Genomic DNA, 57671 nt, shown 5'->3' with positions numbered 1-57671 from the left:
CTTCGAGCGGCCCGACACGAGCGGCGCCACGCCCAGCCATACCGCGTGCCGGGCGCGCGTGAGCGCCACGTACAACAGACGCATGTCTTCGCTCAGACGCTCGTCGTTGGCGCGGTCATATGCCGTCCCGGCGATGCTTGTGTCGCCCGACACATCGACGACGCGGCCTTCGCCGTGCTGGAACGAAGGCAGCTCCCGGCTGCGGCCGTCCAACTCGCGCCAGGTGCAGATGAACGGCAACAGCACGAGCGGATACTCCAGCCCTTTCGACTTGTGGATGGTGATCACCTTGATGAGATCAGCATCGCTTTCCAGCCGCAGGATTTCCTCTTCCGAAGGACGCTCGATCTGTTCGGCATAGACGCGCAGCAGCGCATGTTCTCCATCCGCTTCGACGGCCTGGCGCTGCAACCATTCGGCGAGGTGCAACAGATTGGTCAGGCGCCGCTCGCCATCCGCCTCTCGCAGAAGACTGGCCGGCACGTCGAAGTCGGCCAGCAGGCGACGCAGCATTGGCAGCACCCCTTGCGTCTGCCACAGCGTGCGGTAGCCGCGAAAGCGCATCACGGTGTCTTCCCAGAAGCGCTCGTCGCGGTTGAGGCGCTCCAGTGCCGGCCACCCCAGGCCGAGGCTGCGCGTGGCAAGTGCGCGGCGCAGTGCGCCGTCGTCCGTGGGGTCGGCACACGCACGCAACCATTGCAGCACGTCGCCGGCTTCTTCGGTGGCAAAAACGGAATCTCGATCCGACAGGTATACGCTGGCCAGCCGGCGCGCCGCGAGCGAGGTGCGAATGGCGTCGGCCTCACGACGACCTCGCACGAGGATGGCGATGTCCGCTGGCTGCAATGGCCGCAGGCTGCCGTCGGGTTCCCGGAAACCCGCCCGGCCCTCGCGCGCCTGCGCGAGCCACCCGCGTACGGCACTCGCACATCGTTCGGCCATCTCGTCGCGGTACGCGGATGCACCACACACCGCGCCACCGTTGTCGAGCAGCCAGAACGTCATGGCTGTGGCCGGCACGCCATCGATCAGCAGCACCTCTTCCCGTCCGCGCGCCTCGACCGGCTGAAACGGTACGGGGTTGTCGACCTCATCCGAGCCAAAGCGGAACGCACCGCGCGGATGCTGTTCGGCGAAGGCGAAGCAGCGATTGGCGGCCTCGACCATGTCGCGGGTGGAGCGGTAGTTGGTGCTGAGCGTGTAATGCCGGTTCAGCGTGGCGGTGCGCGCACGCAGATAAGTGTGGATGTCGGCCCCGCGGAAAGCGTAGATCGCCTGTTTGGGGTCTCCGATCATGAACAGGCCGATCTCGCGCGGGTTGTCGGCGATGCGATACACGCGCTCGAAGATGCGGTACTGCAGCGGGTCCGTATCCTGGAACTCGTCGATCAACGCCACCGGGAACTGCTCGCGGATACGTGCGGCAAGTCGGTCGCCGCCTTGTCCAGCCAGCGCACGGTCGAGGCGTGCGAGCAGATCATCGAAGCCGAGTTCGGCGCGGCGAATCTTCTCGGCGTCGAACGTCGCGCGCACTTCGCTCAATGCATGAAGCAACAACAGGGGCTTGATCTGCGGCTCACCGTCCGCCACGTCGGCCCACTGATCGATGGCCTGGAACGCCGGATGTCGTGGTGTAACGGCCTTGGCCTTGAGCTTGATACGCGTCTGGCCGAACTTGGCAAGATTGGCAGGCGCTGCGGCTCCCTCGCTCCACGCCGCCAGATCGCCCACCCATTGGGTGAAGGTCGCGTCATCGTCCTTGTTGCGATAGACGTTGCCATGCAGGCTCGGGCGCAGCGCATGGAGCATGATTTCGAGCGCCTCGCGATCGGACGCCCATGCGTGGCGAGCCGCATTTGCTGCGGACTCGCATGCCTCCTGCCACGCAGCAGCCGGGGCCAGGACATGCGCCAGCGATGCCGGCGGGTGGAGTACCTGCTCGCCCACGAAAAAACGCACATCCGTTCGTGCCAGCAAAGGCTTGAGCGCGGCGGCAAGATCATCCGGTCCGGCGAAGCATGTACGCACGGCACCCGCTTCGCGCGGCGAAAGCGCGTAGAAGTTGCGGCGCCAATAGTCACGCACGACCTCGAGCAGCAATTCGCCCTGATCCGTAGCCAACTCCTGGGCGAACAGGCTGCCGCTGTCGAAGGCATGCTCACGCAACATGCGATAGCACCAGGCGTGGATGGTCGACACGGCCGCCTCGTCCATCCACTCGGCGGCCAGCCGCAGCAAGCGCGCACACGCCGGCCAGCGATCGTGCGGATAGCTGTCGCGCAGCGCTTCGAGCAGGCCATCGTGCGCCGCGTCGGGCTCTCCGAAGCATCTCGCCGCTTCGGTCAGACGCGCACGGATGCGGTCGCGCAATTCCTGCGTGGCGGCGTCGGTAAACGTGACGACGAGGATTTCCGGTGGCGTCAGCGCGCGGCCGAACGCCGCTTCACCCCCGTGATCGAGCACCAGCCGCACGTAAAGCAACGCGATGGTGAAGGTCTTGCCCGTACCCGCGCTGGCCTCGATGAGCCGGCTGCCGTGCAACGGAAAATCGAGTACCGACAATGCAACGGGCACGCTCATGCCGACACCTCGTCCTGGTCGTCGCGCGCCAGCACGTGGCGATGAAGCGTGCCGTAGAGCACTTCGGCCCAGTGCTTGAATTCGCCCTCGGCGTAGAGACTGGCGAAATCCGGATAAGCACGGGCCAGCGCCGCCGATTGCTGAAGCTCGCCAGTAAGGTTGTAGCCGCCTTCGTAGCGACGTTCGGCCTCGCTCAGCGCGCGCACTTCGTCTTGCTGGTCGAGCCAGGCAAAAGCGGTGCGGCATGCGACTGGCAACGGCCGACGCATCCCTTCGCGCCAGGCATCGATGAGTGCATCGAGTTCGACGCGCGCCACGCCTGCCGGCACCGGTTCCCACACAAGATCGCCTGTCGTTCCCACCAGCCACGTCGTCACCGGCGCGCCGCAGAGTTGCCGCGCAAGATGCGCCACCCAATGACGCACCAGGGTATGCCAACGATAGTGGTCGCCTTCATGCAGCTTGCCGCTGACGAGTTCGATGCGAGCCTGCGCGCCGTTCACATCGCACCGCAGGCCAGTCGCCCAGTCAGCCAGCGTGACGTCGGCATGCCGATGTTCGAACTCGCGCGGCGCTTCGTCTTCGATCGGATACGCGTCCAATGCGTCGCGATAGCGCTGAAGGAGGTCCGGCAATGGAGCGGCGAGATCATCGGCTTCACGCGTACCGAAGGCGCCTACGGGCAGACGTCCCTCGCCGCGCAGGCGGTCCACCTCGGCCGCGATGCGCGAGGCGAATGACGGATCGGAGTCGGCCTCGACTGCCGGCCGGAGGCGCTGTACGAGGGTATCGGTCAGTTGCCAGTTGTCGAGCCCGTCGAGTACGAAAGGTTCATCGTCGTTGTCGGTCAGCGGCGCTTCGCCGAAACGCACTTTCAAGCGTTGCGCGAAAAATGCCTTGACCGGATCGGCGACAAAGTCCTGCAACACACGCAGTCCGATCGGTGCGTTGATTTCGTGTTCGGGCAGGACGTTCGTTTGCCCGGCAGCTTCGGCCCGGCGATAGACCTCGCGCCATTCGCGCGCATAGGTGAATGCGCCATCGACGCCCACTTCGTCGCGTGCCTGCGAAAAATAGACGCGGCTGAACGGTTGCAGCGGATGTTCGCGCGTGATCGCGGCGAGGATATCGCCGCCATCGGCCAGCCGCCAACCTGCCGCGAAGTGATCGCGCAGTTGGCCGATCAATACCGAAGGCGGTCGCACGCTGTTGTCACGGATGCTGCGCCCCACCCAGCTTACATAGAGTTGCTCGCGCGCCGAAAGCAGCGCTTCGAGCAGCAGGTAGCGGTCGTCCTCGCGCCGCGAGCGATCGCCGGGACGGTAGTCGTTGCGCATCAAGTCGAAGTCGAGCGGCTGAACCACGCGCGGGTAGTCGCCGTCATTCATGCCCAGCAGGCACACCACGCGGAACGGGATCGCGCGCATCGGCATGAGCGTACAGAAGCTCACCGCGCCGGCGAGGAAGCGCTGATTCAATCCGCCGGCATCGAGCCCGCCCAGCCATGCTTCGCGCACGACTGTCACGGGCACCGCTTCATCGAAGCCGGCACGGACGCAACTGTCGAGCCACGCGTCGAGCAACTTGAGCATCTGCTGGTGCAACAGATCGTCGCGCTCATCACTGGCGACGAAGAAATTCTCCAGCAGCAGGCGCAGGCGCTCGACCCACTGCGAAGGTGTAGCCGGTTCGGCAAGTTGCTGCGCGGTGGTATCGAGCGCCGCGAGCAGTTGCGCGAGCGGGCCCAGCAGCGATGCGTCGAGTCCGCCGATCTCGGCATACGGCTCGATGCCGTTGAACGCATCGCCCTCGCCTACCGCAAAGCCGAGCAGCATGCGTCGCAGGCCGAAGCGCCATGTATTGGCCTCGTCCGCCGCAGGCAGGCCCAGGCGTTGCCGTTGGGCACCGTCGAGCCCCCATCTCACGCCCGCGCCGTCGATCCAGCGTCGCAGCAGCGGCAGATCGGTTTCCGCAATGTCGAATCGCGCACGCAGCGCGGCAACATCGAGCAGGTCGAGAATCTCGCTCACCGCAAAGCGGCTCTCGGGCAGACGCAGGAGGAGTTCGAGCGCCACCAGCATCGGCTCGCGACCGCGCTGGCCCTGGTCCGCGAGCGTGTAGGGAATGAAGCGACGATCGTCGCGTGCCAATTGCCCGAAAACGGCCTCGATGTGCGGCGCGTAGGTGTTGACGTCGGGCACCATGACAATGACGTCGCGCGCATGCAGCGTGGGATCGGCGTCGAAGCGCGCGAGCAACTGGTCATGCAGCACTTCGACTTCGCGCTGTGCGCTGTGCGCGACGTGAAAGCGCACGGAGGCGTCGCGATGCGGGTCGAGCGCCGGCCACAGCGCGCGGCTTTCGGCCAGCGGGCGCAATTCAAGGATGTCGTTCTGCAATTGGCCGAGCAACGTCTGCGGCTCGTCGTCGCTGAACAGATCGATTCGCCCGTTGGTGACACCGCCGAAGAGCCCGCGATAGCGCTCCGGGTCGTCGTGGCGATCGAGCAGGTTGATGTAATCGCGCCCCTGCTTGCCCCACGCCGCGAGCAAGGGGTGCGCATACTGATGCTGCAGTTCGTCGTCGAGCACTGCCGGCATGCCTGGTCGACGACGCTGGCGACGATACTCGTGGCGCAACAGGTCTTTGTCCGCGACGATGTCCGCCCAGTGATGGCGACACGGGTTGTGGACGCATAGCAAGACCTGCGAGAACCGTGCGATGGCGGCGAGCGCTTCGACCGATTGCGCCGGCATCGCCGAGATGCCGAACACCACGACCCGACGCGGCAGGCCAGCGGGGCGAACGCTCGCGTGTTCGAGCGCCTCAAGAAAATGTCGGTGGACGCCGGCACGGCTGGCGGACAGACCTTCGTCGCCGACGTCTGCCGTCAATGCGCGCCATAGTTCGGGCTGCCAGCGCTCGTCGGGCGGCAGCGCGCGCGCACCGCCGCTGGCGGTGTGGATGCGGTCGTGCCCGGCGCGCCAATCCTCGAGCCAATCGGCGCGATAGACCTGGTATTGATCGAACAGATCCGCCAGGCGCTGCGAGAGCTGGTGGCGTTTGCGCAGATCGGCGTCGTCGGCGAGATACCGACGCAGCACGGCAAAAACCGGGCGCTCGATGAGCGCTGGCAGCAGGCGCATGAGTCGCCACACGAGCGGCCCCTCATCCAGCGCCGAGACGTCGGGCACGCGATCGCGCCCGAGCACTCCGCGATAGGCCCGCCACAGAAATTGCGCCGGCAGTTCGACCGACATCGACGCAGTCACCCCGCAGCCGCCTTCTTCCACGTCGCGCGCGAGCGCCAGCTTGAGCCACTGCGCAATGCCATTGCTCTGCACGAGAATGACTTCGGATTCCAGCGGCGCCAACGGATGCGCACGCATCCAGCCGACGAGCAGGTCGCGCAGCGATTCGGGCTGGTTGCCGTGAATGACCATCAGTCCGGGCGTCAGATCCATCGGGTGCTCAGCGTGAAGGCGGGAAGGGGGTTCGGCGGTTCATGCCGCAGGCATCGCTGCGGCTGCCGGCGAAACCGCAAGTATAGCGACGCACGCGCGTCGCACCGCCGGTACGACGGAATCAGTCGCCGGCGGCAAGCTGGCGGATGACGTAGCCGCGCTGGCCGAGACGATCGACCACGCTGCCCTGCCCCGCAAGATGGCCGACGCCGACGATCACGAAGGGCGCCCGGCCGTCGTCGAGCCAGCCGGCGATCTTGTCTGCCATCTCGGCGTTGCGGCGGTCCAGCAATTCAGCCCGCCAGCGGTCGTCGCTGCCGCCGCCTTCGCGGATGAGCGCGTCGAGCCGTTCACCGTCGCCGCGCTGCCATGCGCGCACCAGGTCGTCGAAATAGGCGTCGAGCCGATGATCGCGCAGCAATGACAAGGTCTGGCGCAATCCTTCGACCTGTTCATCGAGGCTCGTCCCCTGCAGCGCGTCGATCTAGCGCTGCACGGTTTCGAGCTCGTTGACGGTCTTGCCCTGGGTGCGCGCGCGCGCGAGCAGCCACAGATCGACGCCCTGATCGGCACGCAGGCCGGCGCGCTGCGCGGCGGTGATGCCGATCATCGTGCCAACCATCCACGGCCGCATGCCCATCATCGGCTGCGCTGGCAGATCGAGCTCATTGAGCGCGTGTTGCAGCGCTTCGCCGTCAGCCTTGCCGAGCAGATCCGAAAGACGTTCGCCGACGGGCAGGAGCGCCGCACGCATGATGCGCTCTTGCAGGTCGCCGCGAGCGGGGTCGACTTCGACGGCGATTTCGCGTGCCGCATCAAAACGCTGCAGCACGCCGCTGGGCAAGGGGTAGCAGCCGGCGCGGCAGACGTGGATGGAGCCGAACAGGTACACTGTCGCGCGGGCGCCTCGCACCTCCCACAGCGGCAGGCGCGTATCGTCGGCCAGAGCGATCAGCGGAGAAAATGTCAGGAGCAGGCTCAACAGCCCGTGACGACGCAAAAAACCTAACAGTCGCATTGGTTTCCAACACACCGCCCAGGGGCGGCGACAAGCATTGAACTCAGAACCTAGAACGCCATGAACGACGCCATCGCACCGCGACCGCGCGCCATCTTCCTCATGGGCCCCACCGCCAGCGGCAAGACTGCCTGCGCGCTGGCGCTGGCCGATGCGCTGCCGATCGAAATCATCAGCGTCGATTCGGCATTGGTGTTCCGCGACATGGACATCGGCACCGCCAAGCCCGACGCGGCGGAACAGGCGCGCTGCCCGCATCATCTCATCGACATCGTCAGTCCGGAAGACGCCTATTCGGCCGCACGCTTCCGCGAGGATGCGCTGCGTCTCATCGACGACATCCATGGGCGCGGCAATATCCCGCTGTTGGCCGGTGGGACGATGCTCTACTACAAGGCGCTGCGCGAAGGGCTGTCCGATCTGCCGGAAGCCGACCCGGCCCTGCGGGCGCATATCGATGAAGTCGCCGTCACACGCGGCTGGCCCGCCCTGCACGCGGAACTGGCAGCGCTCGATCCGGATGCCGCCGCCCGGCTCGCGCCGAACGACGCGCAACGCATCCAGCGCGCGCTGGAGATCGTCCGCATCACAGGCCGGCCGCTGGCAGAAAGCTACGCCCGCAAGTCGCAGGCCGAACCTGCGGCGGACTTCCTCACGCTGATGCTGCAGCCGTCCGACCGCACCGTGCTGCACGAACGCATTGCCCAACGCTTCGATGCCATGCTCGCCGCCGGATTCGAGGACGAAGTCATCGCCCTGCGCGAGCGCTATCGCCTGCGCTTGGACATGACATCCATGCGCTGCGTGGGGTACCGGCAAATGTGGGAGTACCTGGAAGGCGAAACCGACTACGCCACCATGCGCGAGAAAGGCGTGGCGGCCACTCGCCAGTTGGCCAAGCGGCAGATCACGTGGATGCGTCAGTTCGTCGGGCAATGGCCCGACGTTCATGAAGTGGATAGTCTGGCGGCGGACGCCACGGCGCAGGCGCTGGATCATGTGCGGCACTGGCTGGCAGCGCCGCCCGCGACGGTCAGCTCGCCAGCCGCGTAATCCCCAACAGCAGCAGGATCAGCACGTTCAACACCAGGGTGCGACGCACCAGCCCGACCGTGCTTTGCAGGTATTCGACCTCGGCATCATCGCCGGTACCCAGGTCGGGGCGTTCAATCACCTCGCCGCTCTGGTGGATGGGCATGCCCAGGCGCACGCCGAGCGCACCGGCGCCCGCAGCCAGCAGCACGCCTTCGTTGCGGTCGGGCCACTCGGGCGCCTGGACGCGCCAGCAGTAGGCGGCGTCTTCGAAGTCGCCCACGATCGAGAACGCCATGGCGGTGATGCGCGCCGGCAGCCATTCGATGTAATAGAACGCGCGCCGCGCGAACCCGCCGAAGTCGCCGATCGCTGGACCGATGCGCGCGCCCCAGGCCTTGTCGAAATGCGCCGCCATGCGATAGAGCACCGCACCGCTCGGACCGGGGAAGATCACGAACAGCACGATGATGGCAAACACTTGGCGGTGCGCGCCGACCAGGCCTTGCTCGATGGTCAGGCGGGTGACTTCCTGCGTGCTGGACAGCTCGTGCAGGTGGCCGCGCCACTGGCCGATCAGCTCACGCGCACGCGGCAGGTCCTGCGCACGCAAGGCGGCGTGGATCCGCGTGAAGTAATGGCTGACGTGGCGAAAGCCCATGGTGTAGTACAGCACCGCCACATTGAAGACGAATGCCACCACCGGGTGAATCTGGTAGAGCAGCCAGTACACGACTGCGGACAATACGACGGGAGGAATCACCATCAGGCACCACGCAATGATGCCGTGGCTTGCCTGACCGTCATTGAAGCGGCTCTCGAAGAAGTGTCCCAGCGCATCGAGCGGCTGGTGCAGGTACTTGGCCGCGTTCAGCGGCCGGAACTGTTCGAGAATCAGTGCGAGAACAAGTGAGAACAGGGTCATGTTTTTGTAAATGGTCGCAGCATCGGGGCTCTGGCCGGCCAGGACCCGAAGATAACATACTCGACTGATGCGCCCGGGCACGCATGTCGCCCCGGTGCGACGATGCCGATGCCTTAACGTTCGTGCATCGTGCCAGCGGGCCTCACGGGACGGCCGAGGAAGTCGCAGAACATGGCCAGCATGCCGGCGGTCGCGCCCCAGATGAAGCGCCCCGCGTGCGGTACGGCGTAGAACTCGCGCACCACGCCGGCGCGTTCGATGCGATGGCACTGGTAATTGCGCGGGTCGGTCACGAACGCCAGCGGCACCTCGAAGACCTCTGCCACCTCGAAGTCGTCCGGCGCCAGCACGAACGGCGCCTGGACCAGGCCGACCACCGGTGTGATGCGAAATCCCGTGATGGTGGCGTAGCTTGGCAGGCGGCCGAACACGTCCACAGCGCTGCGCGGAAGACCGGTTTCTTCTTCCGTTTCACGCAGCGCCGCAGCAATGTCGTCGCCATCGCCGGGCTCGACCCTGCCGCCGGGAAACGATATCTGTCCTGGATGGTGATAGAGGCGATCGCTGCGGCGGGTGAGCAACAGGCTGAGCGCGCCAGCACGTTCGACGATGGGGATGAGTACGGCGGCGCGCGCATGGTCGAACTCTTCGTCCGGCGCGCCCTCCTCCGGCCATTCAAACGTTTGTTCGCTGTCGAAACGATGGCGCAGGCCGGCAATCGACAACGCGGCAAGTGGTTCAGAAAGGATGTCCGTCTCCAGCTGGAAGGCCGGGCGGCGCAGTCAGAAGCGCCGCGTCAGCGTCATGGTCGCGCCGTCGCGGCGCATGTTCGTGCGATTGAGGAAGCTCGCGCCCAGCAGTACGTAGGGCATGTCGGCCTGCAGGACCATGCCTTCGACGTCGTGCAGGGTGATGCCGCCGACGGTGACGGTGTTCAACCGTACCCGCCACGTCTGCACCGTGCCGTTGGCGGTGTTCGCCATGCCTTGCTGCCCGCTGCGGTAATCGATGCCGGCCGCGCGGGCCACGCTCGGCCCCATCGCTACGGTTGAGGCACCCGTATCGACGAAAAAGTTCACCGACGCGCCATTGATCGAACCTGCCGTCAGGAAATGGCCGCGTCCGTCGGCCACCAGCGTGACGTTCTGTTCGCCCGCGCCGGACGCAGTGTCCGCAATCTGCACCGGCTGGCCGCCGAGTGCGATGTTCTGCCGCTGCCCGTCGACCTCGACCGTCGCACTGTCGGCGCCGATGGCAAGCAACTTCACGCCCCATGCGCTCTGCCCGACAGCCAGCGTCCGCGGCGCACGTGCGTCGATGACGAGCACCGCCTTGCCGGGGAAAAGGCCGACCAGCGCCACGCCCGTGGCGTGTGCGGCCCCGCTGAGTGCGCCTACAATGGCGCAAACCGCAAGCATTCGAACAACACGCCCCCGCCGTCTGCAGATGAAGCCCATTGCGATCTTTCAACATTGCCAGAACGTTCAACCCGGGCATTTTGCCAGTTTCCTCGACCGACATTCGATTCCCTGGACGCTCGTCCGTGTGGATGAAGGCGCCCCCATTCCCGAGCGCGTCGGAGCGTTTTCGGGCCTGTGCTTCATGGGCGGGCCGATGAGTGTCAATGACGATCTGCCCTGGATCGAACGCGAACTCGACCTGATCCGCCACGCCATCGACAGCAGCGTACCCGTCATTGGCCACTGTCTGGGTGGCCAGTTGATGTCACGTGCACTGGGCGGAGAGGTCACACGAAACCCCGTGCGCGAGATTGGCTGGACGCGCATCACGGCCACCGACACGCCGCATGCGCGCCAGTGGCTGGGCGACGTGCGCGGCTTCGATGCCTACCAATGGCATGGCGAGACCTTCACCATACCAGCCGGCGCCACGCGCATCCTGGAAGGCGAGAACTGCACCAACCAGGCCTACGTGCTCGGTCCGGGCGAGGGCATTCATCTGGGCATGCAGTTCCATATCGAGATGACCGAGGCGCTGATCCGCAATTGGACGCACGAATGGTCGCGTGAATTCGAGCGCACCCCGTTGCCCGCCACGACTCAACTGCCGGCGAGCCAGTTCGAGCAGATGCGCGTTGCCCTGCCCGCGCAACTGGCCATTGCCGATCGCCTCTACACGCGCTGGATCGCCGCACTCGCCGGCTGAGCGTCACTCACCCATCGGCACGTCGCCATGGGCGACATCCCGGCGGTCGCCGGACAGTTGGAGGAAGATCGCCGCCGCCACCATGCCCATCAGCCCGACGGTGCAGAAGGTTGCCTGGAAGCTCGAGATGATGTCGCCGGTCTCGAAGACGTTCACAAAGCCATTGAGCAACGCGGCCGAAGCGCCCACGCCCATGCTGATCGCCAATTGCATGATGACCGACAGCAGCGTGTTGCCGCTGCTGGCATCCTCGGCGGGCAGATCCTGGAGGGCCACGGTGTTCATCGCGGTGAACTGAAGACCATTGACGAAGCCGAAGATGAATAGCTGCACGATCACCAGCCACAGCGGGAGCTTGAGCGGCACCAGGGCCATGCTCATGATCATCAACCCCACCAGCAGCGTGTTCACCGTAAGTACCTTGCGATAGCCGAAACGGCCGATCACGCGCCCGACTCCAATGCGCGACAGGAGCGATGCAAGCGCGGAAGGAATCATCATCAGGCCGGACTGCAGGGGCGAGTATTCCATGCCGATCTGGAACATCAGGGGCAGCAGGAAAGGGATGCCGCCGCTGCCGATGCGTGCGAAGAGATTGCCCAGCAGCCCGACCGAATAGCTGTTGATGCGGAATAACCGCGGCGAAAACAGGGGCAATGAAAAACGCGTGGCGTGCAACCAGTAAGCCCCGAGCAAGCCCGCGCCGGCGACCATCAACAGCATGGCGAGAGAAAGCGACAGCCCCAGTTCGCCGAGACCTTCGAGCGCCAGTGAAATCAGGGCGATGGCCAGCGCGAACATGCCATAACCCCGAAAGTCGAACGGCTGCCCCTTGTCGACGGGGAACACCGGCATCAGCCGGAACGTCAGCGCAATGCCGGCAAGGCCAATGGGCACGTTGATCAGGAAGATCCAGTGCCACGAGATGCTCTCGGACAACCATCCGCCGACGAAAGGACCCAGCAGTGGCCCGATCAACGCTGGCAGCGCCACGAACGAGAGTGCAGCGAGCAATTCTTCGCGCGACACCGTGCGTAGCACCGCCAAACGCCCCACCGGCATGAGAAAGGCGCCGCCGACGCCCTGCACCACGCGCGCGCCCACGAGCTGCTCGAGCGTGCGTGACTCGGCGCACAGCACGGAGCCCAGCGTGAACAGGGCGATCGCACACAGGTAGACGCGCCGGATGCCGAAGCGGTCCGCCACCCAACCCGATGCGGGCATGAGCAGGGCCACCGTCAGCATGTAGCCGATGACGACCATTTCCATCTTGAGCGGGCTGGCTTTCAGATCGGTGGCAATCGAAGGCAATGCAGTATTGACGATGGTGGAATCGAGCATCTGCATCAGCAGACCGACCGCCACCAGCCACAGCAGCGGTCGATGATCGCGATGAATCTCCATGCGTTGAGTCCCCGTCTTGGCTGAACTGCGAAGGAAGGCGCCCCGACAGTCTGGAGCAGACTGCGTGCATGTCAAGACAATATGCGCTCGCCATGTGACGGAAGGCGGCAGCCCGCGGGAGGCCCCATTCTCCCGCAAGGAGAAACCCGATCTGTCCTGATGGGCAAGGGCGCATATTTCCGGTGCAACGCGTCGGCGGCTGTCCTACAACGAATCTGGGTGAGGCCTACAGCGTTTTGATGCCGGCAAGCGCAACATGGTCAGCATTGGCCGAAGAGCTAAAAACAGCCGTCCCCAACTCCCCCGACGCTCCCAATGCGAGGTGCCCCATGAACCACGTGAAAGCATTACTGGCCTTCATCGTGAGCGCCTGCCTACTGATTGCGCTTGCCGGTCATCAGCAGGAAAAAGAAGAGTTTGCCGGACAACAGCCCCCGGTCAAAGCCACGCAGGATGCCACGGGCGGCAAGCCTGTGCGCATGCAGTGGCCGAGTTGATAGGTTCGCGCTCTCATTCCGCCAGACCGCCGGTCTGCCCCGCAGAACGGGGCCACCTGTTCGGCGCTATGGCGACGTGATGGTGATCGCGTCGCCTGTCGAAGTCTCTGCCAGATCCAGCACCAGCGTATCCGTGGCGGCATCGTAAGCGGCCCTGAAACCATCGCTCACGTTGACTGCCGGTACATGCCCCATCCAGTCACGCACGCGTAGCGTGAGACGCACCGGTCGGTGAGCCTGCAGCCGCATATGCATCGCACCCTGCGTGACTCTGGCTTCAAGCGTTACCGGTTCCGATGCCTCAACGACTGCATCGCCTTGTTGCCATCGCGTTGCTTCGACCAGCGCCAGGTACGTCGCGCCTTCCCGCCGGCTTGAATAACCGGCGAGTCCCGCCAGGGACGCTGGCGCCACGCGGCTGGCTGCAACACGCGCCTGCTCACCGCCAAGAAGGATCATGTCGCTGGCTGTCGACGTCTCGACGCGCAGCACATGACCATGTGTCGCCGGCAAGGATGTGAGCCTGGCGCCTTTGCCGTCGCGATACGGATACAGCAAGGTTACGAAATCCTGCGACGTTGCCGCGCTGCGCGTCGTGGCGCGCACATGCCACTCCTTGGCCATCCTGTTGCGATACGCCGCATCCAGCGGGACGGCAAACTCGTCGGTCTGTGAAAAAGAAAGTGCCGATGGCGCCGGCCACGCGAACTGCACCTGCAGGCGCGCATCGCCCTTCGCGCTGGCGATCGAAGCATTCGCATCATCCACCTGCATGCGCTCGCGTGCGTGCAACAACCAGTCGAAGCGCGCAGCCTGGCGCGCAGTCAGCTCGTCGAACATCACGAAATAACGTCTGTCGACGAACAGCACGTGCCGCAGCGCCTGCGTAGCCGCCGCGCGATAGGCGTCTAGCGCGTCGCCCGTGGCAAAGGCAAAACGGTCTCCGCCGTAGAAGCGGCTGATGTGCCCCTTGGCGGAGGCGTCCATGATCGGCTGGCCTTGTCCATCGATGAGGATGGCGTTCTTCGAGGCCGTGGTACGCGTCCAGCCTACGTGATGCGGGCTCCCGTACCACTCGCGGTATCCGGAGGAAATCGCCAGCGGCTGCCCGAACGCGCTCAGCACGAAGGCGTTCTGGTCCGCGAAACTGTGGCTGGCCGAACCATACGGACTGCTCTTGAGCGCCAGCATGACGTCATCCTGCGAGCCGAGAGCGGAGTGCATGGCGACCCAGCCGATGTCGCGAAATGCCCGTGCAATCGGCAAGCCTGACAGCGAACCAGCATTCATGCGTGCCCCCTGTCGGCGGTACAGATGCAGCAGGCTGTCGATGGCACTGAATTCGTAATAGCTGAACTTGTCCGGGTAGTTGCCACCGATCGCGTCGGCGTAGGCGAGCAATGCCGGATCGTGCTCGATGAGGCCGAATTTCTCGATCAACAGGCGGCGGTTGGGATTGGGTGAGAGCACATTGGTCAAATCGCCAAAGGACGATGACTGCCCCAGTGGCAGGTTGTATGCGCCAAAGTACCCGTTGTTGCGAAAGAAGGGCCGCGCCAGCGCATCATCGACACCCAGCAACTGCATCGCTTCCAGAAAACGTAGATGCTGCGTCATGCCGGTCGACCAGTAATCCATGCCCTCGGCCCAGCCGCCATCGTCTCCGCCCCAGACCGGAAACTGGCGCGCGTAGTACTCGTAGGCCCACGCAGCGTAACGATCGGCGCCCGGCAGTTCACGCCACAAGGCAACACCGCCCTGCCCCAACGTAGAGATGAAGCGCATGGGATGACTGAGGCTATTGTCGGGCGGCGTCGCGCGCGTGAGCGAGAACTTGCCGGTCAGGCGTGGCCAGAGAATGTCGAGCCGCTTGGCAATGGCCGCTTCGATGCTTGCCCGTTCCTCGGGCGTGAGTGCGTCGTAGGCCCAGTCGTACGCAAAGATCATCGGTCGAAGCGACTGAATGAAGGCTTCGTCGTTGTTGCGGATGTCGATACCGCCGTTCACGTCCCAGCCGGCCAGCGCCATCAGCCAGCGTGCGGCCTCGCGCCCGTATCGCGCATCGCCTGTCACCTGCCAGGTCAGCGCCAGTCGCCACGCCTTGAAACCCGTATCGTTGGCGGTGGTGTAGGCATCGCGCCAAAGCCGCGCCGCATCCGCATCGAGCTTGCGCGGAATGCGTTGTGGCTCATTCGGAAGGGCTTCGTTCAGCGCATCGACGCGGATGCGCTGCCACAGCCGCCCCACCGCGGAGTTGGCCGGCGCATCATGGATGAAGGTCCGCAGGCCGTCGATGTCTGCCGTCGTCAGCAACAGGCGCGGATGCGCTACTGGCAATCTGGCGCGCAACGCAGCCACGCGGGCGGCGACCAGGGCTTCGTCTTGTTCCGGCAAATGCTGCGCTGACGCCAGCCCCGTCGCAACCCACAAGCACACCGCCACCAACAGCCGCCAAGCCATGCCGCCCCCTATGTTTTTGTGTTGCCTTTTCGATCGGGCTCGAGCATATCGCCGCCGCCAAGATAGCCCCATGGAAACTTCTGCCCAGTCCGCTGTTCCGCCCGCGATCTGTTGGCTATAACCCGAGCGGGAAAATGGCGCGTTTTCGCCAAACGAAAAATATTCAACCGATCGGTTGACAGTCCCGAACCGGGCACCTAAATTCAACCACATGGTTGAATATAACTCTCCACCCCTCGATGATGTCTTCCACGCGCTGGCCGACGGGACGCGCCGCGCCATGTTGCGGACGCTCGCGGACAGGCCGGCCTCGATCGGCGAACTGGCCTCGCCTTTCGAGATATCGCTGGCGGCGGCCTCCAAGCACATCAAGGTGCTCGAACGCGCAGGACTGGTGCAGCGTACGGTGCAGGGCCGCACGCACATTTGCGCGCTGAACGCGGCGCCGCTGCATGCCGGGATGGAGTGGATGCGTCACTACGAGAAGTTCTGGACCGAGCGGCTGGACCTGCTCGAGTCCTTACTCAAAGCGGAATCTCCCCCCAGGACGAAACCGCACCCCGACAGGAGCAAGCCATGACCGAAACCGTACTTCTCAGCAAACCGACGGACGAGCACGCCGTCCTCACCGCCCCCGACACGATTCGCCTGGAACGATGGCTGCCCGGCCCGGCCGAACGCGTCTGGCGTTACCTGACCGAACCCGATCTGCGCGCCCAGTGGTTGGCAGGCGGCACGATGGCGTTGCACAAGGATGGTCCGATGGAGCTGGTCTTTCACAACGCGCAGCTGTCCTCGGCAGACGACGATCCGCCACCGGCCGGCTTCGAAGGCGCCTCCAGAGAACATCTCATGCAGGGACGCATCATCGAATGCGATCCGCCTCGCCAACTGGCTTATCTGTGGTTCCACGACGCCACCGCGCCATCGGAGGTCCGCTTTGAACTGGCCCCACGTGGCGAACGCGTGCTGCTGACGGTCACGCATACGCGTATCGCGTCGCGCGAGGCGATGCTGAGCTTCACGCCCGGCTGGCACACGCACCTGGCGATGCTGCGTGCCCGGCTCTCGGGCGACATGCCGCCGCCGTTCTGGCGCACCTTCGCGTCGTTGCGGGCGGAATACGCCAAGCGGCTGGCGCAAGGCGAGCAAGGCTGAATCGGCAATCTGGCAAAGTCAGGCTGGTAGACGCAAAAACGCCCTGCAATCCCGTGGAAACCACGACATTACAGGGCGCTTGCTTTCTGGCGGAGTGGACGGGACTCGAACCCGCGACCCCCGGCGTGACAGGCCGGTATTCTAACCGACTGAACTACCACTCCTCGCGATGCCGGTCGGTGATCGGCACAGCTTGAACTACATGATCCTGCGCGGTACAGCCACTACATTCGCACAGTCTCATTCGAGCCTGGCGTCCCCACGGGGATTCGAACCCCGGTTATCGCCGTGAAAGGGCGGTGTCCTAGGCCTCTAGACGATGGGGACCTGGATACTTCATCGTTGCATCCGAAGGCGTCACAACCTTCATGATGGATGCATTTACTACCTGTTGCGTAAAAAAAGCCGCCTTCGTGAGGCGGCTTTTTTTTCAGTCTGGCGGAGTGGACGGGACTCGAACCCGCGACCCCCGGCGTGACAGGCCGGTATTCTAACCGACTGAACTACCACTCCTCGCGATGCCGGTCGGTGATCGGCACAGCTTGAACTACATGATCCTGCGCGGTACAGCCACTACATTCGCACAGTCTCATTCGAGCCTGGCGTCCCCACGGGGATTCGAACCCCGGTTATCGCCGTGAAAGGGCGGTGTCCTAGGCCTCTAGACGATGGGGACCTACGTACAACAATCTTCGCGAGAGTGGTGGAGGTAAGCGGGATCGAACCGCTGACCTCTTGCATGCCATGCAAGCGCTCTCCCAGCTGAGCTATACCCCCGTCCAGCGAAGAAGCCGCATTATAGGAACCGACCATAGGGTCGTCAACATCTTTTTGCGAGAAAACGCCATTCCGCTTGCGCGGGCGCACATACCCATACAGGCATCATCCCGTATCAATCCTCTCGCTCGCCTTGCGTGAGGCGGGGTCGGCGCGCTGCGGCAAACCGCACCCGGATTGCTCCCGGAAATGGCGATCCTTCCGAGCATGTTTTCGATCGCTTCGCAGGTACGGCCGAGGGTTCTGTCGATGGCCGCAACTTATGAATTGCGAACGGATCGGAGTCGGAGCCACCCAGCCCATGCAGACCCGGGCATGGCCTTTGCCAATACTGCGGGCATGTCGCTCATATATTGAGGACGACGGCCAGAGTCTCGCGTGCCAACGGCATGCCCGGGTGCGAGCGTATAATGCGCGCTTTGCCGCACGCCGGGACGCCCCGCCGCGCGGCGTTTTGCTTTGCGTCGCCGTCATTCCCGCTCCCTCTGCCATGAAGCCCAGCCCGTCCGCCGCGCCCTTCTCCGTCCTGCCGTCCCTGTCGTTCCCCAAACCCGGCTCGCGCCTCGATCTGCCAAGATTGGCCGGTTCGTCCGACGCCGCAGCGCTCGCGCAATTGGCCAGGGAACGCAAGCTGGTGGTGATCACCGCCAACCCGCTCGACGCGCAACGCCTGACTGAAGAAATCGCCTGGTTCGCGCCGGGCCTGCGAGTGAATCTGCTGCCCGACTGGGAGACGCTGCCCTATGACAGCTTTTCTCCGCACCAGGATCTGATCTCCGAACGGCTTGCCACGCTGTACGCAATCCAGCGCGGGGAATCGGATATCACCCTGGTGCCCGCGCCCACCGCGCTCTATCGCATGGCGCCGCCGGCCTACATGGCTGCGTACACCTTCTTTCTCAAAGCAGGTGAACGGCTGGACGTCGAAGCGCTTCGTGCGCAAATGGCGCTGGCGGGCTACGAGCACGTCACGCAGGTCGTGCGCCCCGGCGAATTCTCGGTGCGCGGCGGGTTGATCGATCTCTTTCCGATGGGCGCGCAACTGCCCTTCCGTGTCGACCTGTTCGACGACGACATCGAAACCATCCGTACCTTTGATCCGGACTCCCAGCGCACCGTCTATCCGGTACCGGAAATCCGCCTGCTTCCGGCACGTGAATTCCCGCTCGATGACGCGGCACGCAGCCGCTTCCGCCAGGCATTCCGCGAAGCCTTCGAGGGCGACCCATCCAAGTCCATCATCTACAAGGACATCTCGAACGGCATCGCCTCACCCGGCATCGAGTACTACCTGCCCCTGTTCTTCGAATCGACGGCGACGGTATTCGACTACCTGCCGCGCGATGCGGTCGTGATCACGCATAACGACGTGCCGACCGCCATTGAAGACTTCTGGCGCGAAGCGCAGGGCCGCTATCGCTTGCTTGCCGGAGATCGCGCGCGCCCTCTGCTGTCGCCAGATCGTCTGTTCATTTCGAGCGAGCAATTCTTCGTCGCGCTCGGCGCCCTGCCCCGCATCGCCATGGGCCTTGCCAACGACACACCGTCGCCCACGGCCGCCATCAATGACTTGGGTGTAGACCGCAAATCGCCCGACCCGCTCTACAAGCTCAAGGCTTTCCTGTCGGGCTTCGACGGCCGCACGCTGCTGCTCGCAGAATCCGCCGGTCGCGCGCAGACGATGTCCGAGTACTTCGCCGAATACGGCGTCAAGCCAACCAGCAGCGCGGACTTCGCCGCGTTCCTCGCGGGCGACGCCAGACTCGCGCTGAGCGTGGGGCCGTTGTCGGCGGGCTTCCTCGACATCGCATCGCGCGTCGCCATCCTGACTGAAAACGAGTTGTACGCGACGCAGGCCCGCCCGCGCGGCCGGGGTCGCGACGGGCGCAAGACATCGATCGAAGGCTGGCTCAAGGATCTTTCCGAACTGAAGGTGGGCGATCCGGTCGTGCATGCCAGCCATGGCATCGGCCGCTATCTTGGCCTCGTCTATCTCGATCTGGGTGAAGGCGAAACCGAATTCCTGGACCTGGAATACTCCAACGGCGACAAGCTGTACGTACCGGTTTCGCAACTGCATGTGATCACGCGTTACGCTGGGGCGGACCCGGATGGCGTGGCGTTGCATCGCCTTGGCAGCGGTCAGTGGGAGAAGGCCAAGCGCAAGGCCGCGCAGCAGGTGCGCGACACCGCCGCCGAATTGCTCGCGCTCTACGCGCAGCGCGCGGCACGCCCCGGGCACAAGTTCGACTTCAAGCAGCACGACCTGGAAGCCTTTGCCGAAGGCTTCGGTTTTGAAGAAACACCCGACCAGCTCGCCGCCATCAACGCGGTGGTCGAAGACATGCGCTCAGGCCGTCCGATGGACCGGCTCGTGTGCGGCGACGTGGGTTTCGGCAAGACCGAAGTGGCCCTGCGCGCAGCCTTCATCGCCATTCAGGACGGCAAGCAGGTTGCCGTGCTCTGCCCCACCACGCTGCTTGCCGAGCAGCACTACCAGACTTTCGTCGATCGCTTTGCCGACTGGCCCGTGCGCATCGCCGAACTGTCGCGGTTCCGCAGCGCCAAGGAACAAGCCGAAGCGCTGGAGCAACTTGCTGAAGGCAAGCTCGACATCATCATCGGCACGCACCGCCTGCTCCAGAAGGACGTGGAATTCAAACGCCTCGGCCTGGTGATCATCGACGAGGAACACCGCTTTGGTGTGCGGCAGAAGGAATCGCTCAAGAGCCTGCGCAGCGAAGTCGACATCCTCACGCTGACCGCCACGCCGATTCCGCGCACGCTGGGCATGGCCATGGAAGGCCTGCGCGAGTTCTCAGTGATTGCCACCGCCCCGCAAAAGCGGCTGGCGATCAAGACCTTCGTGCAGAAGTACTCCAAGGGCATCATCCGCGAAGCCGTGCTGCGCGAATTCAAGCGCGGCGGGCAGGTGTACTTCCTCCACAACGAAGTGGAGACCATCGAGAACATGCATCAGGCCTTGCAGGAATTGCTGCCCGAAGCGCGCATCGCGGTGGGCCACGGCCAGTTGCCGGAACGCGAACTCGAACGCGTCATGCGCGACTTCACCACACAGCGCGCCAACCTGTTGTTGTGCACGACCATCATCGAGACTGGCATCAACATCCCGACGGCCAACACCATCGTCATCAATCGCGCCGACCGCTTCGGGCTGGCGCAGTTGCATCAGTTGCGGGGCCGTGTCGGGCGTTCGCACCACCAGGCGTACGCCTACCTGCTCACTGACGTCGAAAAGCCCAGCGCCAACGCGCAGAAGCGGCTTGAAGCCATCACCATGATGGAAGACCTCGGTTCCGGCTTCTACCTTGCCATGCACGATCTCGAAATCCGCGGCGCGGGCGAGGTATTGGGCGAATCGCAATCGGGCGAGATACAGCAAGTGGGTTTTTCGCTCTACACCGAAATGCTCAAGCGCGCAGTCAAGGCACTGCAGGCCGGCAAGGAACCGAACCTCGCGCAGCCGCTGGACGTGGTCTCGGAAATCAACCTGCACGTGCCGGCACTATTGCCCAGCGATTACTGCAGCGACGTGCAGGAGCGCCTTACGCTCTACAAGCGCATGGCCAACTGCGACAGCTCCGATGAGCTGCAGGGCATCCAGGAAGAACTGATCGACCGCTTCGGCGACATGCCCGAGCAGACACAGGCGCTGATCGAGACGCACCGCATGCGGCTGGCGGCGGCGCCGCTGGGCATCACCAAGATCGACGCGTCCGAGTCGCGCATCCAGTTGCAGTTCGTGCCCAATCCGCCGATCGAACCGATCCGCATCATCCAGCTTATCCAGAAGAACAAGCACTACAAACTGGCTGGGCAGGACAAGCTCACGGTGACGACGTATTCCGAAACAATCAAAGATCGCGTGGCGCGCATACGCGACATCTTCAAGCAGCTAACCTAGAGTGATGAGCAAGGATACGCAGCGCGACTTTCTTGAACGCTACGAGGACATGGAAGACCACCAGATCCTCGCATTGCATCGTCGACGCGAAGACCTCATCGGCGAGGCCCGCTCCGCGCTGGACGTCACCATGGACCGCCGCGGGCTGGACCGGTCTGCGCCGGCAACCGAATCTGCGGAAGAGGTCGCGCAAGGGCTGCGCGATGGCGCGATGGCACGGCTGTGCAGCCTGGGGCTTGCGGCGATCGTCTGCGTGCCACTGGCGTGGGCGTTCACGCGATTCGTGCCGGCGGTCGGTCCCATTGCCATCGCCTTCATCGTTGTGGCTGCCGCCGTGCTTGGCCATCGCATCGGATTGCAGATCGTGCGGCGCATCAGCGAACACTCCGAATTACCCATCGCGCTGCGCGCACAATCGCTGCAGAGAATGCTGGCCGGGGAAGTTGTCATCGGCGTGGCCCTTGCCGTAGCGGTCTACGCCATGCGTGTGGGGTAGCGCGCCGGCGCGCAGCATCAGCACCGTGCCTGCGGCTCGATCGGCCTGCCGGCCGGATGGAAATCGAGGTCCGTTGCCGGCACGAAACCGTGGACCGCAATATTCAACTCCGTCGGCACGCACAGCATGTTGATCGATACGACGCCGTTGAAAATATCGTCCCGCCTGGCGCGGAAGTTGTCGGCGTTGAACAGCGGCGGAGTGCTCCAGTAAGCGTCGTACCCCAGTTCGCGGATACAACGCTGAAGCGACCCGGACTTCTCGGCCCGGTCGTTTTCCACGTAGATGAGCGGGCGAGACTCGGCAATCAATCGTGTCGCGCCACGCAGCACGTCTTCCTCAAACCCTTCGACATCGATCTTCAACAGGCCGACCGGCTTGCCGGCCAACGCATCGTCGAGCGCCACGCAAGGCACGGTCACCGTCCCTGCCCCGCCTGCCCCGCGCTCCATCGACACGGCCCCATAGTTGGTATCGACTCGCCGGTAATCCGGCAGCGGAAAACTGACGACGCCCGATTGTGCTGCGCACGCATACGGGTACGCCGATGCATGCATCAGGCTGTTCAGGGCGAGGTTGGCGCACAAGAGCTGGAACATCGCCGGCTGCGGCTCGAAGGCAATGAACTCCCGTCCCTCCTGCGCCGCCTTGCGCGCCATCGCAACCGAATGCGACCCCATGTTGGCGCCCACTTCGACAATGCAGCCGGGGCGTGCATAGAGCTGCGCGATGACGTTCCACTCCTCCTCGTTGTACTCGCCATATTCCATCAGCGAACGCGCAACGTAGCGGTCGCAGGTGTTGACGACCATCCAGCCGTGACGTGTTTCGACAAGCGCATTGGGAAAGGGAAGAACGGGAGTCATGGCCTTCATCAAGAAGAGAACGCGGCACGCACGATCGGAAATGGCCGAGCGACGGGGGATTTCACGGCACACCCGCGAGCGAAGTGCAGACGAATATCGAACTGCCGTCGCCAGACGAAAACCTCGGTATCGGCGTAGCGACGAACGAGCCGTCGTTACGTCAGACAAGAACGGGGCCAGGAGGTCATCGGAAACATTACCTAGGCGAATTCGCTATGGATGACAAATGATTCCCGAATGCGCGAGTTTTGACTTGTCAGCCGATGCCGAGATGGACTCGGAAAGCTCTGAAAATCGGGCAAGTACTCTTTGCAGCGGACAGAGACGCCCAATGGCGTCACCAGAGATGACGCTCAGTGCAGCGGCGGCGGGGAGACGGCAACGTCCTGTGCCGCAGCCCGCCAGTGACAGGCGCCTTCCGACGACCTGCACGGCTGGCCCACGTTGCGCAGGCAGTACCAGCGGTGCGAGCTTTCGCGCAGCAGTCGCATACGGCGGATGTGGCCCATGCAGAAGCTGGCGCAGTCGTCACCGCGTTGCTGCCACAGCGCCCAGGTGTCGAGCATGAAATAGCCCGACGAACGTACCTCGGGCGTGTTGAGCAACGCGACCAGTTCAGGGCGATGACGCTCGAGGGCGCGCAGCGCAACACCGTCGTCGGTCAGACGGCGCCAGACCTCGGACACCGGTGCCACGAAATACGGTACGTGACGGACTGACTCGCCTGCACGGATCTCGGCAAACCGCAGGTCATGCTCGTCGAAGAAGAGGAACCACATGGGGTCAATGTCCCCGGCGATGGGCTTCAAACCAGTGCCTGCATCGAACGCCGAGTACGTCAGGCGCGGCGAGCAAATGAGAGTGGCAGTGGCATGTGACATCGAGGGACATTCGGCAAACGCGGCAGCGGGGGCCGCGACAAAGCCGATAGTCCCCGAAACGCCGGGGCTTGGATGTCAGCCGAAACTGATAAAACTGTTGAAATTTCTGAAAAGATCAGACGGCATTTATCAACTGACAGGCGGGTGGCGTTGTAACAACAAGACACAACCCGGCGCCCTTTGCGTATGGGTGCTGGCATATCGACCGCCTTCAGCCTTCGATGACCCGCTCATAGAGTGCCGCATACTGCGCAGCGCTGGCTGTCCAACTGAAGTCGCGCATCATGCCGTTGCGCTGCAAGCGCACCCAGCGTTCGGGGCGACGATAAGTCGCTACGGCCCGGTCCACGGCATCGAGCAAGGCCACCGCCGTGGGCTGATTGAAGACGAATCCGCTGGCGTTCTCGCCGTCGGTTTCATCGACCACGGAGTCGGCCAGCCCGCCCGTGGCGTGCACGATCGGCGGCGTGCCATAGCGCTGGCTGTACATCTGGTTGAGGCCGCAGGGCTCGAAGCGCGAAGGCATCAGGAAAGCATCCGCGCCCGCCTCGATCAGATGCGCCAGGCTCTCGTCGAAACCGATCACCGTTGCCACGCGCTGCGGCATGCGCACAGCCAACGCACGGAAAGCTTCTTCGAATGCCCGGTCGCCGCTGCCCAGGACCACCAGTTGCACAGGCAACGTCAGCAGCCGCTCCATGGCTTCGAGCACCAGATCGATGCCCTTCTGCCCCGTCAGCCGCGTAACCATGCCGATCAGCATGGCGTCGGCGTCCTGCGCCAACCCGAGCTTGGCGCGCAGCGCACGCCGGTTGCCGCTCTTGGCCGACAAGGTATCGAGCCCATAGTGCTCGGCGATGAGCGGATCGACCGAACTGTCCCACACGGTGGTGTCGATGCCATTGAGGATGCCCTGCAACTGTGCCTGCCTGCCAGACAGCAAACCCTGCAGGCCAAAACCCAACGGCTCGCGCTGGATCTCGGCGGCGTAGGTCGGGCTCACCGTCGTGATGCAATCAGCATAGAACAGGCCGGCCTTCAGGAACGACAGGCGCCCCCAGAATTCGACGCCGTCCACGCCGCGTGCGGCGGGCGGCACGTCCAGCACATCCGCCGTGCTCATATCGAACAAGCCCTGGAACGCCAGATTGTGAATGGTCATCACGCTCGGCACGGGCTGCTGCCAGAACTTGAGATAGGCGGGCGCCAAGCCGGTCGTCCAGTCATGGCAATGCAGCACCTGGGGGCGCCAGCTCAACGGGCTGCCATCGCTGGCGAGGATGGCTGCCACGCGCGAGAGCAGGCCGAAGCGCAGGTGATTGTCGGCAAAGTCGACGCCATTGGTGTCCAGGTACGCGCCGCCGTGGCGCTCATACATTTCGGGACAATCGATCAACCAGATCGGCACGCCATTGGGCATCCGCGTCTGCAGCAGCGTGCAGCCCGGCAAGCCGTTGTACGCGGGAATCGTCCCGGCACGCCGCGCTCCCCTCGCCTGAACCTTGACCCACGGATACGCCGGCATCAGGAGGCGCACGTCGTGCCCCAGACGGCATAGTGCTTCGGGCAAAGCGGCGGCCACATCACCGAGTCCACCCGTTTTTACCCACGGCGCGCACTCAGGCGTGGCGAACAGAATTTTTCTGCCACCGGATTTCTTCATGGTCTCGACATACCGTTGAATGGAATTCTCATCCCCCACCATCGCATGACTCCCGGCAGCGTGGACGTTGTCCGCGATCTTACTGCCCTTGCGCCGGCACCAGCAGCGCCATCGGCAAGATGCCGAACAGTTGCGCCACCCGCAACGCGCGGCGCGATCCGAATGGCACCGTCTCAAACCGTCGCCCACTGAGCAGGTCAACATACGCGTGCGCCGTCAGCAGCGGATTCAGCTCCACTACGGTGTCGCCCCAGGTCGATGCTTCGGCGATCGCGGCTTCCTCGCCTCCACATAGTTTGTACAACAGCCTTGACGCCACCGTGATCGCCACCTCGTCCTCGAAGGCTCGGGCAAAAGCCACCACGTGTGCAGCCGCCTGTCCGTGCGCCGGCAAGGCGCTGTAGCGCCCGCGTTCGAACAGCATCGGCTGGCGGGCGCGCAGTTGCAGCGCCTGCCACACCACGTATTGCTTGATCCGGCCATCCGCCATGCTGCTGCACAGCTCGCGCAGCCCACCTTCATTGCCGCCGCTGGCGAAGCTTCGCTGCAGGCCGGCAAGGCGCTCTGCCAGTCCGGCATGGTCGACCGGCCGGCGATTGTCCGGATCGACCAGGTTGAAAGCCCAGGTCTCGCAGCCCTGATAGATGTCCGGCACGCCCGGCGCGGTGAACTTCAGCAGCGTCATCGACAGGCTGTTGTAGTAGCCGAATCGCGTGATCCGCTGCGCGAGCGGCGCGAAATCCGACAGGAAGGGATTCGGCTCAAGGGCCCCCAGTAGTCCATCGACGAACTGCGCCAGTGCGGCTTCGTATTGCTCGTCAGGATTGATCCAACTGGTGTGCTCCTTGGCCTCGCGCGCCGCCTTGAGCATGTAGGCCCGCATGCGCGTACGCACATCTTCCAGCGCTGCATCGTCGATCGGCCCATCGGGCCAGATGCCGGCAAGGCTCTGGTAGAAGAGGTACTCGTCGTTGCGCGACGGCGCCGGCGCGTCATCGACGAAGGTCCGGCGACGCTGGGTGATGCGGCTCCAGCGACGCAGCGACAGGCGCCACGCACCGGGCATCTCGGAGAGCACGTCGAGCCGCGCACGCACGTCCTCGCTGCGTTTACTGTCGTGCGTCGACGTGCCGACCAGGGAATGCGGCCGATAGCGCGCCCGATACTGGCATGCCGCGTGGAAGGCGTTGATCGACACGCCGAAGGTACGCGGGTCGCCTCCAACATCGTTGAGCGACACGAGCCGGTTGTAGCGGTAGAAACTGGTGTCCTCCATCGACTTGGCCATCACCGGCGCCGTGAACTGCTGGAAGCGTCCGACGAACGCCAGCATGGCATTGCGCCGCGCCGCGTCAGGTTCGCGCGGAGCGCCCAGCAGCACCTTGCGCAGAAAGTCGATCACGCTGATTTCGCCGGCATGGCCGTGCCGCTTGGCGCCCGCCACCGCCCAGTCGATGTAGCGTCGATCCTCGTCGCTCGCCCCCTCTTCGGTGATGTAGGTGCGGTACACGGGGAAGGCCGCCGTCACTTCCATCAGGGCCGAGCGCAGACGGTTGCGGGTGAAGTCGCAGGTGTGCCGATCCGACTGCGCAATGCGGTGCAACGCACTGGTCAGCACATTCAATTCGGCCGCCAACGAGTGCATCATGATCAGCAGCTTCGATTCGTACAGGATCTGCTCGTACGGCACACGCTCACCGATGAAGGCTGCGTACAGACGGTCGAAGCGCGACTCGGCGGTGCCATCCACGAACAGCCCATTGACCAGATTGGCGAACGAATACCCGACGCCGCCATGCACCGGCCAGCGCTGCGGCAGACGTTCGTATTCGGCGAGTATCTTTTCGATGACCAGGTAAAGCGCTCGCGGCGGCTCGTGCGGCGCGGCCTCGCGCATCACCTCCTGGTAGCGCGACTGCAACCGCTCGAAGTATCGCGCCGGGTCGTACAGGCCGTCCGGATGGTCGATGCGCAACCCGGCCACGCGCCCTTTCGCCAGCCAGTCGAAAATGGTGCGATGCGTGGCTTCGAACACCGCTTCGTTTTCCATGCGCAGCGCGGCCAGATCGTTGATGTCAAAGAAGCGGCGATAGTTGATGTCGTCCGCCGCCACGCGCCAGTACGCCAATCGATAGGGCTGGATGCGAATGAGCGCATCCAGCGCGTCGAAACTCGCCGGCTCGCCCGCCCGACCGTTCAGCTCGCGCAGGCAATCGTCGATGCGCCGACGTACCGCGCTCGAACGCGAGACGATTTCCGCCAGCCGGCGCTGGTGGATGTCCTTGTCGCGCTGGCGCTCCGCGATCCGCTCCGTTTCGGCAACGTCGCGCGTCGGCAGATAGCCGAACGACCCGGCCAGCGCCTCGTACTCGTGCATGGCCTGGCGGGAGGCATCCGAATCGGCTTCTCCCGGCGCCGCGTTCATGATCACCGGATATGTGCTCGGGTCGATCGGAAAGCGATGCTGGAAGTAATGCAGCACGAAACGCCCGTCAGCGTCATCGAACACCAGCTTCAACTGTCCGGCTTCGAGGACCTTGCCGTACTGGTCGCCCAGAACCGGCAGCAGGACCTTGCCCTTCAGCTCCGGTTCGGGCGGCGACCAGTCGATGTCGAACGCCGCGGCATGCTGCGAAGCCTGTCCGTTCTCCAGCACGTCGAGCCACCACGCGTTGTGCGCACCCATCACGCCCACGTGATTGGGGACGGTGTCGAGCAATTGCTCCAGCCCGTTGGCGGCCAGCGCGTCGCACATGCGATTGAAACTTGCGTCGTCGCCGATCTCGGGATTGAGCGCATCGTGGTCGACGATGTCATAGCCGTGCGTGCTGCCCGGGCGCGCCTGGAAGTACGGCGACGCGTACATGTGACTCACGCCCAGTGCCGCCAGATACGGCGCGATGCGTTCAGCGTCTTCAAAGCGGAAGTCACGGTGGAACTGCAGGCGATATGTCGCGCGCGGAATGCGTGCGCTCTCCAGTGGCAATTCGCCCAGCCGGTCGGCGGTCTTCACCGGACTGCGCCGCTCGCGAAGGATCGCCTCCGCCATCGCCAGCGCCCGCCCGTCGGCCGCGAAGTCATCGAGCGCCACCGATATCTTGCGCTGCCAGTTGGGGTGGCGCTCCTCGGTGGTGCTGGGCACGTTCACCTGCTCGATCTGTCCGAAGATGTCTTCGAGCTGAACGCCCATCAAGCGCGCCGGGGTTCGCGCGATGTAAGCGTGCACGGCGCGCGACAGACGCTCATCCATGTCCGGCACCTGTTGCGGATCGGCAGGCACGCCTTCGGGCAACAGTCCTTCGCGTTGCAGGGCGAGCAACAATTGCACGCGATCGTGTGCGCGGCTGGCGATCTGGTCGCCGCGCAGTTTTTCTGTCGGGAACAGATTGAGCGCATGGCGCAGTTCCAGATCGAAGCCGGTCCAGAAACCGCGCAAGGTCGGCAGGTCATGCGTGCTGACCGCCACCAGCGCCTGCCCCGGCCACTGCCCCGGCGGCACGAAGCTGCCGTCCCACGCATGCTGGAAGTACAGCGGCCGGTACGACAGCATGTGCTGGCTGCTCATGCCATAGCGGATTTCTTCGGGCACCGTGCCGAGATCCTCGCCGATGATCAGGCACTTGTTGCGCCAGCTCTCCAGCGCGAGGATGCCGACCAGGTCGTCGAACGGGTACATCATGTACGCGCCCTGCGTGGCGCCCACTTTCGGCGGCACCCAGTACAGGCGCAACAGTCCCATCACATGGTCCAGACGCAGCGCGCCCGCGTGGCGCATGTTCGCGCGCAGCGTTTCAATGAAGGTGATGAAGCCTTCCTCGCGCATGCGATGCGGAATCTGCGGCGGCAAGCCCCACTCCTGGCCGGTGAGATTGAATTCCTCGGGCGGCGCACCCACGCTGACCTGTTTGGCATACAGGCTCGGGCGCATCCAGGTATCCGAACCGCCCTCGTTCACCCCCACGGCAAGGTCGCGATACAAGCCCACGACCATGCCGACCGATTCCGCACGCTGGGCAATGGCCGCCAATTGCAGTTCAGCCTGCCACTGCATGTACTCGAAGTACTCGACGCGTTCTTCGTTGGCGCGCGCCCACTGATGCACCTGCTCGCTTTCGCAGTCACGCCAGTCGTGGGGCCACACCGTCCAGCCCCAGATCGACGGGTCCTGGTCGTGGAAATACTCCTGCAGCGCTTCGCACAGCGCGTGCATGCGCAAGCTCTTGCCATGGGTGCGCTGAAAGACGCGGAACTGCTGTGCGCGCCGCGTGCCTGCTTCCAGATGCGCGCGCCGGAAGTGTTGGTACAGCTTGCGCGTGATCTCGCGCTTGAGTGCGCCCACGCCGGCGTAGTCGATCAGTTCGAGTTCGCGCAGGGCCGCCAGGCGCGACTGGAATTCGGCGGAAGCCACTCGCGCGCGCGCCTCTTCGCACTCGGCGAAATCAGCGATGTACTCCACGTCGAGATACAGCGTGTTGAGCCAGTTGCGCGTCGACGGGCTGTAGGGACTCGCACGTTGCGGCTCATGAGGGAACAGCGCATGCAGCGGACTCACACCCACGAAATGTGCGCCCGCGACGGCCGACATTTCGAGCACGCGACGCAGGTCGGAGTAATCGCCCACGCCCCAGTTGCGCGCCGACCGCAGCGCGTAGATCTGCACCACCGGCCCCCAGATGCGACCGCCACGCGCCAGCACGGGCGGCTCGTAGCAGGTCTCCGGGCAGACGATGACGCTCATCGTGGCGAGCGTCTCCTCCGCGCCGGCTTCGCGCAGTTCGAGCGTGTGATATCCCATCGGCAGCGCCATGCCCAGTTCCAGCATGAACGACGAGCGCTCGTTGGTGGCTTGCACGCCAAGGTCGGCTGGCCGGAAAACGCCGCCGAAGCGTTCGCCCTGTTCGCAATCCAGTCGCCACGTCATGCGCGAATCGGCGAAATTGCCCGGCATATTGACCGGCACGCGCACCGGGCTCGAGCCCTGCCGCACGACGATCGAAGGCGGCAGCGTGCGCGTGCTGTCGGATTGGCGAAGAGCCTGCAAGGTGGTGGCCGCAGCCCCGTCGGTGGACGCGTCCAGCCCCATCGCGCCGATCAGACTCCGGCGCGTGGCCTCCGACGCATGCTGGCGATGGCCCCAGCCATCGATGTATTCCGGTGCCAGCCCCAGCCATGCACACAGTTCGTCGAGCGCGTTCTGGTCAGAACTCATTTGTTCGATCTCCCTCCGGGACTTTCTTCGACAACACTCCAGCGGACCGCCCAGGGGCCCAGGCGATCGCCTTCGATCGGCCCACACTGATGGAACGCATCATCGAGCACCGGCATGTCCGCCGGCACCATGCTGAGGTTTGCCTGCAACCTGAGCGTGCCGCCGCCGTCGAGTTGCCAGCGCACCTCCATGGCCTGGGCGTGCGGATAATCCACGCGATGCTCGCCGGGCAGGATGCGCGGCAGCAGCGGCACGATGCGCTGCCGCCTCAGCGCGATGAGATGCCGGTACTGCGCGAGGATCGCGGCGTGCGACGGCAGCGCGACGCTGTCCCAGTCGAGCTTGCTCATCTCGAACGTGCGCACTGCGTTCGGGTCGGGGATGCGCGCGATCGCACTCCAGTCGGTGAAACGGGCGAAGCCGGCGAATTCGCGTCGCCGCCCTTCGGTCACCGCGCGCGCAAGCTCGCCGTGGAAATCGCAGAAAAACAGGAACGGTGTCGCCGCCCCGAATTCGTCGCCCATGAAGACCATGGGGATCATCGGCGACAGCAGCAGTACGGATGCTGCCGCCTCCAGCGCATCGGGTGCTGCCAGCGCGCACAGTCGTTCGCCCATCGCGCGATTGCCGATCTGGTCGTGGTTCTGCAGAAAATTGATGAACGCCGTCGGCGGCAGATGCTTGCTCGGTTGCCCGCGCGGCACACCCTTCCAATCGCTGAAGGCTTCGCCCTGGTATGCGAACCCCTCGGTCAGCACGCGTCCGAGCATGCGGATGGGCTCATGCTTGAAAGCCGCGTAGTAGCCGTCGACCTCGCCCGTCAGCAGCACATGCATGGCGTGATGGAAGTCGTCGTTCCATTGCGCTTCGAACAGGCCGGGAGTCGCCGCGGCGCCGAGACGCGTGGCGAGGTTGTCGGCATTCTCGAGCACCAGATGGATGTGACGGTCGTGGCCCAGCGTCTGACGCACGCGCATGGACAGTTCGTTGAGAAGGTGCGTGGGCGAGTCGTCCGCGATGGCATGCACGGCATCCAGCCGCAGCCCGTCGAAACGGTATTCATCGAGCCAGAACAGCGCGTTGTGGATGAAGAACTCGCGCACCACATTGCTGTGCTCGCCGTCGAAATCCATGCCCTTGCCCCACGGGGTGTGATGACGATCGGTGAAGAACTGCGGCGCGTACACGTGCAGGTAATTGCCTTCCGGGCCGAAGTGGTTGTAGACCACGTCGAGGAACACCATGATGCCCGCGCGGTGTGCGGCCTGGATGAAGTGTTTCAGTTCCCAGGGCGTGCCGTAGCTCGCCTCCGGCGCAAAGTACAGCACGCCGTCGTAGCCCCAGCCTCGCGTGCCGGGGAAAGCAGCCAGCGGCATCAGCTCGATGGCCGTGATGCCGAGTTCCGCGAGATGCGGCAGGCGCGCTTCAGCCGCAGCGTAAGTTCCTTCGCGTGTGAAAGTGCCGACATGCAATTCGTAGATCACCGCCTCGTTCCACGGCCGGCCGCGCCAGTCTTCGTCCCAGTCGAACGCAGTGGCGTCGATCAACTGGCTGGCCCCATGGACATCGACCGGATTGAAACGCGACACCGGGTCCGGCACCCGGATGTCGCCATCGATGCGGAACCCGTAGCAGTCGCCGCCGCCGGCTTCGGCCACGTACAGGCTGTACCAGCCATCGTCGCTGGCCTGCATCCGCAGCAGGTGTTCGTGGTGGTGCGCTCCCTGCCCTTGCTCCAGCACCAGCTCGACGGCCGCTGCCGCCGGCGCCCACAACCGGAACAGCGTGCCGCCTTCATCCTGCGGTTGGGCGCCGAACGGCATGACGTGCCGCGCTTTCATGGGCCCCTCCTGCGACACAGCAGGACCATCGAGCGCCCTTCCAGCGCATAGCGACCGCCCGGATGGAGCGGCCCCTTGTGTGGCACGCCGTCGTCATAATGCGTATCGAGTACCGGCACCCATTCCGTGTCGACGAGACCGGGGATCACAAAGTCCACGGGGTCGTAGTGAGCGTTCAGCAGCAGCATCAGGTCGTCATCGATGATCGGCTGACCGCGCTCGTCATGTTCGGCCAGCCCGGCGCCCGACAGTTGCACGCCGAGGCAGCGGGCAAAGGCGTTGTGCCACTCCTGCTCGGTCATCTCCTTGCCGTCGGGGTTGAGCCAGGTGATGTCCTTGGTGCCGGCGTCGCTGACTTCGATACCGCGAAAGAACGTCCGACGGCGGAACAGCGGGTGCCGGTTGCGCAGCATCACCACGCGTGCGGTAAAACCCAGCATGGCGACATCGGCCGGCGAAAGATCCCACCTCACCCATGCGATTTCGTTGTCGTGGCAGTAGGCATTGTTGTTCCCGCCCTGGGAGCGCCCCATCTCATCGCCGGCCAGGATCATCGGCACCCCGTTGGACAGCAGCAGCGTGGCCATCAGGTTGCGGCGCTGGCGTGCGCGCAGGGAAAGGATCTCTTCGTCGTCGGTCGGCCCCTCCACACCGCAGTTCCAGCTACGGTTCTCGTTGATGCCGTCGCGGTTCTCCTCGCCGTTGGCTTCGTTGTGCTTGTCGTTGTACGAAACCAGATCGTTGAGCGTGAAGCCATCGTGAGCAGTGATGAAGTTGATGCTCGCCGTCGGTCCGCGCCCGTTGTGCGCGAACACGTCCGACGAACCGGCCAGCCGGTAGGCCAGCTCACCGATCACGCCACCGTCGCCTTTCCAGTACGAACGCACCACGTCGCGGTACTTGTCGTTCCACTCGGCCCAGCCCGGCGGAAATCCGCCGACGCGGTATCCGCCTTCGCCCAGATCCCACGGCTCGGCAATCATCTTCACGCGCGATAGCGTCGGGTCCTGCCGCACGGCTGCGAGAAATCCGCCGAAGTAATCGAAGGCATTCTCGCCGCGCGCCAGTGTCGTCGTGAGATCGAAACGGAAGCCGTCGACGTGCATCTCCTGTACCCAGTAGCGCAGGCTGTCCATCACCAGGCGCAATACGATCGGATTGTGCGTATCGAGCGAGTTGCCCGTACCGGTGTAGTCGGTGTAGTAGCGGCGGTCCTCAGCGCTCAGACGGTAGTAGGTGGCGTTGTCGATACCGCGAAAACTTAGCGTCGGCCCAAGATGATTCCCTTCCGCCGTGTGGTTGTAGACCACGTCGAGAATGACCTCGATGCCGGCGGCATGCAGCGTGCGCACCATCGATTTGAACTCGTTGATCGATCCGGACGAGCTATAGCCCATGTGAGGAGCGAAGAAGCCCAGCGTGTTGTAGCCCCAGTAGTTGTGCAGGCCCACCTGCACGAGCCGCTTGTCATCGACGAAGGCATGCATGGGCAATAGCTCGACAGCGGTCACGCCCAGGCGCTTGAGGTGTTCGACCATGGGCGGACAGGCCAGCCCGGCATAGGTGCCGCGCAGCTTCGGAGGCACGTCCGGATGCAGTTGCGTGGCGCCCTTGACGTGCACCTCGTAGAGCACCGAATCGAACCACGGCGTGCAGGGCGGCCGATCGTCGCCCCAGGTGAATGCCTCGTCCACGACCACGCTCTTGGGCACGCCGCTGGCGCTGTCGCGCACGTCGAGCGACAGGTCGTCCCGCCGGCTGCCGACGCGATAGCCGAACTGCACGTCGCTCCAGCGCACGTCGCCGACGATGGCCCGCGCGTACGGGTCGATCAGCAGCTTGTGCGGATTGAAGCGGTGCCCCTCGTGCGGCGCATAAGGCCCGTGAACACGGTAGCCATAATGCTGGCCGGGACGGATCTCCGGCAGATAGCAGTGCCAGATGAAATCGGTGCGCTCGCGCATTTCGATACGCTGTATCTCGCGCCTGCCGTGCGTGTCGAACAGGCACAGCTCCACGCGCTCGGCGTGTTGCGAGAAAAGCGCGAAGTTGACGCCCTGGCCGTCCCAGGTCGCCCCCAGCGGAAAAGGTCGCCCGCGCCACACGGCACTGGCCACTGGCATGTGTTGAACATTCGCCGTCATTCACGCTCCTGTCACGTACGTGATTGTCTGATCGCGCGCAGGGGTGCGCACGAAGCATTCCTGCCACGAAGATGTAGCGAAGACGGCGCACCGAACAGACACGCCGCCAACAGATGACGGGCGCGCCGGGCGCCCGTCCCAATACGCTTGCCGCCGTGCGGCGGTCGGTGCGAGGTGGCCGCCGGAGCCACCGCTGAGCCTATTTGCCTTGCGGCGAACCTTCGACCGTGAGCTGGCCACGCCCGATGACGACGATGCCGCTGTCGCTCACATGGAAGCGCTTGCGGTCGGCCGCCATGTCGTAGCCGATACGCTCGCCGGGTGCGATGAAATTGTTCTGATCGATGATGGCGCGGCGCACCTTGGCGCCCCGGCCGATGACCGTGCGCTCCATGACGATGCAGTTGTCGACTTCGGCGTCTTCCTCGACGAGCACGTCGCGCCGCAAGACACTGCGGTTGACCAGCGCACCGCGGATCATGCTGCCGGTGCCCAGCACGCTCTGGCTGATCTTGCCGCTGATGACCTGAGCCGACTCCGACAGCGCCGGACTGGCGAAGATCGGCCACTGCACGTTGGTCATGTGAAACTTGGGCCGCTCGCCCATGGTGTCGAAATGCGCATCGAAATACGCCTCGATGGTGCCAACATCGCGCCAGTAGCCCAGCTCTTCCGACTCGCCCAGACCGGGCACGCGGTTGGTATTGAAGTCGTAGGCCACCACCTTGTGGCTGCGCGTCAGCCGCGGCAACACGTCGCGGCCGAAATCGCTCTCGCCGGAGGCGTGCGCCTGCCGAAGCGACTCCATGAGCAGATCTGTGTTGAAGATGTAGTTGCCCATCGAAGCCAGCGCATAGCCCGGCTTGCCGGGCATCGACGGCGCATGCAGCGGTTTTTCCTCGAAGCGGCGGATGGTGTTCTGCTCGTCGACGTGGATGATGCCGAACGAACTGGCCGCCGTGACGGGCACCGGCAGTGCCGCCACGCTCACATCCGCACCGACCTCGACGTGGTATTCCACCATCTGCCGCACGTCCATGCGGTAGATGTGGTCGGCGCCGAACACCGCCACCAGATCGGGCTTGAAGATATCGATGAGGTGCATGTTCTGGAACACCGAATCGGCGGTGCCCTGGAACCACTCCGGCCCGTAGTGCATCTGCGGCGGCACCACCGTGATGAAGTGCTGCGGGATGAACGGAGTGAGCGTCCACGACTTGCGGATGTGTTCGATCAGCGACTGCGACTTGTATTGCACCAGCAAGTAGATGGCGTTGATCTCTGAGTTGACGAGGTTGCTCAACACGAAATCGACGATACGGTGGCGACCGCCAAACGGAACCGAGGGTTTGGAACGATGCGCCGTCAGCGGGTAGAGACGGTTCCCCTCGCCGCCAGCCATGACGAATGCGAGTACGTTTTTTCCGGCGATCATGATGATTCCTCTAGATCTTCAGTGTGGGGGTGCAACAGATTGAACAGCCCTTCCACCGGCACGCGTGCCTGTGCAGGGCGGTTCTCCAGCTCGAAGCGAATGTGCGCCAGCGCACCGTCCAGCTCGCACAACGCGAGCAGCCGGCGCGACACTTCGGCATCCGCAGGCAGCAACGGGTGCGCGGCGAGCGCCACTTCGTAGGATTCGAGGTAAGCGTGGCGCGCGCTGCGTATCCAGCGCGCGATGGCCGGCGACAGACGCTGGCGGTCTTCGGGCCGCTCGGCGGTGCTGCGATCGAGCGCTGCGATCGCGACGGCATCGAACGAGCGCAACATGCTGCCCACGTCGCGCAGGACCGAACGCTTCATGCGCCGTTCGACGAGCGAACGTGTCGGGTCTCCTTCAAAGTCAACGATGACGAAGTCATGGTCCTGCAACAGCACCTGTCCAAGATCGAAATCGCCATGGATGCGGATGGCAAGGCCCAGCTCATCCGCATCGATCCTGGGCATCCAGGCCCGGATTTCGTCGCCCGCGCTGATGAACCATCGCAGGCTGTCGTGCGCGGCGCCCGTGAGCGCATCGATGCGGCGACGCGCCAGGTCCAGCGTGTCGCCCAGCGCCCGCACCATGCTCTCCTGCCACAGCGCCATCTGCGCGCCCGCCAGCGGCACGGGGTCGAAGGCTTCGTGGTCGATGTCCTTTGCGCGCGCAGCGTCCGCCAGCGCCAGGTGCATTTGCGCTGTACGTTCGCCCAATCGACGGACCAGTGTCAGCCAGGTGACGTGCTGTTCTTCCGGCGAAGGTTCCAGTTCCGAGACCTCGCCCGCCACCGGCGTCCCCAGCGGAAGACTGCGTTCCATGTAGCGGCCGAGGTACTCCACCGTATAGTCACGCAGGGACCCTTGATGGTCGACATAGGCCTGCAATACCGCCAGCGCAACCAGCTCACCCGTGGCGGCGCGATAGTGCAGTGCACCCAGCAAAGGCGCTGTGTACGGGAAGTGGGCGACTTCGGTGAGGTACTTGCCCAGCTCGTACTCCGGCCCGACTCCCCACCGCAGGCGTCGATAGCCCTTGAGCGCCAGCTTGTCGCCGTAATAGACCATGGTGTTGCGCTCTTCCGACGGCGGATGCGTAAAGGGGCCCGGCTGGCGGCCGAGAACGTCGCTGAACGCACTGGTATGCGAGAACTCCAGTTGCCCGTTCTGGAAGGCGTACTGCGCATCTTCCGCCATACCTTCGATGAGACTGCGGCAGAAGGCGTCATCCCAGAACGCGTCATACAGCACGCCCACGCGCGCATGCTGCCGCACGCGGGCCATGGTGCTGCGCGCCAGTGCCTGCGTGCGCTCGTAGTCCTCGTCCTCCCAGGCCAACGATAGCGGCATGGCGTAGGTCTGCTCGACGCCGTCGTGCGTATGCAGGCGCGCGATGGCGAGCAACCAGCGACCGTGCGAGGTGTTCCATTCGCCACGCTCCAGCAGGTGCAGGTCGGCCACGTCGGAACGCTGACCGTTGAACCAGCTATGCGAACCGAGGAAGGATGGCAGCACTTCGTGTTCGAGCTGCTCGCGCACGCGCCGCGCCATCAGCGCGCGCAGTCCACCCGGATCGTCCGACGGGCCGGCCAGCAATGCCTGCAGCCCATCGGGAATCACCAGCACGGGGAAATCCGTTCGGGTGGGACGGTTGTCGTGCCAGTCCGGCCCTTGTTGATCGGTGGTCAGCAGGAACCAGTAGAAGCCCCAGGCCGGCATCGTGAGCAGGTACGGCAGGTCGCCGATGGGCGGAAACGCGGTACGCCCCATCAGTTCCAGCGGAACCCGCCCGGCGAACTCGGAAAGATCGAGTTCCACCGGCTGCGCCGAACGCCCGAGGTTGGCCACGCACAGGATGACTTCTCCGTCGAAGCGGCGCACATAGGCCAGCACCTTGCGGTTGCCGGGGCGAAGGAATTCCAGTTGCCCGCGCCCGAATGCCGGGTACGCCTTGCGCACCGCGATCAATCGGCGCGTCCAGTTGAGCAACGACGAGGCGCTGCGCAACTGGGCTTCGACGTTGACCGACTCATACCCGTATACCGGGTCCATGATCGGCGGCAGGTACAGGCGCTGCGGGTCGGCGCGCGAAAAGCCTGCGTTGCGGTCCGGACTCCACTGCATCGGCGTGCGCACGCCGTCGCGATCGCCCAGATAGAAGTTGTCGCCCATGCCGATCTCGTCGCCGTAATACAGGATCGGCGAACCGATGATCGACATCAGCAGGCTGTTGACCAGCTCGATCTTGCGGATGTTCTGCTCCATCAGCGGAGCGAGCCGACGTCGGATGCCGACGTTGATGCGCATGCGTGGGTCGGTGGCGTAGATGCGGTACATGGCATCGCGCTCGCGCTCGGTGACCATCTCAAGCGTCAGTTCGTCGTGGTTGCGCAGGAAGATCGCCCACTGGCAGTTCTCGGGGATGTCCGGCGTCTGCGACATGATGTCGAGGATCGGGTGCCGGTCCTCTTCCGCCACCGCCATGTAGATACGCGGCATCAGCGGAAAGTGGTAGGCCATGTGGCACTCGTCGCCGTTGCCGAAGTATTCGCGCACGTCTTCCGGCCATTGATTCACCTCGGCCAGGAAGCATTTGTCCGGATACAGGCGATCCAGTTCGGTGCGCAACTGCTTGAGCACCACGTGGGTCTCGGGCAGATTCTCGTTGTTGGTACCGTCGCGTTCGCACAGGTACGGAATCGCGTCCAGACGCATGGCGTCCACGCCCATGTCGAACCAGTAGCGCATCACGCGCATCACTGCGCGCACCACGTTCGGGTTGCCGAAATTCAGGTCGGGCTGGTGCGAGAAGAAGCGATGCCAGTAGTACGCCTTGGCGACCGGGTCCCACGCCCAGTTGGACTGCTCGGTATCGGTGAAGATGATGCGCGTCTCCGGCCACTTCTTGTCCGTATCGCTCCACACGTAGTAGTTGCGCTTGGCCGATCCTGCCGGTGCATGGCGTGCCGCCTGGAACCACGGGTGCTGGTCGGAGGTATGGTTGATGACCAGCTCCGTGACCACCTTCAGCCCGAGGCGATGCGCCTGCCGGATGAAGTTGCGGAAGTCGGCCATCGTGCCGTAGGAGGGGTGGACGTTGCGGTAGTCGGCGATGTCATAGCCGTCGTCGCGCAAGGGCGAAGGATAGAACGGCAGCAGCCACAGCGTGTTGACGCCCAGGTCCTTGATGTATTCGAGCTTTTCGGTGAGCCCGGGAAAATCCCCGATGCCGTCGCCATTGCTGTCGAAGAAAGCCTTGACGTGCAGCTGGTAGATGATGGCGTCCTTGTACCACGTCGGCTCCAGTCCCCATTCCGGTTGCGCGGTCGCCGGTGGGCCCAGTTCCGGCTGCGTGGCGGCCGGATTTTCATGGCGGCCCGACAGCCCGGGATCGGCAAGCGGATTGGTGGCGGGTGCGTTCATTGGGCGCTCTCCAGCAACACGACCGACAGGGGCGGCAAGGTCAGTTCGACGCTGAACGGACGGCCGTGCGCACCGAACTCCTGCGCCGACACGCCGCCGAAATTGCCCATGCCGCTGCCGCCGTACGTGGGCGCATCGCTATTGAGGACTTCGCGCCACCAGCCCGCGTTCGGCACGCCGATGCGGTGCCGCACGCGCGGCACGGTGGTGAAATTGCAGGCCGCGATCACGTTCGGGCCGCCGGCGCGCGGCCGACGCAGCATCACCACAACACTGTTCTCGTGATCGTCGCAGTCGATCCACTCGAAACCTTCACTGGTGAAGTCCACCTCGTACAGCGCGGGCGCGCTCCGGTAATAGCGGTTCAAGTCCGCCACCCAGCGCTGCAGGCCCGCGTGCAGCGGATATTGCAGAACGAACCACTCGAGCACTTCTTCGTGCTGCCACTCGCGGCGCTGGCCAAACTCTCCGCCCATGAACAGAAGCTTCTTGCCCGGATGCGCCCACATGAAGCCGAACATGGCACGCAGGCCGGCGAATTTCTGCCAGTCATCCCCTGGCTGTTTTTCGATGAGCGAACGCTTGCCATAGACCACTTCGTCGTGCGAGAGCGGCAGGACGAAGTTCTCGTTGAAGGCATACCACAGGCTGAAAGTGAGCTCGCCGTGGTGGTAGCGCCGATGGATGCCCTCGCGCGAAAAATACTTGAGCGTGTCGTGCATCCAGCCCATGTTCCATTTGAGCCCGAACCCCAGGCCGCCGAGCCAGGTCGGGCGCGACACGTTGGGCCACGCGGTGGATTCCTCGGCGATGGTCTGAACGTCGGGATGGTCGCGATAGACCGCCGCATTCAGCTCGCGGATGAAGTCGACGGCTTCGAGGTTTTCGCGTCCGCCGTGGCGATTGGGCACCCACTCGCCGGGCTTGCGGGCATAGTCCAGATACAGCATCGACGCCACCGCATCCACACGCAACATGTCGACGTGATACGTCTCCAGCCAGAACAGCGCGCTGCTGATGAGAAAGCCCTTCACCTCGTTGCGGCCGTAGTTGAAGATCGGCGTGTTCCATTCCGGGTGGTAGCCCTGACGCGGATCGGCGTGCTCATACAGGTGCGTGCCGTCGAATTCGTACAGGCCGTGGGCATCGTTGGGGAAGTGCGAAGGCACCCAATCGAGGATCACGCCAATGCCGCGCTGATGCAGCACGTCGACGAAGTACATGAAATCCTGCGGCGTGCCATAGCGCGCCGTCGGAGCAAAGTACGACGTCGTCTGATAACCCCACGATCCGTAGAACGGGTGCTCGGTCACCGGCATGACTTCGACGTGGGTGAAGCCCATCTCGGTGACGTAGTCGGCCAGCTCGTGGGCCAGCTCGCGGTAGTTCAGGAAGCGCCGTCCGTCCCGCCAGCCGCGCCAGGAGCCGAGATGCACCTCGTAGATCGAGATCGGCGCGTCGAGCGCATTGTGCCGCCCCCGATCGCGCATCCAGTCGCCGTCCTGCCAGTCGTAGCCGAGATCCCACACGCGCGATGCGGTGCGCGGCGGCTCTTCCATGCAGAAGGCCAGCGGATCGGCCTTGTCGGATTCGTATCCCCCGACGCGCGAGCGGACGCGGTACTTGTAGCGGTCGCCGTGATGAACCCCGGCGAGCACGCCTTCCCAGATGCCGGAGCCGTCAGGCCGAACCTTCAGGCGGCCTGTCTCGGCGTTCCAGCCATTGAAGTCGCCGATGACGCTGACCGACTCGGCATTGGGTGCCCACACGGAAAAGATCGCCCGCGATTCGGCGTCGTGTGGCACCAGATGGGCGCCAAGGTGTCCGTGCATGTGCTGCAACGCCCCCTGGCGGAACAGATAGATATCGTGGTCGGACAGCAGCGAGCCGGTGCCGGCTGCATGTAGAACCCGTTCGGCATCGCTCGGCCATGGCAGTCCTGCGCGTTCCACCCTTGCCCCCTCCTCACGTGTGACGACGCGCCGCCGGGCGCGCCCCATGGTCCTGGCAATGCGGATGCCGGACGACAAAATGCAAGTGCAGCGTGTACAAATTACAAGCGTCCTCGCGGTATCCGGCGATGTGGGATTCCCCCGATCCGCCTCCTCATCATGACAAATTAGTACGGCGCGGTTGCGTGTGCACGTGCAAAAACCATGCCTCGGGCGGGTTTTCGTTCACACATTGCGAATGCTCAGACAGTGCAGCGCCGCGAACACGAAAGCCATTGCTTCCTCGCACGAAATTGGCCTGCGATTTGCATCGCTGTCGTGCTTCGCCCGTGGCCACCCAGGATCGGGGTCTTATGAAACCGTTGAACACACTTGAGCGCCGTGGTTCCCTTTGGCATGCATCGGCACGACCACGCCCCGTCAAGCGCGAACCATGATGCAGCTCGACACTTCTCAGTCTGAATCGATTTGCCGCGTGCTGCTGGTCGACGATAACGCGGATGCCACCGAAAGCCTGGCCATGCTGCTCGAGCTGGCCGGCTTCGAAACGGCCACCGCCACCAGCGGCCCGCAAGCGCTGCAAGTCGGCGCCGAACAACTGCCGACCGTCGTGCTGCTGGACATCGGCATGCCCGACATGGATGGGTACGAAACCTGTCGACGCATGCGCGCCACGCCCTGGGGCCGGTCCATTCCCATTATCGCCATGACGGGCTGGAGCGAGGATGCCGACCATGCGCGTTCGCGCGAGGCGGGTTTCTCGGCACATCTGGTCAAGCCGGTGGAGCCCGCCGAATTGCTCGACCTGCTCAAGCGGATGCCGGGCTGCGAAAGCGATACATGAGCCCGCATGCCAAGCCCCCGCACCACGGCCGCCCGGCTCCGCTGGGCGACTTTCTGCTGGCGCTCGTGGCCGTCGGCGTGGCCACGTTGATCCGCCAGGCACTGGACTCCCACTTCGGTACGCGCCTGCCCTACGCGGCCTACTACCCCGCCATCGCCGCCGTGTGCTGGATCGGCACCGTGCGCGCGGCATTCCTGTCGGTCGGTCTATCGACGGCCGCCGCATGGATTTTCTTCGTTCAGCCGGAGCCTTCATTCACCCTGCCCGATGGCGAAGCGGCTGCCGGACTCGCGGCGTTCTTCATCACCGGCCTGGCGGTGGCCTTACTGGCCGTCGCGCAGGCACGCGCGCGCGCCAAGATCAGCGTCCTGCACGAACGCGAGCAGGTCCAGCGGGAGTGGCTGGAAGTGACGCTCCAGAGCATCGGTGACGCCGTCATAGCGACCGACGGCGGCGGCAAGGTGCGCTTTCTCAACCCGACCGCAGAAACCCTGACCGGATGGACTGCGGACGACGCCCGCGGCCGCGCGCTGGAAGAAGTATTCGAGATCGTCAACGAGGATACGCGCGAGCCGGCGCTGAGTCCGCACCAGCGTGTGTTGCGCTCCGGCGCCATCGTGGGGCTGAGCAACCACACCCTGCTGGTCGCCCGCGACGGCACCGAAACGCCCATCGGCGACAGCGCCGCGCCGATCTTTCGTAGCGACGGCAGCATCGAAGGCGTGGTGCTCGTCTTCCGCGAGGCACGCAGCGAGCGCGAACGCGAACGCCTGCTGATCGTCGCCCAGGCTGCGCGCGAGCAGGCCGAGGAAGCGACGCGCATGAAGGACGAATTCCTGGCCACCGTCTCGCACGAACTGCGCGGCCCGCTCAACGCCATCATGGGCTGGGCCGAAGCGCTCACGCGGGTGACCGATCCGCAAAGCCTCGCGCGGGGGCTGATGATCATCCAGAACAACGTGCGTGCGCAGGCCCGGCTGGTCGACGACATCCTTGACGTGTCCTCCATCGTGGCCGGCAAGCTGCGGCTCGAACGCGACATCCTCGATCCCGCGCAACTGCTGCGCGAATGCACGGAGAACGTGCGGGCCGTCGCGGAACGGAAAGGCATCCGCCTGACCACCGAACTCGAACCCGAGGCGCGCCTCATGTGGGCGGATGCCAGCCGGCTGCGGCAGGTCTTCGACAACATCTACTCCAATGCCGTGAAGTTCACGCCCACGGGCGGACGTATCCACACCGTCCTGCGCCAGCACGACACCGAGGCGGAGATCAGCTTCACGGATACGGGCAAAGGCATTTCTCCGGAATTCATCGGCTATCTCTTCGACCGCTTCCGCCAGGCCGACGCCTCCATCCGGCGCGCACAGGGCGGTCTCGGCCTGGGGCTGGCCATCGCGCGCAGCATCGTCGAAATCCACGGTGGCCGCATCCAGGCGGAAAGCCGTGGCGAAGGACAAGGCACGACCATCCGACTGTACCTGCCGAGCGATCTCGAACCGTCCGGTGGCGAACGCCGCACTGCATCCGGCACGATCGTCGCGCAGGACCCCGATCGCTTCCACGAACTCGAAGGCGCCAATATCCTCATCGTCGAAGACGACCCAGACATTTCGGAAGCGCTGGCCGCCACCTTCCGCCGCCATGGCTCGACCGTCCGGACCGCGGCCACGGCAATGTCGGCCCTGGACGAATTCAAGCGCGAACCGCCGCAGGCGCTCGTATCGGACATCGGACTGCCACAACGTGACGGTTACTGGATGATGGAAAAGATCCGCCACGCAGAATCACTCGCCGGCATCGCGCCCGTACCGGCGGTGGCGGTGACGGCCTATGGGCGGCCGGAGGATCGCGATCGGGGACGGCGGGCGGGCTTTCAATTGCACCTGGAAAAACCCGTGAGTCCGGATGATGTGGCGGCACATGTAAGCCGGCTCTTGCGGAAGGTTTTGGCGGGCTAGAGGGGGACTGGGATTGCCCCATGGGCGCCCTTTTGCATCCACCTTGGTCTGTCGGCGGCAACCTGACCGGGCTGCGTTGTTCGCCGGCTCGAATGGGGCCGCCGATAGCTTGCACCTTGATATGCGTGGAGTTGGGGCCGCTTCACCCATACGAGTAGCACAAAGCCTAGCGAGATCTTGAATACCGCGTAGGGTGGAAGAGCGAAGCGTCATCCGCCATGAGTTGAACCGGCGCGTTGTTCGACTCGCAACGACGTTCGATTACTGAAAGTACTCACCAAACCCGGGACGGGAGTATCTGGAAAAGGGGCCCTTGCCTTTCCTCCGAACAACCATGCTGACTGATGTCGGCACCCCATTCAGCGTCGCCGAGCAGCACGGGGCGAGAAGGTTGCCCCGCGTAGCGGGGTCGGCGACGACTGTCTGAGGAGCGTAGCGACGAGTTCCACAGCCGCCTTCTCGACCGCGCAGCGCAGGGGATCGGCCGCAGGCCGACGGTCGGAAACCAGAAAGTGACTCGCCCGCCGGGGCGAACTCCCGGCCAACGTACGTCAGCAGTCAAGACCAGGCGCGAACAACCGAGCGCAGGCATGAAGGGCCTTTCAGCTCCACGCGCATGGAATGCAATGTCGGATGACGCTTTCGCTCTTCGGCCCTACGGCCCTTGGCGGCTCAGGGCGCTACCCATAGCTCACACCTCGAACTGCGTGGGGCTAAAGACCCTTCATCGACAGCGTGCTGCTTGATGCGAGTAAGGCGGAAAAGCCAAGCGTCATCCGCCTGTTGCGAGCTGATGTGTTGCTCAGTCAGCAACGACATTCGATTGGTGAAGATGCCTGCCGGCACGCAGGCACCCGGGAACAGGGGTTTTGCCTTTCACGCAATCGTGACCAGCCAGGAACGGCGAAGCGTCAAGCAAGAAAGGGCTCCCACCTTTTGCCTACCTTACCCCCGTTCCTGGCGCGGAAAACTCACCACATACCTCATCCCCTCCGCCGACGTATGCGCCTCGAACGCGCCGTCCTGCAACTGCGTAAGCTTGCGCGCCACCGCCAGATCGAGCCCTCCCGAGCGGATCGGCTCGCCGTCCCCCTGCCGGAAGGGATCGAGCAGGATCGGCAGCAACGCCGGGTCCACACCGCGGCTTTCGTCGGCGATCGTCAGGCGCACCATGTCGCCGACATCCTCTGTCATCACGCACAGCGCCTGCCCGGGCACGCTCGCCTTTACCGCCAGGTGCAGCAGCTTGCCGACGAGCAGTTCGACGCGTTCCGGGTCCGCCTGGATCTTGTCGTGCGCCGCTTGGAGCCTCGTTTCGAGCTTGAGCTGACGCTCTTCGATCTGCTCCCGCAGATGCGTGAGCGCCACGGAGACGGCAGCGTTGAGGGGGATGACCAGCGGGCGCAGGGTGACGCGGTTGGAGAGCACGGTGATGGCGTCCTGCAGATCGTCGAGCAGCACCACCTGTCGGCGCACGCCGTTGCGGATGCCGTCGAGCGCGCGTGTGACGATGGGGGGCGCTTGCGAAATGCGGGATTCGAGCACGTGCATCCAGCTCTGGATGCCATTGAGTGGCGAGCGCAGGTCATGCGAGATGAGCATCATGACCTGTTCGCAGGCACCGGCGATGCGCTCGGAAGCATGCTCGGCCTCATCCTCGCCCAGTTCAGTTGCCACGCTCACGAGTCCACCGAATTCGCCCTGCGCGTCGAACCACGGCGCGCCGCGTTCATTGACCACGCGATAGCCGCCCTCGGCATGGCTCAGGCGGTAGCGCAGACGGTAAGGTGCTGTCTGTGCGAGCGACTCGATGCAGCAGGCCTGCAGGTGGCTCATGTCGTCGGGATGTACGCCGTGCAACCACCCGCCATCGAATTCGCTCGCTTCGTCGCGACCGGTGAAACGCGTCCACGCCGGATTGAAGTACACGGCCTCGCCGGCCGCGTCAGTGACGCGGACCAGCGCAGGCATAAAGGCATAAGCCGACCAGTTCTGTTCAGTCATGCTCACTTGGCGGTAAGCGGTTGGTGTGGGTTCCTCTGTACTGCTCAAGCTGGCTCGCCCGGCGGAATCGGCGGCACTGGCGCCGGATCGGGCGGCGGCTCGCCGGGCTCGGGAGGGGATGGCGGCGGCGGATCGCCTACCGGCGGCACGATGGGGTCTTCCATTGGATCGATGGGCGGATCCGTCACCGGATTGTTGGGCGGAATGATGGCACCCATGGGAAATCGTTGCGACATGGGCGGGACTCCTCTCGGTGTGTATCGATGCATTTGCAGCAACGGGCGTGCCCGCTTCAGGCCAGCGAGCCGGCGGCATCGACGCTGCCGCCCGTGCCCCCGTATTCCTCCAGACGGTTGTAGAGGGTCTTGAGGCTGATACCGAGAATTTCCGCCGCCCGCTTCTTGACGCCGCCGCACTGCTCCAGCGTGGCGAGGATGATCTGCCGGTCCGCCTCGGCCAGCGACGTCCCGACGGGCACCATCAGCATGGTGCCGGCGGTGGCGCGGGCGGGCGAAATATGCAGCGGCACCGAAGCCGTTTCGATGGAGTTTTCCTCGGCCATGATATAGGCGCGCTGCACGTAGTTGCGCAGCTCGCGCACGTTGCCCGGCCAACTGTGAGATGACAGCACTTCGAGCGCCTGCGGCGGAAAGCGCTTCTGCGTGTCGTGCTGCTGGTTGAGCTCGTCGAGAAAGCTCTGTGCCAGCAGTTTGACGTCGTCGCCCCGTTCTCGCAGCGCCGGCAGATGCAGCGGAAACACGTTGAGCCGGTGATACAGGTCGGCACGCAGACGGCCTTCGGCGACGGCTTCTTCGGGATCGCGGTTGGTGGCGGCGATCACCCGCACGTCAGCGGAGATTTCCTTGTTGGTGCCGACCCGCATGAAGAATCCGGTTTCCAGCACGCGCAGCAGTTTCACCTGCAGCTCCATCGGCATCTCAGTGATTTCGTCGAGGAACAGCGTGCCGCCGTCGGCGCGCTCGAAGTAGCCGCGATGCAGGCGGTCCGCCCCCGTGAAACTGCCTCGCTCGTGGCCGAACATTTCGCTTTCGATCAGATTGGGCGAGATCGCGCCGCAGTTGACGGGCAGGAATGCCTGCTTGCGGCGCAGCGACATGTCGTGGATCGATTGGGCGGCCAGCTCCTTGCCGGTGCCGCTCTCGCCGACCAGCAACACGGTGGCACCAGTAGGTGCCACGCGGGCAATCTGGTCATACAGGGTCTGCATCGCCGATGAGTTGCCCAGCATGCGGCCGAAGCGACCGAAGCGGCGCAGTTCGCCGCGCAGCAGACCGATCTCGGCCTTGAGGTCGCCGGTACGCGGCACCCGGTCGAGGATCATCTGCAGCCGCTGGAAATTCACCGGTTTGACAAGATAGTCGGCCGCCCCCTGGCGCAGTGCGTCGACCGCGCTGTCGACACTGGCGTAACCCGTCATCACCACGAGTTCGACCGCGTCGGACGGCTCGAACTCCTGGAACAGGTCGAGCCCCGAGCCGTCCGGCAGCTTCAGGTCGGTCAGGACCACATCGGGAGTGCGGCGGACCAGATGGATTCGCGCTTCGCGCATGTCGGCCGCAGCGTCGATGGTGAACCCTTCCGCGGCAATCAGCTCGGTCAGAGCCGAGCGCGTGTCAGCGTCGTCATCGACGATAAGGGCGTGAGGCATGGATCGGCGGGCTCCTGATGAATTGGGGTGTGCTGCCGGACGTGCCGCGGTGCGCCGGCGCCATGCCAGCGGCGCCACCATTGCAGGTCGGGCCAGCGGCCCGGAAGCACATCACGCGCACCCAGGCACCGGAACAGGCTTATACCGATATCGGCAATCGACTGTATCCGTCAGGAGTATGGTGCCGTGATATGGCGACAGGTTTTGTAGGACAAACTGCGGTCCTGCGAAAGAATCCGCAACGCAGGCTGTGGATATCTTCGGGTCGATGCGCCTGAGCGAACCGACCCGAAAGGGCTCAGGTGCCCGGCACACCATCGAGCGAGCGCAGTCGCCCTTCATCGATGTCCGGGACCGATCCGCCTTCGCCTTCCCACCGATTGAGGGATTGCGGGCCGCCGGACGATGGACGTCCCGCACGCTTTTGACTTGACTGGTGCGCGCAGGACAAATAGGCGATCGCGGCGATCGCACCGACCGCAGCCGCCGTCAGCGTGGAACAGACTCTATTCATGTCCGGCTCCCTTCAGGCGAGTTGTCAGCGACGGCTGACCAGGATGCCGACAACGAATCCGAATGCGGCGGCCAGTCCGACCGCGTTCCATGGATTGTCGTGCACGTAGGCGTCGGCGTTCTGGCTGACCTGGCGGCATTTGTCGCGCGCCGTGGATTCGACTTCGGCGGCCTGCGCCTTGAGCACGTCCAGTTGCGCCTGCAACTGACTGCGCGCCGCGGCCACGCCTTCGCCCGAATAGGCGCCGGCGGCCCGGACGAGTTCTTCGGCGCTGCCGATCAGTTCCTTGAAGTTCTTCGATACGCGGCGCTTGCTTGCCACGAATTGCTCGCTTGCCTCGCTCATGCTCAGGACCTCCCGTAAGTGTCATGTCAGTGTGGATGCAGCTTCTGTGCCATGCCTGGATGCCCGCGCCAGAGCGCGCTGCATTGGGCATCGCTCCCTGTCCGACCTTGCCCTTCGAGGTAAGTTCTACATGCCTTGCCCTGCACTTCCGGGCAGTCGCCATGTCATCCTTTGGACGACAACGGTTCTCCTGCACGCCTCTGCGCCGTATGTCGCCAAAAGGCGTAGGATGAATTTCGATCTGCCAACGAGATACCGCCTTTCCATTCATGCCGACCCTCTCGCCCACTCCCGAGCGCCCCACCGAGCACGCCGTCGCGCGCACCGACGAACAACAGCACTTCGGCGTGCTGTTCGGCGGCTCGCCCGCCATGCGCGAGCTGTATCGCCAGATCGAGCGCGTGGCGCGCACCGATGCGTCGGTCCTGATCATCGGTGAATCCGGGACTGGCAAGGAACTGATCGCCAAGACTATCCATGAGCGCAGCCTGCGGCACGCCAAGCCTTTCATCCCGGTGAACTGTGGAGCCATTCCAGCCACGCTCGTCGAAGCCGAGTTGTTCGGCCATGAAAAAGGCTCGTTCACCGGCGCCATCGCGCAGCACATCGGCTATTTCGAACACGCGTCGACCGGCACCGTCTTTCTCGACGAAGTGACCGAGATGAACGCCGAAATGCAGGTCAAGCTGCTGCGCGTGCTCGAGAGCAACAGCTTCCATCGCGTCGGCGGCACCGACCTGATCAACGTCGACATGCGCATCATCGCCGCCAGCAATCGCGCGCCCGACGTGGCCGTTGCCGAAGGCCATTTCCGCGAAGACCTGCTCTACCGCCTGGCAGTCGTGCTGATCCGCGTGCCGCCCCTGCGCGAACGGGGCGATGACGTCGAATTGCTGGCACGACACTTTCTGGACGAACTGAACCGCAGCGGCAACACCGACAAGGTTTTCTCGCGCCGCGCGCTGGATATCGTGCGCGGCTACCAATGGCCGGGCAATGTGCGCGAACTTCGCAACACCATCCATCGCGCCTACATCATGAGCGACGACCAGGTGGAACTGGCCGACCCGTATGCCAACACCAAGACACGTCGACCGAGCGTGCGCGACGGCCTCATGAGCGTGCCGATCGGCACACCGCTGGCCGATGCGCAGCGCGAGTTCATCTTCGCAACACTCAAGCATTTCGAAGGCGATAAGCGCCAGGCCGCGCGCGCGCTAGGCATCAGTCTCAAGACGCTCTATAACCGCCTCGAAACCTATCAAGGACGCGCCGCCGAGTAAGACGCCGCAGCCGTGGACGATTTTGCTCGGCGCCGGTTGCGCACGTAGATGCATTGACCGATCAGGGCGTTGGCCACCATCAGCGCGTTGGTGAGCACAAAAACCACGTCGCCCGTCGCCACGCTGTAAGCCGTGAATCCGCTGGATGCCGCAAGCTGACCGACGAACAGCCAGCGCGATACGCCCTGGGTTGAGCCCGAGCGCCATTGCGTAATGACCTGCCGCACCATCGTCGCCAGCAGAATGCATGCGCTTCCCCACCCGATCAGGTTAGCCGCGCTCATGGTCGGCCCCGCTCGCTACCGGGTCGACAGGCTACGCGCGGCGCAGGCATGCATTGATTCCCGCGCGTCATCCGTTGACGACTTCGCCACCGTTGGGATGCAGCACCTGTCCGCTCATGTAGCTGGAATCCTCACACGCGAGGAAAACGAAACAGGGCGCGATCTCTGCGGGTTGACCGGGACGCTTCATCGGCGTGTTGCCGCCAAAGCTGGCGACCTCTTCGGCCGTGAATGTCGATGGAATGAGCGGCGTCCACACAGGCCCTGGCGCGACCGCGTTGACGCGGATGCCCTTGGGCACCAATTGGTGCGACAAGGATCGCGTGAAAGCCACGATCGCACCTTTTGAAGCGGCATAGTCCAGCAGTTTCGGATTGCCGCGATACGCCGTCACGGACGCCGTATTGATGATCGATGCGCCCTCCCGCAAATGCGGCAATGCCGCCTGCGTAAGGTAGAACATCGAGAAGACATTGGTGCGGAAGGTGTTTTCGAGTTGCTCTGCGTCGATCTCTTCGATCGACTTCTGGGGATGCTGTTCGCCAGCGTTGTTGACCAGCACGTCGATCTTGCCAAAAGCTTCGAGCGTCTGCTCGATCACCTCCGACGCGAATGCCGTGTCGCCCATGTCGCCCGCGAGCCGCAGGCAACGCGCGCCTTCGGCTTCGACCATGCGGACAGTCTCGCTCGCGTCCTCTTCCTCTTCGAGATAGACGATGGCGACCTGCGCACCCTCGCGCGCAAAAGCCACGGCCACGGCCCGCCCGATTCCGCTGTCTCCGCCGGTGATGATCGCCACCTTGCCGTCGAGCTTGCCGCGCGCACGGTCGCTGCGCGGCTCACTCTGCGGCGCCGGCGTCATCTCCGATTCACTGCCCGGTCGATGCGATTGATGTTGTGGCGGATTGATGGTTTCGCTCGTTGTCATCGGTCGGCCCGCCATCAGTGGTGCGAGCGGCCGCCGTGACTGGTCTTGCCCGATGCGCGCCGGTTGCCGACCTGGCTACGCGACACACCGGCCTTCTTGAGCGAAATCGCCACCGCCTGCTTGACCGCGCGCTTCTTGCTCGGCGGATGGCTCGCGCCGATCTTGCCTTCGTCCTCATACTCATGGACGAGCGTCTTGATGTTCTTGCTGATGGTTTCTCTGCTCTTACCGGATTTCAAAGGCATGGTGACTCTCCTGTCATGCAAGCGGGCCTGGTGGCCCCATGCCATGCTCGCCGCAGATTCCGTGCCCGCGCTCCTGATGTCGGGCGCAGGGCATGGATTCAATCACTCTCACACCGCCACATTGATGGCGCTCGCACTGGGTTGCGAAGCACGTTCGCGCCGGACCGGCGCTGCAGCCACGCGAGCGTACAAACCCATCAGGCGGCGCGCGACATCCGCCGCGGCAAAGCGCTCGCGTGCGCGCAAGCGCGCGGCGGTGCCCAGTGCGAAGCGATGCAGGGGATCCTGTGCCAGCACGAAAAGCCGCTCGGCCAGCGCGTCCGGATGATCGGGCGCCACCGAGTAACCCGTCTCGCCCTCCACCACCATGCTGCCGGCATGCTCAGCGGACATCGCCAGAACAGGCACGCCGCAGCTCATTGCGCGCAAGGTGCCGGCTCCCGCGCGGCCGCTGGGCCCAGCGACGTAGACGTCGGCTGCGCTGAACAGGATTTGCAGCTCGCGTTGTGTCTGCCATGGCTGCACGAAGACCTGGTCCTCCACCTGCAACTCGGCCGCCAGTGCCAGCAAACGGTCGACCTCCTGCCCGTTGACGACCGAGACGAACCGCGAGACCGGCATTGCCAGACACAAGCGCGCGTCGATGTGGAAAGTACGGCGCAGCGCCGCAATGGCCCGCACCATGTCCTCGACGCCGACAAGCGATCCACCCACCATGTGCAATGCCATGAAGTCGCGTACCGGCCAGTGCAGTGCATCGCGCGCCGCAGCGCGCACGTCCGGCCCGAACGCGTCGGCGTCGATGCCGTACGGCATCTGGACTACGCGGTCGCGCTCGGCGCCGCACACTGTTACCAGGTCGTCGGCCGACTGTAGGTCCTGGGCGACAAGCACGTCGGCACGGGCAACTAGCGACTTCTGGATGGCGATACGCTCCTGGCGGCGGACCTGTGCGCTGTCCCCCAGGACGCGCTGCGTCTTGGCGACGCTGGGAATGGCCGCCACCAGCGGCAGATTCAGCGTCTGCTGCAACTGCATGCCGATCCACCCGGACGCGCTGCCCTGCGCATGAACGAGGTCGTAGGGCCGTCGCTCATTGCCGACAAAATCGACTACGAAATCCGCGAACTCATTGAGTACGGTCTGTGACTCGCAGTCGCAACTGCTCACGGGGACATTGATCACCCGCACGCCCGCGTACGGCTCGGTGACCACGTTATCCTGCGGATCGCGCCGGCAGGTGAATACGTCGATCCTGCAACCAAGGGCCGCCAGATGGGACAGGGGTGCGCCGACTTCAATGTCGCCGTCGATGTCGAACGGAGCGTGGCGGGCGCTGATGAATGCAATCTTGGTGCTCATCTTTGAGTCCTTTTGTGCGTCGTTTCGGGGGGATGCCGTAGCAAGAGACCGCTATGAATGCAGGGACCGTGCCCACGGGGCCGGAAACGCGAAAACCGCGCGGCAACCGCAGAAATGACAGCATTCGCGGGCGCGTGCACCCGTTGTATCGCGCGCGAATCACTTGCCACGCTGCAATTCGTACACGCGATGTGCGATCTGTGCCGATGGCCCGCCGAATGGAAAAACGCCCATCCCCGCCTTTGGCAGGGGACGGGCGTGGTCGCCTTTCAGTGCTGAGCCGCGCTCAAGGCAGCGGCGAGTCCCAGTACGGCGAACGGTTGTAATACTGATGCACTTCCTGCGCCCAGCTTGCGTCGGCCATTGAAGGCCAGTGATCCTTGTCGAATCCCGGTGCGTCGCGGAAGCGATCCTTTTCGACGTCGAGCACGAAACACTTCTGATCGGCGTCCATGGTCAGCGCGCTCCATGGAATGGCGTGCAGGGTGTCGCCCATGCCAAGGAAGCCGCCCGACGACAGGACCGCGTAGGCGATGCGCCCATGCGGCACATCGAGCATGATGTCCTGGATCTTGCCGAGCTTGTCGCCCTCCAGGTTCACCACTTCATCGCCTTCGAGAGTGTCGGCGGCCATGATCTCGGGACCAGGCCCCGACAAGTTCTCGCGACCGCCGACGATATTGGCGCCCCGCGTGCCCATTCCTGTCGAGTCGTAGGAACCAGAACTGATTGCCATGATGCGTACTCCTTTCCAGATGCTTGTGTCATTTCGTGATGCTTGGGATGCGAGTCGTCGAAACGCCGCTCGATGCCGCTCACGCGGTATTCCGAGCAACCCGCATGCCCGTCGAACGCTCGCCCTCAGTTGGCCTTGAGGCGCAGGTCGTTCTGCACCGCCTGCACGCCGCTGATGTTGCGTGCGATCTCGCCGGCGCGGCTGATCTCTGTCTGCGTGGCGACTTCGCCGCTCAGATTGACCACGCCGTGGGTGGTCTCGACCTTGATCTCATGCGCCTTCGTCGTGCTGTCCTTGGCGAGTGCTGCCTTCACCTTGGTCGTCACGGCCGAGTCATCGACGTACTGCACCGTCTTGTCCTTGGCGCTCTCCATCTTCTGCGTGGTGCTCGTGTCACCGGCGGCCAGCGCGACACCGGAACCGCCGACAAAGAGGGCAACCATCATGCTGTGAATCAGGGTCTTTTTCATGGGTGATCTCCTTCTCTTCTATGGATGGACCTCGATGAGGTCCCTGGCACGGAAAAAACGGGAAATGTCCCGTCCTGGCTACTTCTTCCTGTCGGGCAACGCACTGGCGTCGCCCTGCGTGGAGGCCGACGAAGCGCCGATCGAAGTCGGCCCGCCGGCGGCGTCGCTTGCGAGCGAGGCAGCGGCTTGCGAGCGCGATGCGCCCAGCCCTTCGCTGACCTGCTCGCTGACGCGCGACATGCTCTGGCTTTCTTCAAACGATCCCTGTCGTGCAATACGTACACGGTTGTCGATCTCGCGCACACCCCAGCTTTCGTCCACCACGTCTTCGATGGCGTGCTTGCTGCGGCGGTCGGGCACCGTGCCCTCGAGCGTGACCTTGCCGTCCTGCACCGTGACGCTGACGTCGCTCACGTCGAGGTGGTGCGCAAAGGTCAGGCGTTCGCAGATGTCCTCGCGCAAGCGATCGTCCGAACGCGTGTAACCCTTGGGTCCCTTGCGCTCTCGCGCCTGAGAACCGCGCTCCAGCCCTGCGCCCGCGTAATGGGTGCGCGTCTGGTAGGCGTCCTGCCAATCCTGCCCGCCGGCACCGCGCTGGTCGGATCGACGGAAATCGCCCTGTTGGCCGCGGACCCACTGGTCGTAGCTCATATCGCTGCGCTCATCGAACGTGTCGGGCATGAAGCTCGACTGGCTGGCGCGCGTCACTCGCCCCGCATCACGAAAGTCCGGCGCACGTTCAAAGCCGCCGAATGCCGCTTCGTAATGGCTGCGCTCGCGCGATTGCGTAGGACGGTGGCGCTGCTGACTCTCATACCGATCGCGCAGTTCGTTCGATCGCATCTCTCGTTCGCGCTCGCGACGCCACGCTTCGGAACGCGCATCCGGACGGAAACCCTCTGGATTGGATTCCGTGGCGAAAGCATCGTCCTGTCCCACGTAGCCGCCGGACATCGGGTACTCGGGGCGGTCTCTGCCACGTCCGTATTCCGAGGATTGCCGCCCCTCTGCGGGGGATGCGTATTCGTGCCGGGAGAGAGGATCTCGGCCCCATGCCCTGTCCTCGCCCGAGCGTGTCCGGGTGTCTTCGCGATCCTGCGGATCTTGCGGGTAACGCTGTGGATAGCCGGGATATTGGCTCGCCATTTTTGCCTCCTGTATCTGTCGGTGTCGGAGACGAAACGCGCGATGCAATGTCGTGCGACATCGTCAGGGAAGTCGACGCAAGTCGCATGCCGCGGTAGGAGGTCGTCGTGTCTGGAGGGCGCCATCGGCGCGTAGACGTGCCGCGTAAAACTTACACCGGGCGGGTCAGATGTGCAGCGAAACAGCGCCACGGGCGAGGTTTTCGCGCCCTGCACGCGGACACCGTTCTGCCCGCAGGCCGCATGCCCGCGCCGCTGTCGGGAAAGTGGCACAGCCCTCGCTAGTGCAGCTCAACGATACCAATGAGACGGAGCCTCCGACATGCAACCCACCCTCGATCTGCGCGCCAAGCAGCACATGTCCCTGACCCCACGGCTGCAACAGTCCGTCAAGCTCTTGCAGCTTTCGTCGCTCGAATTCATTCAGGAGCTGCGTGATGCACTGGTCACCAATCCTTTCCTGGAAGAAGACGAGCAGGTCGGCGAAGAAACGCCCGTCAACGGCGATGGATCGCTCGATGCGGCGTACGCACCCATCGATTCGGAGACTGTCGCGGCACCCGCCCCGGAAGCAGAGGTTGACGACGCCGCGGCGGGTCCCGAGTCCAACGATTTCGATCTCGAACCGATGGAGGAAGTGACCGCGTCGCGCAAGCACGACGGCACCGAACGTACCAGCGACTTCACCGAATGGATGAGCGAATCGCCCAACCTGCGCGAACATCTCTACCAGGAGTTGCGAGCCTATCGCCTGTCGGAGCGCGACCGTGCGCTCGCCGTGCTGATCATCGATTCGCTCGACGACGACGGATACCTGCGCGACAGCCTCGAAGAACTTGCCGCGCTGGTGGTCGACGAGGTCAACGCCGACGGCGAGGCCGTCGAACTGGATGAATTACAGGCAGCGTTGCATCTCGTACAGAGCATGGAACCGGTGGGCGTAGGCGCGCGCAATCTGTCCGAATGCCTGGCACTGCAACTGGCCGCAATGCCGGAAAAGGACCGCATCCATGCCCTGGCGACATGCATCGTGCAACATCACCTCGGCCGGCTCGCCGCGCGCGACAGTGTCGAACTGCGCCGCAACCTGGAGTGCGACTCGCAGGAACTTCAAGCGGCCTTCGCGCTGATCAGGAAGCTCGAACCGCGCCCCGGAGCGGCATTCAACGCGCAACTGGCCGATTACATCGTGCCGGACGTGATCGTGCACAAGAGCCACGGCAAATGGATCGCATCAGCCAATCCTGCACTCATGCCGCGCGCCCGTCTGAACAAGACCTACGCACAGATGTTCCAGCGCGCGCAATGCGCCGATCGCGCCCCGCTTGCGCAGCAGTTGCAGGAGGCGCACTGGCTGTTGCGCAATGCCGAGCAGCGTTTCGTCACCATCCAGCGCGTGGCCCAGGCCATCGTCACGCGGCAGCGCACGTTCTTCGATTACGGGGACGTCGCGCTCAAACCGCTCGTGCTGCGGCAGATCGCCGACGAACTCGGCATCCATGAATCCACGGTCTCGCGCGCGACGAGCAACAAGTACATGGCCACGCCGCGCGGCATCTTTGAATTCCGCCATTTCTTCTCACGCGAACTCGCAACGGACACGGGCGGCAAATGTTCAGCGGCGGCGATTCGCGCGCTGTTGAAGGAGATGATCGAAGCCGAGCCGGCCGATGCGCCGTTGTCCGATGTGTCGCTCACGCAGATGCTTGCCGATCAGGGCGTGATCGTGGCGCGGAGGACGGTTTCGAAGTATCGGGGGATGATGAAGGTGGCGCCTGCGGAACTCAGGCGGCAGGTTTGATCGGGTCAATTCATGCGCGACCGCATGTGCTCGCTGGTCGGGGTTAGCGGCGGCGATAGCTTCGACTGCTGATGCCCGACGGCCGGGAGTTCGCCCCGGCGGGCGAGTAACTTCTTTGTTATCGACAAAGAAGTCACCAAGAAAGCGACCCCTGCATCGCCGCCAGCCTGCGGCTGGTCCCCTGCGCTACTCGTCAAGTCAGGCGGCTGCGGAACTCGTCGCTAACGCTCCTCAGACAGTCCTCGCCGACGGCTTCGCCGCAACCTGACTTGCCTGCGTTGCTCGGCGGCTCAAAAGGGGCCGGCCATAGCAAACACCTCGAAGTGCATGGAGCTAGAGCCTCTTCATTGTGTGTGGCGCACCGTGCGTGTACCGCAAAGCGCATGCAACAAGCGCAGTGAGGTTTCAGATGTTGCGGTAGTGCGTCGGACTAAGAAGCGAAGCGCCATCCGCCACACTCGAACTATTGGCGTCGTTCGATCAGCAACGACGTTTGATTGGCGAGAGCGCCAGCGGAAACACAAGCATTCAGAAACAGGGGCTTTTGCTGTTCGTCTGAACAACCATGCTGCGTGATGTGGGCTCCCCATTCAGCGTCGCCGAGCAGCACAGGGCGAGAAGGTTGCCCCGCGCAGCGGGGTCGGCGAGGACTGTCTGAGGAGCGTAGCGACGAACGCCGCACTGCCTTCTCGGCCGCGCAGCGCAGGGGATCGGCCGCAGGCC

At 64.3% G+C, this 57671-nt stretch carries 39 protein-coding genes, 5 tRNA genes and 1 pseudogene (1 of these 45 running past the window's edge); 11 read left to right on the top strand and 34 right to left on the bottom strand.

Features of this window, described 5'->3' with window-relative positions; translation table 11 throughout:
• The 3 genes and pseudogenes from recB to ACDA63_RS16395 form a co-directional block, all read right to left on the bottom strand.
• Nucleotides 1–2580, bottom strand: the 5' portion of a protein-coding gene (gene recB, locus ACDA63_RS16405; protein WP_373664358.1) for an exodeoxyribonuclease V subunit beta. 1119 nt of this gene lie to the left of the window's left edge; 2580 of the gene's 3699 nt are visible here — the first part of the coding sequence; the start codon lies at nt 2578–2580; its stop codon lies beyond the left edge, outside the window.
• Nucleotides 2577–6044: an exodeoxyribonuclease V subunit gamma gene (recC, locus tag ACDA63_RS16400; RefSeq protein ID WP_373664357.1), complete on the bottom strand. Its 3468-nt coding sequence runs from the start codon at nt 6042–6044 to the stop codon at nt 2577–2579. The genes recB and recC overlap by 4 nt, the downstream gene beginning before the upstream one ends.
• Nucleotides 6045–6165: 121 nt before the next feature.
• Nucleotides 6166–7062 (bottom strand): annotated as a pseudogene (locus ACDA63_RS16395) (TraB/GumN family protein).
• Nucleotides 7063–7122: 60 nt separating this feature from the next.
• Here ACDA63_RS16395 and miaA point away from each other — a divergent pair.
• Nucleotides 7123–8115: a tRNA (adenosine(37)-N6)-dimethylallyltransferase MiaA gene (miaA, locus tag ACDA63_RS16390; RefSeq protein WP_373664356.1), complete on the top strand. Its 993-nt coding sequence runs from the start codon at nt 7123–7125 to the stop codon at nt 8113–8115.
• Here miaA and ACDA63_RS16385 read toward each other — a convergent pair.
• The 3 genes from ACDA63_RS16385 to ACDA63_RS16375 all read right to left on the bottom strand — a co-directional run bounded on the left by ACDA63_RS16385 (nt 8096) and on the right by ACDA63_RS16375 (nt 10437).
• Nucleotides 8096–9019 (bottom strand): CobD/CbiB family protein, encoded by a 924-nt coding sequence (locus ACDA63_RS16385; protein ID WP_373664355.1) that lies wholly within the window; start codon nt 9017–9019, stop codon nt 8096–8098. The two genes, miaA and ACDA63_RS16385, sit on opposite strands and share 20 nt — an antisense overlap.
• Nucleotides 9020–9132: 113 nt before the next feature.
• A complete protein-coding gene (locus ACDA63_RS16380; protein ID WP_373664354.1) occupies nt 9133–9744 on the bottom strand; it encodes a CoA pyrophosphatase in 612 nt (203 codons plus the stop codon).
• Between the two features lie 57 nt (nt 9745–9801).
• Complete coding sequence (locus ACDA63_RS16375) at nt 9802–10437, bottom strand: TIGR02281 family clan AA aspartic protease (protein ID WP_373664353.1); 636 nt, start codon at nt 10435–10437, stop codon at nt 9802–9804.
• A 28-nt stretch (nt 10438–10465) separates the two neighbouring features.
• On the opposite strand from ACDA63_RS16375, the gene ACDA63_RS16370 reads away from it, so the two are divergent.
• Complete coding sequence (locus tag ACDA63_RS16370; protein ID WP_373664352.1) at nt 10466–11185, top strand: type 1 glutamine amidotransferase; 720 nt, start codon at nt 10466–10468, stop codon at nt 11183–11185.
• 3 nt (nt 11186–11188) lie between these two features.
• On the opposite strand, the gene mdtD is transcribed toward ACDA63_RS16370, so the two are convergent.
• Nucleotides 11189–12589, bottom strand: a complete 1401-nt coding sequence (gene mdtD, locus ACDA63_RS16365) for a multidrug transporter subunit MdtD (RefSeq protein ID WP_373664351.1) — start codon at nt 12587–12589, stop codon at nt 11189–11191.
• A 329-nt stretch (nt 12590–12918) separates the two neighbouring features.
• Here mdtD and ACDA63_RS16360 point away from each other — a divergent pair, with 329 nt between their 5' ends.
• Nucleotides 12919–13086, top strand: coding sequence for a hypothetical protein (locus tag ACDA63_RS16360; RefSeq protein ID WP_373664350.1), 168 nt, complete (start codon nt 12919–12921; stop codon nt 13084–13086).
• 66 nt (nt 13087–13152) lie between these two features.
• On the opposite strand, the gene ACDA63_RS16355 is transcribed toward ACDA63_RS16360, so the two are convergent.
• Nucleotides 13153–15546, bottom strand: coding sequence for a DUF4962 domain-containing protein (locus ACDA63_RS16355; protein WP_373664349.1), 2394 nt, complete (start codon nt 15544–15546; stop codon nt 13153–13155).
• A gap of 211 nt (nt 15547–15757) precedes the next feature.
• Between ACDA63_RS16355 and ACDA63_RS16350 the strand changes: the two genes are divergently transcribed.
• Nucleotides 15758–16126 (top strand): ArsR/SmtB family transcription factor, encoded by a 369-nt coding sequence (locus ACDA63_RS16350; RefSeq protein WP_373664348.1) that lies wholly within the window; start codon nt 15758–15760, stop codon nt 16124–16126.
• Nucleotides 16123–16704: an SRPBCC family protein gene (locus ACDA63_RS16345; protein ID WP_373664347.1), complete on the top strand. Its 582-nt coding sequence runs from the start codon at nt 16123–16125 to the stop codon at nt 16702–16704. The genes ACDA63_RS16350 and ACDA63_RS16345 overlap by 4 nt, the downstream gene beginning before the upstream one ends.
• An 87-nt stretch (nt 16705–16791) precedes the next feature.
• Here the strand turns inward: ACDA63_RS16345 and ACDA63_RS16340 are convergent.
• The 5 genes from ACDA63_RS16340 to ACDA63_RS16320 all read right to left on the bottom strand — a co-directional run bounded on the left by ACDA63_RS16340 (nt 16792) and on the right by ACDA63_RS16320 (nt 17481).
• Nucleotides 16792–16868 (bottom strand) — tRNA-Asp (locus tag ACDA63_RS16340).
• An 87-nt stretch (nt 16869–16955) separates the two neighbouring features.
• A tRNA-Glu gene (locus ACDA63_RS16335) sits at nt 16956–17031 on the bottom strand.
• 109 nt (nt 17032–17140) lie between these two features.
• A tRNA-Asp gene (locus ACDA63_RS16330) sits at nt 17141–17217 on the bottom strand.
• A gap of 87 nt (nt 17218–17304) precedes the next feature.
• Nucleotides 17305–17380, bottom strand: a tRNA-Glu gene (locus ACDA63_RS16325).
• Between the two features lie 25 nt (nt 17381–17405).
• Nucleotides 17406–17481: transfer RNA gene (locus ACDA63_RS16320), tRNA-Ala, on the bottom strand.
• 490 nt (nt 17482–17971) lie between these two features.
• On the opposite strand from ACDA63_RS16320, the gene mfd reads away from it, so the two are divergent.
• Both mfd and ACDA63_RS16310 read left to right on the top strand, forming a co-directional pair.
• Nucleotides 17972–21406, top strand: a complete 3435-nt coding sequence (mfd, locus tag ACDA63_RS16315; RefSeq protein ID WP_373664346.1) for a transcription-repair coupling factor — start codon at nt 17972–17974, stop codon at nt 21404–21406.
• 4 nt (nt 21407–21410) lie between these two features.
• The gene (locus tag ACDA63_RS16310) at nt 21411–21902 is read left to right on the top strand and encodes a hypothetical protein (protein WP_373664345.1); all 492 of its coding nucleotides are present in this window, start codon (nt 21411–21413) and stop codon (nt 21900–21902) included.
• Nucleotides 21903–21919: 17 nt separating this feature from the next.
• Here ACDA63_RS16310 and ACDA63_RS16305 read toward each other — a convergent pair whose 3' ends face one another.
• The 9 genes from ACDA63_RS16305 to glgB form a co-directional block, all read right to left on the bottom strand.
• Nucleotides 21920–22768 (bottom strand): FkbM family methyltransferase, encoded by an 849-nt coding sequence (locus ACDA63_RS16305; RefSeq protein WP_373664344.1) that lies wholly within the window; start codon nt 22766–22768, stop codon nt 21920–21922.
• A 353-nt stretch (nt 22769–23121) separates the two neighbouring features.
• Entirely contained in the window at nt 23122–23547 is a 426-nt protein-coding gene (locus ACDA63_RS16300; RefSeq protein ID WP_373664342.1) for a hypothetical protein, read from the bottom strand.
• 313 nt (nt 23548–23860) lie between these two features.
• On the bottom strand, nt 23861–25312 hold the full coding sequence (gene glgA, locus ACDA63_RS16295; protein ID WP_373664341.1) for a glycogen synthase GlgA: 1452 nt from the start codon (nt 25310–25312) through the stop codon (nt 23861–23863).
• 79 nt (nt 25313–25391) lie between these two features.
• Nucleotides 25392–30521 (bottom strand): malto-oligosyltrehalose synthase, encoded by a 5130-nt coding sequence (locus ACDA63_RS16290; protein WP_373664340.1) that lies wholly within the window; start codon nt 30519–30521, stop codon nt 25392–25394.
• Nucleotides 30518–32362 (bottom strand): malto-oligosyltrehalose trehalohydrolase, encoded by a 1845-nt coding sequence (gene treZ, locus ACDA63_RS16285; protein ID WP_373664339.1) that lies wholly within the window; start codon nt 32360–32362, stop codon nt 30518–30520. The genes ACDA63_RS16290 and treZ overlap by 4 nt, the downstream gene beginning before the upstream one ends.
• Nucleotides 32359–34506 (bottom strand): glycogen debranching protein GlgX, encoded by a 2148-nt coding sequence (gene glgX / locus ACDA63_RS16280; protein ID WP_373664338.1) that lies wholly within the window; start codon nt 34504–34506, stop codon nt 32359–32361. Before glgX ends, treZ begins: the two co-directional genes overlap by 4 nt.
• A gap of 199 nt (nt 34507–34705) precedes the next feature.
• On the bottom strand, nt 34706–35941 hold the full coding sequence (locus tag ACDA63_RS16275) for a glucose-1-phosphate adenylyltransferase (protein WP_373664337.1): 1236 nt from the start codon (nt 35939–35941) through the stop codon (nt 34706–34708).
• Nucleotides 35938–39405 (bottom strand): maltose alpha-D-glucosyltransferase, encoded by a 3468-nt coding sequence (treS, locus tag ACDA63_RS16270; protein ID WP_373664336.1) that lies wholly within the window; start codon nt 39403–39405, stop codon nt 35938–35940. Before treS ends, ACDA63_RS16275 begins: the two co-directional genes overlap by 4 nt.
• The gene (gene glgB / locus ACDA63_RS16265) at nt 39402–41357 is read right to left on the bottom strand and encodes a 1,4-alpha-glucan branching protein GlgB (RefSeq protein ID WP_373664335.1); all 1956 of its coding nucleotides are present in this window, start codon (nt 41355–41357) and stop codon (nt 39402–39404) included. Before glgB ends, treS begins: the two co-directional genes overlap by 4 nt.
• Before the next feature lie 433 nt (nt 41358–41790).
• On the opposite strand from glgB, the gene ACDA63_RS16260 reads away from it, so the two are divergent.
• The gene (locus tag ACDA63_RS16260) at nt 41791–42201 is read left to right on the top strand and encodes a response regulator (RefSeq protein WP_373664334.1); all 411 of its coding nucleotides are present in this window, start codon (nt 41791–41793) and stop codon (nt 42199–42201) included.
• The gene (locus ACDA63_RS16255) at nt 42198–44162 is read left to right on the top strand and encodes an ATP-binding protein (RefSeq protein WP_373664333.1); all 1965 of its coding nucleotides are present in this window, start codon (nt 42198–42200) and stop codon (nt 44160–44162) included. Before ACDA63_RS16260 ends, ACDA63_RS16255 begins: the two co-directional genes overlap by 4 nt.
• A 945-nt stretch (nt 44163–45107) precedes the next feature.
• On the opposite strand, the gene ACDA63_RS16250 is transcribed toward ACDA63_RS16255, so the two are convergent.
• The 5 genes from ACDA63_RS16250 to ACDA63_RS16230 form a co-directional block, all read right to left on the bottom strand.
• Complete coding sequence (locus tag ACDA63_RS16250) at nt 45108–46166, bottom strand: PAS domain-containing protein (protein WP_373664332.1); 1059 nt, start codon at nt 46164–46166, stop codon at nt 45108–45110.
• 44 nt (nt 46167–46210) lie between these two features.
• Nucleotides 46211–46402, bottom strand: a complete 192-nt coding sequence (locus ACDA63_RS16245; RefSeq protein WP_373664331.1) for a hypothetical protein — start codon at nt 46400–46402, stop codon at nt 46211–46213.
• A gap of 56 nt (nt 46403–46458) precedes the next feature.
• The gene (locus ACDA63_RS16240; protein ID WP_373664330.1) at nt 46459–47835 is read right to left on the bottom strand and encodes a sigma-54-dependent transcriptional regulator; all 1377 of its coding nucleotides are present in this window, start codon (nt 47833–47835) and stop codon (nt 46459–46461) included.
• A 298-nt stretch (nt 47836–48133) separates the two neighbouring features.
• Nucleotides 48134–48349, bottom strand: a complete 216-nt coding sequence (locus tag ACDA63_RS16235) for a hypothetical protein (protein WP_373664329.1) — start codon at nt 48347–48349, stop codon at nt 48134–48136.
• A gap of 24 nt (nt 48350–48373) precedes the next feature.
• Nucleotides 48374–48694 carry a YqjD family protein gene (locus ACDA63_RS16230; protein WP_373664328.1) on the bottom strand — a complete coding sequence of 107 codons (321 nt, stop codon included), beginning with the start codon at nt 48692–48694 and terminating at the stop codon, nt 48374–48376.
• Between the two features lie 269 nt (nt 48695–48963).
• Between ACDA63_RS16230 and ACDA63_RS16225 the strand changes: the two genes are divergently transcribed.
• A complete protein-coding gene (locus ACDA63_RS16225; protein WP_373664327.1) occupies nt 48964–49977 on the top strand; it encodes a sigma-54 interaction domain-containing protein in 1014 nt (337 codons plus the stop codon).
• Here ACDA63_RS16225 and ACDA63_RS16220 read toward each other — a convergent pair.
• The 7 genes from ACDA63_RS16220 to ACDA63_RS16190 all read right to left on the bottom strand — a co-directional run bounded on the left by ACDA63_RS16220 (nt 49956) and on the right by ACDA63_RS16190 (nt 54956).
• Nucleotides 49956–50261, bottom strand: a complete 306-nt coding sequence (locus ACDA63_RS16220; RefSeq protein ID WP_373664326.1) for a PQ-loop domain-containing transporter — start codon at nt 50259–50261, stop codon at nt 49956–49958. The genes ACDA63_RS16225 and ACDA63_RS16220 overlap by 22 nt on opposite strands.
• Before the next feature lie 67 nt (nt 50262–50328).
• Nucleotides 50329–51189, bottom strand: a complete 861-nt coding sequence (locus ACDA63_RS16215) for an SDR family oxidoreductase (RefSeq protein WP_373664325.1) — start codon at nt 51187–51189, stop codon at nt 50329–50331.
• A gap of 14 nt (nt 51190–51203) precedes the next feature.
• Nucleotides 51204–51434, bottom strand: a complete 231-nt coding sequence (locus ACDA63_RS16210) for a hypothetical protein (RefSeq protein ID WP_373664324.1) — start codon at nt 51432–51434, stop codon at nt 51204–51206.
• A gap of 108 nt (nt 51435–51542) precedes the next feature.
• Entirely contained in the window at nt 51543–52796 is a 1254-nt protein-coding gene (locus ACDA63_RS16205; protein ID WP_373664323.1) for a glycosyltransferase, read from the bottom strand.
• A gap of 286 nt (nt 52797–53082) precedes the next feature.
• Complete coding sequence (locus tag ACDA63_RS16200) at nt 53083–53532, bottom strand: PRC-barrel domain-containing protein (protein WP_373664322.1); 450 nt, start codon at nt 53530–53532, stop codon at nt 53083–53085.
• Between the two features lie 125 nt (nt 53533–53657).
• Nucleotides 53658–54002, bottom strand: coding sequence for a BON domain-containing protein (locus ACDA63_RS16195; RefSeq protein ID WP_373664321.1), 345 nt, complete (start codon nt 54000–54002; stop codon nt 53658–53660).
• 78 nt (nt 54003–54080) lie between these two features.
• Nucleotides 54081–54956, bottom strand: coding sequence for a BON domain-containing protein (locus ACDA63_RS16190; RefSeq protein ID WP_373664320.1), 876 nt, complete (start codon nt 54954–54956; stop codon nt 54081–54083).
• Nucleotides 54957–55469: 513 nt separating this feature from the next.
• Here ACDA63_RS16190 and ACDA63_RS16185 point away from each other — a divergent pair.
• Entirely contained in the window at nt 55470–56948 is a 1479-nt protein-coding gene (locus ACDA63_RS16185; RefSeq protein ID WP_373664319.1) for an RNA polymerase factor sigma-54, read from the top strand.
• Nucleotides 56949–57671 lie beyond the last annotated feature (723 nt).

Source organism: Uliginosibacterium sp. sgz301328, from assembly GCF_041807905.1.
Taxonomy (GTDB): domain Bacteria; phylum Pseudomonadota; class Gammaproteobacteria; order Burkholderiales; family Rhodocyclaceae; genus JBGVSA01.
Note: the sequence above shows the minus strand (reverse complement) of the source record. Positions and strands in the feature narration are given on the sequence as shown.

Excerpts from the sequence above, each read along its gene's own strand:
- recC (WP_373664357.1), bottom strand. The coding sequence starts at position 6,044 with ATGGATCTGACGCCCGGACTGATGGTCATTCACGGCAACCAGCCCGAA.
- miaA (WP_373664356.1), top strand. The coding sequence starts at position 7,123 with ATGAACGACGCCATCGCACCGCGACCGCGCGCCATCTTCCTCATGGGC.
- ACDA63_RS16385 (WP_373664355.1), bottom strand. The coding sequence starts at position 9,019 with ATGACCCTGTTCTCACTTGTTCTCGCACTGATTCTCGAACAGTTCCGG.
- ACDA63_RS16375 (WP_373664353.1), bottom strand. The coding sequence starts at position 10,437 with ATGCTTGCGGTTTGCGCCATTGTAGGCGCACTCAGCGGGGCCGCACAC.
- ACDA63_RS16370 (WP_373664352.1), top strand. The coding sequence starts at position 10,466 with ATGAAGCCCATTGCGATCTTTCAACATTGCCAGAACGTTCAACCCGGG.
- mdtD (WP_373664351.1), bottom strand. The coding sequence starts at position 12,589 with ATGGAGATTCATCGCGATCATCGACCGCTGCTGTGGCTGGTGGCGGTC.
- ACDA63_RS16360 (WP_373664350.1), top strand. The coding sequence starts at position 12,919 with ATGAACCACGTGAAAGCATTACTGGCCTTCATCGTGAGCGCCTGCCTA.
- ACDA63_RS16355 (WP_373664349.1), bottom strand. The coding sequence starts at position 15,546 with ATGGCTTGGCGGCTGTTGGTGGCGGTGTGCTTGTGGGTTGCGACGGGG.
- ACDA63_RS16350 (WP_373664348.1), top strand. The coding sequence starts at position 15,758 with ATGGTTGAATATAACTCTCCACCCCTCGATGATGTCTTCCACGCGCTG.
- ACDA63_RS16345 (WP_373664347.1), top strand. The coding sequence starts at position 16,123 with ATGACCGAAACCGTACTTCTCAGCAAACCGACGGACGAGCACGCCGTC.
- mfd (WP_373664346.1), top strand. The coding sequence starts at position 17,972 with ATGAAGCCCAGCCCGTCCGCCGCGCCCTTCTCCGTCCTGCCGTCCCTG.
- ACDA63_RS16310 (WP_373664345.1), top strand. The coding sequence starts at position 21,411 with ATGAGCAAGGATACGCAGCGCGACTTTCTTGAACGCTACGAGGACATG.
- ACDA63_RS16305 (WP_373664344.1), bottom strand. The coding sequence starts at position 22,768 with ATGACTCCCGTTCTTCCCTTTCCCAATGCGCTTGTCGAAACACGTCAC.
- ACDA63_RS16300 (WP_373664342.1), bottom strand. The coding sequence starts at position 23,547 with ATGTGGTTCCTCTTCTTCGACGAGCATGACCTGCGGTTTGCCGAGATC.
- glgA (WP_373664341.1), bottom strand. The coding sequence starts at position 25,312 with ATGAAGAAATCCGGTGGCAGAAAAATTCTGTTCGCCACGCCTGAGTGC.
- ACDA63_RS16290 (WP_373664340.1), bottom strand. The coding sequence starts at position 30,521 with ATGAGTTCTGACCAGAACGCGCTCGACGAACTGTGTGCATGGCTGGGG.
- treZ (WP_373664339.1), bottom strand. The coding sequence starts at position 32,362 with ATGAAAGCGCGGCACGTCATGCCGTTCGGCGCCCAACCGCAGGATGAA.
- glgX (WP_373664338.1), bottom strand. The coding sequence starts at position 34,506 with ATGACGGCGAATGTTCAACACATGCCAGTGGCCAGTGCCGTGTGGCGC.
- ACDA63_RS16275 (WP_373664337.1), bottom strand. The coding sequence starts at position 35,941 with ATGATCGCCGGAAAAAACGTACTCGCATTCGTCATGGCTGGCGGCGAG.
- treS (WP_373664336.1), bottom strand. The coding sequence starts at position 39,405 with ATGAACGCACCCGCCACCAATCCGCTTGCCGATCCCGGGCTGTCGGGC.
- ACDA63_RS16260 (WP_373664334.1), top strand. The coding sequence starts at position 41,791 with ATGATGCAGCTCGACACTTCTCAGTCTGAATCGATTTGCCGCGTGCTG.
- ACDA63_RS16255 (WP_373664333.1), top strand. The coding sequence starts at position 42,198 with ATGAGCCCGCATGCCAAGCCCCCGCACCACGGCCGCCCGGCTCCGCTG.
- ACDA63_RS16250 (WP_373664332.1), bottom strand. The coding sequence starts at position 46,166 with ATGACTGAACAGAACTGGTCGGCTTATGCCTTTATGCCTGCGCTGGTC.
- ACDA63_RS16245 (WP_373664331.1), bottom strand. The coding sequence starts at position 46,402 with ATGTCGCAACGATTTCCCATGGGTGCCATCATTCCGCCCAACAATCCG.
- ACDA63_RS16240 (WP_373664330.1), bottom strand. The coding sequence starts at position 47,835 with ATGCCTCACGCCCTTATCGTCGATGACGACGCTGACACGCGCTCGGCT.
- ACDA63_RS16235 (WP_373664329.1), bottom strand. The coding sequence starts at position 48,349 with ATGAATAGAGTCTGTTCCACGCTGACGGCGGCTGCGGTCGGTGCGATC.
- ACDA63_RS16230 (WP_373664328.1), bottom strand. The coding sequence starts at position 48,694 with ATGAGCGAGGCAAGCGAGCAATTCGTGGCAAGCAAGCGCCGCGTATCG.
- ACDA63_RS16225 (WP_373664327.1), top strand. The coding sequence starts at position 48,964 with ATGCCGACCCTCTCGCCCACTCCCGAGCGCCCCACCGAGCACGCCGTC.
- ACDA63_RS16220 (WP_373664326.1), bottom strand. The coding sequence starts at position 50,261 with ATGAGCGCGGCTAACCTGATCGGGTGGGGAAGCGCATGCATTCTGCTG.
- ACDA63_RS16215 (WP_373664325.1), bottom strand. The coding sequence starts at position 51,189 with ATGACAACGAGCGAAACCATCAATCCGCCACAACATCAATCGCATCGA.
- ACDA63_RS16210 (WP_373664324.1), bottom strand. The coding sequence starts at position 51,434 with ATGCCTTTGAAATCCGGTAAGAGCAGAGAAACCATCAGCAAGAACATC.
- ACDA63_RS16205 (WP_373664323.1), bottom strand. The coding sequence starts at position 52,796 with ATGAGCACCAAGATTGCATTCATCAGCGCCCGCCACGCTCCGTTCGAC.
- ACDA63_RS16200 (WP_373664322.1), bottom strand. The coding sequence starts at position 53,532 with ATGGCAATCAGTTCTGGTTCCTACGACTCGACAGGAATGGGCACGCGG.
- ACDA63_RS16195 (WP_373664321.1), bottom strand. The coding sequence starts at position 54,002 with ATGAAAAAGACCCTGATTCACAGCATGATGGTTGCCCTCTTTGTCGGC.
- ACDA63_RS16190 (WP_373664320.1), bottom strand. The coding sequence starts at position 54,956 with ATGTCCGGCGGCTACGTGGGACAGGACGATGCTTTCGCCACGGAATCC.
- ACDA63_RS16185 (WP_373664319.1), top strand. The coding sequence starts at position 55,470 with ATGCAACCCACCCTCGATCTGCGCGCCAAGCAGCACATGTCCCTGACC.